43 protein-coding genes (2 of these 43 cut by a window edge) are annotated in these 57,671 nt (G+C 69.3%); 16 read left to right on the top strand and 27 right to left on the bottom strand.

The features are described 5' to 3' along the window. Window positions 1-707, bottom strand: the 5' portion of a protein-coding gene (locus tag POL67_RS02625; RefSeq protein ID WP_271915191.1) for an MBL fold metallo-hydrolase. 175 nt of this gene lie to the left of the window's left edge; only the first 707 of its 882 coding nucleotides appear in the window; it begins with the start codon at window positions 705-707; the stop codon falls past the left edge of the window. A 52-nt stretch (window positions 708-759) separates the two neighbouring features. Further along, window positions 760-918: a hypothetical protein gene (locus POL67_RS02620; protein WP_271915188.1), complete on the bottom strand. Its 159-nt coding sequence runs from the start codon at window positions 916-918 to the stop codon at window positions 760-762. A gap of 143 nt (window positions 919-1,061) precedes the next feature. Between POL67_RS02620 and POL67_RS02615 the strand changes: the two genes are divergently transcribed. The 5 genes from POL67_RS02615 to POL67_RS02595 all read left to right on the top strand — a co-directional run bounded on the left by POL67_RS02615 (window position 1,062) and on the right by POL67_RS02595 (window position 6,665). Continuing rightward, window positions 1,062-2,219 (top strand): acyl-CoA dehydrogenase family protein, encoded by a 1,158-nt coding sequence (locus tag POL67_RS02615; protein WP_271915186.1) that lies wholly within the window; start codon window positions 1,062-1,064, stop codon window positions 2,217-2,219. A gap of 254 nt (window positions 2,220-2,473) precedes the next feature. Continuing rightward, the gene (kaiC, locus tag POL67_RS02610; protein ID WP_271915184.1) at window positions 2,474-4,225 is read left to right on the top strand and encodes a circadian clock protein KaiC; all 1,752 of its coding nucleotides are present in this window, start codon (window positions 2,474-2,476) and stop codon (window positions 4,223-4,225) included. Further along, the gene (locus POL67_RS02605; protein ID WP_271915182.1) at window positions 4,222-4,536 is read left to right on the top strand and encodes a circadian clock KaiB family protein; all 315 of its coding nucleotides are present in this window, start codon (window positions 4,222-4,224) and stop codon (window positions 4,534-4,536) included. The genes kaiC and POL67_RS02605 overlap by 4 nt, the downstream gene beginning before the upstream one ends. Before the next feature lie 9 nt (window positions 4,537-4,545). Beyond that, window positions 4,546-4,938 (top strand): circadian clock KaiB family protein, encoded by a 393-nt coding sequence (locus POL67_RS02600; RefSeq protein ID WP_271915180.1) that lies wholly within the window; start codon window positions 4,546-4,548, stop codon window positions 4,936-4,938. After that, on the top strand, window positions 4,935-6,665 hold the full coding sequence (locus tag POL67_RS02595) for a hybrid sensor histidine kinase/response regulator (protein WP_271915179.1): 1,731 nt from the start codon (window positions 4,935-4,937) through the stop codon (window positions 6,663-6,665). Before POL67_RS02600 ends, POL67_RS02595 begins: the two co-directional genes overlap by 4 nt. Before the next feature lie 128 nt (window positions 6,666-6,793). On the opposite strand, the gene POL67_RS02590 is transcribed toward POL67_RS02595, so the two are convergent. After that, window positions 6,794-7,537 (bottom strand): YqjF family protein, encoded by a 744-nt coding sequence (locus POL67_RS02590; RefSeq protein ID WP_271915177.1) that lies wholly within the window; start codon window positions 7,535-7,537, stop codon window positions 6,794-6,796. 54 nt (window positions 7,538-7,591) lie between these two features. On the opposite strand from POL67_RS02590, the gene holA reads away from it, so the two are divergent. Beyond that, the gene (holA, locus tag POL67_RS02585; RefSeq protein ID WP_271915175.1) at window positions 7,592-8,653 is read left to right on the top strand and encodes a DNA polymerase III subunit delta; all 1,062 of its coding nucleotides are present in this window, start codon (window positions 7,592-7,594) and stop codon (window positions 8,651-8,653) included. Window positions 8,654-8,656: 3 nt separating this feature from the next. Here the strand turns inward: holA and POL67_RS02580 are convergent, their stop codons facing one another. Next, entirely contained in the window at window positions 8,657-9,481 is an 825-nt protein-coding gene (locus tag POL67_RS02580; protein ID WP_271915174.1) for a lysophospholipid acyltransferase family protein, read from the bottom strand. Between the two features lie 168 nt (window positions 9,482-9,649). Continuing rightward, window positions 9,650-10,930: a hypothetical protein gene (locus tag POL67_RS02575; RefSeq protein ID WP_271915172.1), complete on the bottom strand. Its 1,281-nt coding sequence runs from the start codon at window positions 10,928-10,930 to the stop codon at window positions 9,650-9,652. Window positions 10,931-11,252: 322 nt separating this feature from the next. Here POL67_RS02575 and glmU point away from each other — a divergent pair, with 322 nt between their 5' ends. Further along, window positions 11,253-12,677, top strand: coding sequence for a bifunctional UDP-N-acetylglucosamine diphosphorylase/glucosamine-1-phosphate N-acetyltransferase GlmU (glmU, locus tag POL67_RS02570; protein ID WP_271915170.1), 1,425 nt, complete (start codon window positions 11,253-11,255; stop codon window positions 12,675-12,677). A gap of 3 nt (window positions 12,678-12,680) precedes the next feature. On the opposite strand, the gene ribA is transcribed toward glmU, so the two are convergent. After that, window positions 12,681-13,361 carry a GTP cyclohydrolase II gene (ribA, locus tag POL67_RS02565; RefSeq protein WP_271915168.1) on the bottom strand — a complete coding sequence of 227 codons (681 nt, stop codon included), beginning with the start codon at window positions 13,359-13,361 and terminating at the stop codon, window positions 12,681-12,683. A 242-nt stretch (window positions 13,362-13,603) separates the two neighbouring features. Here ribA and POL67_RS02560 point away from each other — a divergent pair, with 242 nt between their 5' ends. Further along, window positions 13,604-14,857 (top strand): ArsB/NhaD family transporter, encoded by a 1,254-nt coding sequence (locus tag POL67_RS02560; RefSeq protein ID WP_271915167.1) that lies wholly within the window; start codon window positions 13,604-13,606, stop codon window positions 14,855-14,857. On the opposite strand, the gene POL67_RS02555 is transcribed toward POL67_RS02560, so the two are convergent. The 6 genes from POL67_RS02555 to POL67_RS02530 all read right to left on the bottom strand — a co-directional run bounded on the left by POL67_RS02555 (window position 14,854) and on the right by POL67_RS02530 (window position 24,973). After that, on the bottom strand, window positions 14,854-17,280 hold the full coding sequence (locus POL67_RS02555) for a metallophosphoesterase family protein (RefSeq protein ID WP_271915165.1): 2,427 nt from the start codon (window positions 17,278-17,280) through the stop codon (window positions 14,854-14,856). The genes POL67_RS02560 and POL67_RS02555 overlap by 4 nt on opposite strands. A 43-nt stretch (window positions 17,281-17,323) precedes the next feature. After that, the gene (locus POL67_RS02550; protein WP_271915163.1) at window positions 17,324-17,563 is read right to left on the bottom strand and encodes a hypothetical protein; all 240 of its coding nucleotides are present in this window, start codon (window positions 17,561-17,563) and stop codon (window positions 17,324-17,326) included. 425 nt (window positions 17,564-17,988) lie between these two features. Beyond that, window positions 17,989-21,090, bottom strand: coding sequence for an efflux RND transporter permease subunit (locus tag POL67_RS02545; RefSeq protein ID WP_271915161.1), 3,102 nt, complete (start codon window positions 21,088-21,090; stop codon window positions 17,989-17,991). After that, entirely contained in the window at window positions 21,087-22,325 is a 1,239-nt protein-coding gene (locus POL67_RS02540; protein ID WP_271930716.1) for an efflux RND transporter periplasmic adaptor subunit, read from the bottom strand. The genes POL67_RS02545 and POL67_RS02540 overlap by 4 nt, the downstream gene beginning before the upstream one ends. 2 nt (window positions 22,326-22,327) lie before the next feature. Further along, complete coding sequence (locus POL67_RS02535) at window positions 22,328-24,028, bottom strand: alpha/beta hydrolase (protein WP_271915159.1); 1,701 nt, start codon at window positions 24,026-24,028, stop codon at window positions 22,328-22,330. 72 nt (window positions 24,029-24,100) lie between these two features. Further along, window positions 24,101-24,973 (bottom strand): hypothetical protein, encoded by an 873-nt coding sequence (locus POL67_RS02530; protein WP_271915157.1) that lies wholly within the window; start codon window positions 24,971-24,973, stop codon window positions 24,101-24,103. Window positions 24,974-25,036: 63 nt separating this feature from the next. Here POL67_RS02530 and POL67_RS02525 point away from each other — a divergent pair, with 63 nt between their 5' ends. The 7 genes from POL67_RS02525 to POL67_RS02495 all read left to right on the top strand — a co-directional run bounded on the left by POL67_RS02525 (window position 25,037) and on the right by POL67_RS02495 (window position 31,797). Continuing rightward, on the top strand, window positions 25,037-26,086 hold the full coding sequence (locus POL67_RS02525; protein WP_271915155.1) for an AAA family ATPase: 1,050 nt from the start codon (window positions 25,037-25,039) through the stop codon (window positions 26,084-26,086). Beyond that, entirely contained in the window at window positions 26,083-26,619 is a 537-nt protein-coding gene (locus POL67_RS02520) for a hypothetical protein (protein WP_271915154.1), read from the top strand. Before POL67_RS02525 ends, POL67_RS02520 begins: the two co-directional genes overlap by 4 nt. A 16-nt stretch (window positions 26,620-26,635) precedes the next feature. Further along, entirely contained in the window at window positions 26,636-27,766 is a 1,131-nt protein-coding gene (locus POL67_RS02515; RefSeq protein WP_271915152.1) for a hypothetical protein, read from the top strand. A gap of 46 nt (window positions 27,767-27,812) precedes the next feature. Further along, window positions 27,813-28,454: an RNA polymerase sigma factor gene (locus tag POL67_RS02510; RefSeq protein ID WP_271915150.1), complete on the top strand. Its 642-nt coding sequence runs from the start codon at window positions 27,813-27,815 to the stop codon at window positions 28,452-28,454. Continuing rightward, complete coding sequence (locus POL67_RS02505; protein ID WP_271915149.1) at window positions 28,451-29,275, top strand: hypothetical protein; 825 nt, start codon at window positions 28,451-28,453, stop codon at window positions 29,273-29,275. Before POL67_RS02510 ends, POL67_RS02505 begins: the two co-directional genes overlap by 4 nt. Before the next feature lie 125 nt (window positions 29,276-29,400). Continuing rightward, complete coding sequence (locus POL67_RS02500; RefSeq protein ID WP_271915147.1) at window positions 29,401-30,882, top strand: MopE-related protein; 1,482 nt, start codon at window positions 29,401-29,403, stop codon at window positions 30,880-30,882. 249 nt (window positions 30,883-31,131) lie between these two features. Continuing rightward, window positions 31,132-31,797 carry a hypothetical protein gene (locus POL67_RS02495; protein ID WP_271915145.1) on the top strand — a complete coding sequence of 222 codons (666 nt, stop codon included), beginning with the start codon at window positions 31,132-31,134 and terminating at the stop codon, window positions 31,795-31,797. Between the two features lie 5 nt (window positions 31,798-31,802). Here the strand turns inward: POL67_RS02495 and POL67_RS02490 are convergent, their stop codons facing one another. The 15 genes from POL67_RS02490 to POL67_RS02420 form a co-directional block, all read right to left on the bottom strand. Beyond that, window positions 31,803-34,592 (bottom strand): serine/threonine-protein kinase, encoded by a 2,790-nt coding sequence (locus POL67_RS02490; RefSeq protein WP_271930713.1) that lies wholly within the window; start codon window positions 34,590-34,592, stop codon window positions 31,803-31,805. A gap of 5 nt (window positions 34,593-34,597) precedes the next feature. Next, entirely contained in the window at window positions 34,598-35,227 is a 630-nt protein-coding gene (locus tag POL67_RS02485) for an RNA polymerase sigma factor (RefSeq protein ID WP_271915143.1), read from the bottom strand. 103 nt (window positions 35,228-35,330) lie between these two features. Further along, window positions 35,331-36,299, bottom strand: a complete 969-nt coding sequence (locus tag POL67_RS02480) for a formylglycine-generating enzyme family protein (RefSeq protein ID WP_271915142.1) — start codon at window positions 36,297-36,299, stop codon at window positions 35,331-35,333. Window positions 36,300-36,416: 117 nt separating this feature from the next. Next, window positions 36,417-37,877: a hypothetical protein gene (locus POL67_RS02475; protein WP_271915140.1), complete on the bottom strand. Its 1,461-nt coding sequence runs from the start codon at window positions 37,875-37,877 to the stop codon at window positions 36,417-36,419. A gap of 84 nt (window positions 37,878-37,961) precedes the next feature. Further along, window positions 37,962-38,864, bottom strand: a complete 903-nt coding sequence (locus POL67_RS02470) for a hypothetical protein (protein WP_271915138.1) — start codon at window positions 38,862-38,864, stop codon at window positions 37,962-37,964. Window positions 38,865-38,907: 43 nt separating this feature from the next. Beyond that, window positions 38,908-40,542, bottom strand: coding sequence for a PP2C family protein-serine/threonine phosphatase (locus POL67_RS02465; protein ID WP_271915136.1), 1,635 nt, complete (start codon window positions 40,540-40,542; stop codon window positions 38,908-38,910). 87 nt (window positions 40,543-40,629) lie between these two features. Then, entirely contained in the window at window positions 40,630-43,356 is a 2,727-nt protein-coding gene (locus POL67_RS02460) for a serine/threonine-protein kinase (protein WP_271915135.1), read from the bottom strand. 56 nt (window positions 43,357-43,412) lie between these two features. After that, the gene (locus POL67_RS02455) at window positions 43,413-46,010 is read right to left on the bottom strand and encodes a serine/threonine-protein kinase (protein WP_271915134.1); all 2,598 of its coding nucleotides are present in this window, start codon (window positions 46,008-46,010) and stop codon (window positions 43,413-43,415) included. 3 nt (window positions 46,011-46,013) lie between these two features. Next, window positions 46,014-48,746: a protein kinase domain-containing protein gene (locus POL67_RS02450; protein WP_271915133.1), complete on the bottom strand. Its 2,733-nt coding sequence runs from the start codon at window positions 48,744-48,746 to the stop codon at window positions 46,014-46,016. Between the two features lie 51 nt (window positions 48,747-48,797). After that, window positions 48,798-49,595 (bottom strand): SAM-dependent methyltransferase, encoded by a 798-nt coding sequence (locus tag POL67_RS02445; protein ID WP_271915131.1) that lies wholly within the window; start codon window positions 49,593-49,595, stop codon window positions 48,798-48,800. Between the two features lie 40 nt (window positions 49,596-49,635). Next, window positions 49,636-52,575, bottom strand: a complete 2,940-nt coding sequence (locus POL67_RS02440) for a protein kinase domain-containing protein (protein ID WP_271915129.1) — start codon at window positions 52,573-52,575, stop codon at window positions 49,636-49,638. Between the two features lie 160 nt (window positions 52,576-52,735). Further along, window positions 52,736-52,966 (bottom strand): hypothetical protein, encoded by a 231-nt coding sequence (locus tag POL67_RS02435; protein WP_271915128.1) that lies wholly within the window; start codon window positions 52,964-52,966, stop codon window positions 52,736-52,738. A gap of 171 nt (window positions 52,967-53,137) precedes the next feature. Further along, a complete protein-coding gene (locus POL67_RS02430; protein ID WP_271915127.1) occupies window positions 53,138-54,889 on the bottom strand; it encodes an acyl-CoA mutase large subunit family protein in 1,752 nt (583 codons plus the stop codon). A 65-nt stretch (window positions 54,890-54,954) separates the two neighbouring features. Continuing rightward, window positions 54,955-55,440 carry a hypothetical protein gene (locus POL67_RS02425; RefSeq protein ID WP_271915126.1) on the bottom strand — a complete coding sequence of 162 codons (486 nt, stop codon included), beginning with the start codon at window positions 55,438-55,440 and terminating at the stop codon, window positions 54,955-54,957. Between the two features lie 122 nt (window positions 55,441-55,562). After that, window positions 55,563-57,452 carry an OmpA family protein gene (locus POL67_RS02420; protein ID WP_271915125.1) on the bottom strand — a complete coding sequence of 630 codons (1,890 nt, stop codon included), beginning with the start codon at window positions 57,450-57,452 and terminating at the stop codon, window positions 55,563-55,565. 152 nt (window positions 57,453-57,604) lie between these two features. Here POL67_RS02420 and POL67_RS02415 point away from each other — a divergent pair, with 152 nt between their 5' ends. Beyond that, window positions 57,605-57,671 carry the 5' end (the start) of a hypothetical protein gene (locus POL67_RS02415; protein ID WP_271915124.1) on the top strand. 1,349 nt of this gene lie beyond the right edge of the window, so the window shows 67 of its 1,416 coding nt (coding positions 1-67); its start codon is at window positions 57,605-57,607; its stop codon lies beyond the right edge, outside the window.

The following is a 57,671-nucleotide window of genomic DNA, read 5'->3' as shown; positions in this document are numbered from 1 at the left end:
GCGCGCATCACGCGTTCGGGCAGATCGACCCCGCTGCGCCAGCCCGCCACACAAAGCAGGAGCAGGTCGACGTGCCGCGGCGCGGGCTCGTCGGGCAAGAGCTCGGCGCTGCCGAGGTGCACGATCGTGCGGCCAGCGACCTCGATCTCGACGCGGAAGACGGCCCCGCAGCGGTAGCCCTCGGCGCGGACGGGGACGGCGTCGCAGTCGTCGATGTCGCCGGGGAACGGCACGCGGCCGAGGGCGAAGCGCGAGTGCGCGCTCGGCACGAAGCGCAGCCGGAAGGGGCCAACCTCGGCGACAATCGGCGCTTGTCCGGGCGCGCGCTCGACCATGTCGACGCGGGCCTCGGGCACGCCCGCGGCGCGGCAAAGCGCGGCGGCGGAGCGGGAACCGAAGACACGCGCGCCGGTGCGCTTGGCGATGGCGGGCACGTCGAGGGCGTGGTCGAAGTGCGTGTGGCCGACGATCACCGCGTCCGCGCGGCGGATGTAGCGCCCGATCGCGCCGAGATCCGGGGCGAGCGGAGAGGTGATGCACCGGGTGAGCGAGGCACGCGTGACGTAGGGGTCGAGCAGGAGGACGTGGTCCTCGCAGGTGATCTCGAAGCCCGCCGTGCCGAGCCAGCGGACCGTGACGGGGGGGCGGCCGGTCGGGCCCGTAAGGACGAGGTCATCGGGCCGGAAAAACAGGCTTTCGGGGCGCACGGGCCCGGGTATAGGCCCAGTGCGCGGCGCGGGGAAGGTTTTCCTCGTTTCCTCAGCGCCGGCCAATCGGGCGAAACAGGAGGCCCGTCACGGCGAAGGCGATGGAGATGACGAGCAGGAGGTGGATCCACGGGCCTGCCTCGTAGACGCCCGTCACTGCGAGCAACCAGGCGAGGAAGGCGCCGACGGTGAGTCCCCAGAAGACCAGCATCGTCCGGCGCCGTTGCGAAGGGCGTGCCCGGCGGGAGTGGGAAGGTGCGTCGCATGGGGTTCGGGGCGTAGCCAGGCTTGTCCGGGCGTAGCCCCGAGTGTCGACTGGCGGGAAAACGGTGCTCTCGTGCTAGTGTCGCGCGCATGAGCGACGTCGTCTTCGACCTCGAGAACCCGACCGAAGAGCATCGGATGCTGCGCCAGATGGTGCGGAACTTCGTCCGCGACGTGGTGGAGCCGCAGGCGGAAGAACATGATCGCAAGGGCACGCTGAACGTCCCTCTGATGCGGCAGGCGGGCGAGCTCGGCCTGCTCGGCCTCACGATCCCGGAGAAGGACGGGGGCGCGGGCATGGACGCCGTAGGCTCGGTCGTCGTGCACCATGAGCTGTCGAAGAGCGATCCGGGCTTCTGCCTCGCGTACCTCGCGCACGCGGTGCTCTTCGTGAACAACTTCTACTACGCCTCGAACGAAGCGCAGCGTGAGCGCTGGTTGTCCAAGGTGATCTCGGGCGAGTGCATCGGCGCGATGGGCATGACGGAGCCGTCGAGCGGCACCGACGTGCTCGGCATGCGCACGACGGCGCGGCGCGAGGGCGACGGGTTCGTGATCAAGGGCCACAAGGCGCTCATCACGAACGCGATCGATGCCGACGTGTTCATCGTCTACGCGAAGGTCGAGGACGCGGTGACGACGTTCGTCGTCGAGCGAAACGCGCCGGGGTTCTCCGTCGGAAAGAAGACGGAGAAGATGGGCATGCGCGCGAGCACGTTGAGCGAGTTCATGCTCGACGACGTCTTCGTGCCGGCGGAGAACGTGCTCGGCACGGTGGGCGGGGGCGTGCGCAACATGATGCGCAACCTGGAGCTCGAGCGGCTCACGCTGGCGGCGATGAGCCTCGGCATCGCGGATCGTTGCCTCGACATCATGGTGCGGTACGCGGCGGAGCGGACGAGCTTCGGCAAGTCGATCGCGGAGCACGGGCAGATCCAGCGATACATCGGCGAGAGCTTCGCGAAGACGGAAGCCGCGCGGGCGCTCGTCTACTGCGTGGCGCGGGACGTCGGCCCGGCCAAACGCAACCGCATCGGCACGGACGCGGCGAAGCTCTTCGCGGCGCCGGTGGGCAAGGAGGTCGCCGACAACGCGATGCAGGTCCTCGGCGGCTGGGGGTACTGCAACGAGTACAAGGTCGAGCGGTTCCTGCGCGACGCAAAACTGCTGGAAATCGGCGGTGGCACGCTGGAGTCGCACCAGAAGAATCTGACGAAGGAGCTCCTGCGGAAGGTGAAGCAGGATTAAGGCCTACACGGCGAGCGATTTTCTTTCGACAACATTCCCTTCTCCTCCTACGATATCGTCGTCGTTGAACGGACAGGGGGTAGGGAGCCGTGACAACCAGTATCCTGTCTCGCACAGTGGTTGCACCTGTGCGATGGGGGAAATCAAAGAAAGGATATGCCACCTACGGATCCTGCGGGCTCCGTGGACGCACGAGCGGCTCGGCGCGGGCCGAGCCGTGAACGATTGGGCCATCGACTGGGAGTTGGACTCGTATGGACACATACGAATCTGTCAAGATTCTGAGCACGACGGTAGAATCATCCAATGTTCTAAAAAAAACTCCGACCGGTATCAAGGGTTTCGATGAAATCACGGTCGGGGGACTCCCGAGGGGACGCACGTCGCTGGTATGCGGGAGCGCGGGATCGGGCAAGACACTCTTCGCAATGGAGTTCTTGGTCCGCGGCGCGACCGAGCACGGCGAGCCAGGGGTCTTCCTCGCGTTCGAGGAGACCGCCGTGGAGCTCGCGCAGAGCGTCGCCTCGCTCGGCTTCGACCTCGACGCGCTCGTCGCCCGCAAGTTGCTGGCGATCGACTTCGTGCACGTGGAGCGGAGCGAGATCCTCGAGACCGGGGACTACGACCTCAATGGCCTCTTCGTGCGGCTCGCCTGTGCGATCGACTCGGTCGGGGCGAAACGCGTGGTCATCGACTCGCTGGAGACCTTGTTCTCGGCGCTCGGCGATGAGGGCATCCTGCGCTCCGAGTTCCGGAGGCTTTTCCGCTGGTTGAAAGATCGCGGCGTGACCGCCGTCATCACGGGCGAACGCGGCGACGGCACGCTCACGCGGCACGGAATCGAGGAGTACGTCTCCGATTGCGTGATCCTGCTCGAACAACGCGTGCACGAGCGGGTCGCCACGCGTTACCTGCGCGTCGTCAAATACCGCGGGACGATGCACGGGACGAACGAGTATCCGTTCCTCATCGACGCCGGAGGCATCTCGGTCGTGCCCGTGACCTCGCTCGGGCTCGCGCACCACGCCTCCGAGGCGCGCATGTCGACCGGCGTGCCGCGCCTCGACGCCATGCTCGACGGCAAAGGCATCTACCGCGGGACGAGCGTGCTCGTCTCGGGGACCCCGGGCACGGGCAAATCGAGCCTGGCGGCGCACGTGGTCCACAGCGCCTGCCGCCGCGGCGAGCGTTGCCTCTACTTCGCGTTCGAGGAGTCGCAGGGCCAGTTCGTGCGCAACATGCGCTCGATCGGCGTCGACCTCCAGCCGTGGATCGACCAGGGCCGGCTCCTCTTCCAGGCCTCCCGCCCGACGCTCTTCGGGCTGGAGATGCACCTCGCGAGCATGCACCGGCTCGTCGAGACCTTCGAACCGGACGTCGTCGTGATCGATCCCGTGACGAACTTCTCCATGGTAGCGACGGAGTTCGAGGTGCGCGCGATGCTCATGCGGCTCGTCGACTTCCTGAAGAGCCGCGAGATCACCACGATCTTCACGAGCCTGACGGGCGGCAGCGGCACGCTCGAAGGGACGGACATCGGGATCTCGTCGCTCATGGATACGTGGCTGCTCGTGCAGTTCCTCGAAGGCAGCGGCGAGCGGAACCGGGGGCTCTACGTGCTCAAATCGAGGGGCATGGCGCACTCGAACCAGGTGCGCGAGTTCCATATGGGATCCCACGGGATCGACCTGCTCGACGTGTACGTGGGGTCCTCGGGGGTGCTCACGGGGTCGGCGCGGCAGGCGCAGGAAGCCAAGGAGCGCGCCGAGTCGATCACGCGGCAGCAGGAGATCGAGCGCAAGCAGCGCGATCTCACGCGGAAGCGCGCCCAGGTCGAGGCGCAGATCCTCGCGCTCCGGGCAGAGTTCGAAGCAGAGGAGCAGGAGGTCCTGGCCGTCGTGGAGCAGGACAAACGCCGCGAGGTCAGCCTCAGCCGCGACCGTGAACAGATGGCCCGTCTTCGGCAGGCGGATCCGAGCAAGCAGCAGAATGGAGGTGCCAGATGACGAGCCCCGTGAACGGGATCCACGCCGACGTGAGCCCCGACGTATGGGACTTACGGCTCTACGTCGCAGGCCAGACGCGGAAGTCGCTCCTCGCGCTCTCCAACCTGAAGCGGCTCTGCGAGGAGCACCTCGCAGGGAAATACCGCATCGAGATCGTCGATCTGCTCCAGCACCCGCAGCTCGCAGAGGGGGATCAAATCCTGGCGATCCCCACACTCGTGCGGCGGCTGCCCGAGCCCATCCGGAAGATCATCGGGGACCTGTCGAACACCGAGCGTGTGCTCGTGGGTCTCGACATCCGGCCTCGCTAGAAAGCAACCATGGGGGGGAGCGATCAAGACGACGGGCGCCGCGAAGGAACCACCCCAGCGGCCTCGGGAGGCACGAACGACTCCTGGGAGCAGGCGCTCGCCGACAATCTCCAGGAGACGTACGTCCTCCGGCTCTACGTCGTCGGCAACTCCCCCCGATCGCGATGGGCGATCCGCAACGTGCGGAGGCTCTGCGATGAGCACCTCGTGGGTCGCTTCGACCTCGAGGTGCACGACCTGAACCAGGAACCGTGGCTCGCGCGCGACGCGCAAATCATCGCCGCGCCGACGCTGGTGCGGGAGCGGCCGCTGCCTGTGCAGCGCCTCATCGGCTCGCTCTCCGACGTCCAGCGTGTCCTCGTGGGTCTCGGGCTTCCTCCGCACGAACAGGGGGATCCATGACGAAAAAGGACGCCGAGGCGAGCTCCACACCTCCGGACCCGATCGTCGCGCACGACCTCATCCTGCGTGTCGAAGAAGCCGAAGCAACGCTTTCGGCGATCCGCGCGGGCGAGGTGGACGCGCTCGTGATCTCCGCCGACGGCGCGCCGCGCGTGTTCGTGCTGAGAGGCGCCGATCACGCGCATCGGACGCTGCTGGAGAGCCTGAACGAGGGCGCGATGACGATCGCCGGGGACGGGACGATCCTCTTCGCCAACCGCAAGCTCGCCGAGATGCTCGAGCGCCCGCTCGGCAAGGTGCTGGGCGCGTCGCTGTCGGGGTTCGTCGGGCCCGAGGAGGCGGAGGAGCTCTCCGCGCTGCTCGCGCAGGCCAAGGGCGGGAGCGCAAAAGGGGAGATCTCGTTCACGCAAGCAAGCGGCGCGCAGTTGCCGGTGATGTTGTCGATCCAGGACGCGGGCGAGGACGACCCGACATTCACCGGGGTCGCCACGGATCTGACGCCGCTCAAAGCAGCGGAGGCGGCGCTGCGGCAGGTGAACGACGAGCTCGAAGCGCGCGTCGCGGCGAGGACGGCCGAGCTCGTGAAGGCGAACGAGGCGCTCCGCGAGGCCGATCGGCGCAAGGACGAGTTCCTCTCGATGCTGGGGCACGAGCTGCGCAACCCGCTCGCGCCGATCCTGACGGCGGCGGAGATGATCCGCATGTCGACGCAGGGCGACGCGCGGGTCGAGCGGTTCCGGAGCGTGATCGAGCGGCAGGCGCGCAACCTGTCGCGTCTCGTCGACGACCTGCTCGACGTCTCGCGCATCACGCGCGGGACGATCACGCTGCAGACGAAGCTCGTGGATCTCGGGACGATCGTGCGGAGCGCGTTGGACGCTGCGCGGCCGCTCGTCGACGCCTCGGGCCACACGCTCCGGGTGTCGCTGCCGGCGGCGCCGGTGCTCGTGCAGGGAGATCCGACGCGGCTCGAGCAGGTGATCGTGAACCTGCTGAACAACGCGGCGAAGTACACCGAGCACGGCGGGCAGATCGCGCTCTCGGTCGAGCAGGGCCCGGCGGGCGTGACCACGACCGTGAAGGACAACGGGATCGGGATGCCCGAGGATCTCCTGCCGCGCGTCTTTGATCTGTTCGTACAGGGCGAACGTGCGCTCGATCGATCACAGGGCGGGCTCGGCATCGGCCTCACGCTGGTGAAGAGCCTGATCTCGATGCATGGGGGCTCGGTCGAGGCGCGGAGCGAGGGCGTGGGCAAGGGCTCGGAGATCGTGGTGCGCCTGCCGCACGTGCGGCGCGACGGCCCGAGCGCGAAGGCGCACGCGGCGGAGGAGGCTCCGGCGAGCGCGCAACGAGCGCTCGTCGTCGAGGACAACACGGACGCGGCGGACATGCTCTCCGAGCTGCTCGGGCTCTGGGGCTACGACGTGCGGGCCGCGCAGAGCGGCGAGGAAGGCGTTTCGCTCGCGGCGACGTTTCGTCCGCATGTGGTGCTGGTCGACATCGGCTTGCCGGGGATGGACGGGTTCGAGGTGGCGCGGCGGCTGCGCGCGACGAGGCCGACGTCAAAGGCGCTGGTGATCGGCGTGAGCGGGTACGGGCAAGAGGCGGATCGACGCAAGGCCGAGGAGGCGGGCATCGATCACCAGCTCATGAAGCCGCTCGATCCGCAGGTGCTCCAGGGGCTGCTCACGCGCGCGAAGAAACCGGGCGCGCGGAGCTCGTAGCAGGCTGTTGAGAAACGCCGCGAGCGTCCTGGAGCCAGGGAGGAGGACGCAGGAATACGAGAGTATTCCGAGGACGACGACCGACGATCCAGGGCGCGCAGCAAGTTTATCAACAGCCTGCTTGGGGTTCAAACGACCGGCACGAGCTTGTAGACGTCGACGTCGACGCCGGGGCTGTAGAGCGCGAGCGGCTCGCCTGCGGGCGCTGGCAAGCCCGCGGCCGCGACCATTCCGTCGCGCCACGATTCGACCTTCACCTCGTGGAGCGGATACGGCACGTGGTGGACGCGCCCGAGCGACAAACCCGAGCGGGTGCGGGCGTAAAGGATGTACCGCTCGGCGAAGAAATGCGTGAGCGTGCCGGGTTTGGCGGAGCCGATCGATTCTCCGACATGGTAACGCGCCTCGAATGCAGCCGGCGTGGGTCCGGGGAAGAGGCGCTTGCTCCGGTAATCGACGGTGTTCCCCGCGATGTCGAGCGTCATCGAGGCGCGGTGGTACGGCAAGTGCCAGCCGGCGCGCGCGACGGCCACCGCAATCGTCGCGGCCGCGTCGAGGCTGAAGAACCAGACGCCCGGATCCTTGCCGCGGAGATGCACATACGTCCGGACGTTCAGCTCGTGAAAGTGCGAAATCCCCGGCACGGACGGAGACCAGCGGGGCGCGACGTCCCGCATCGTGAACGGCACGACCCCGACCCACGCTTTTCCCTCGAACGTGTCGACCGAGAGCTCGGGGGGCAGGAGCCTCGCGATCGCCTCGGCCGGCACCTCCCAGTGCAGGAAGAGCAGGGTTCGCCACCGCTGGAAGCCGGCGGGCCGGCCCGGCGGACGTTCGGCCGGAGAGAGGCGGTCGATCATGGTGGGGGACATGGTACCTCTTCCCGCGCTTGACGCGCCCCTCCGAAGGGACGAACGAGGACACCCGTGACGCCCGAGCAAGCCATCCAGGAAGCCACGAAAGGGACCCTGCGGCCCGTCTACCTCGTGCTCGGCGAGGAGCGGTACCTCGCCGACAAGGTGGTGCACGCCCTCCGCGAGGCGACGATGCGGGGCGGCATCGCGGGCTTCAACGAGGACAAGTTCACCGCCGGCGAGGCGAGCGTGGACGCGGTCCTCTCGGCCTCGAAGATGGTGCCGATGATGGCCAAGCGCAGGTTCGTCCTGGCGCGGGGCCTCGAGCGCTGGGAGAAGAAGGGCGACAGCGACGACGACGAGGGCGGCGGCAAGAGCGCCTCGGAGGGCAAGCGCGGGGCGAAAGACGCGAGCCCCCTCGACGCGCTCGCCGAGTACGCGAAGGCGCCGGCCTCGACGACGGTGCTCGTGCTGTCGGCGTCGAAGCTCCACGCGCAACGCAAGATCGTGACGGCGGCGAAGAAGGAGGACTTCCTCGTCAACTGCGAGCCCGTGAGCCGCAAGGCGCTGCCGACCGTGGTGCGGCAGATGTCCAAGGAGCGGGGGCACGACATCGCGCCGGACGTGGCCGATCACCTGGCGGAGATCGCCGGGCCGGAGCTCGGCTACGTGGCGGACGCGATCGAGCGGCTGAGCTTGTTCGTCGGGGAGGGCAAGCCGATCACGGAGGACGCGGTCGTGACGATGGTGATGAAGGTCCGCCCGGGCTCGGTGTGGGACCTCGTCGACGCGCTCACGCGACGGCGGCTCGACAAGGCGCTCGCGGTGCTCGCGGAGGTCGTGGATTCGAAGGACGGCGGGCTGCCGTTGCTCGGGCTCGTGGCCTCGAACGTGCGGAAAATGGTGAAGATGGATTCGGCGCTGCGGGCGGGGTCGAACGTGAACGAGGCGGCCGCGCGCGCGGGCATTCCGCCGTTCAAGGCGCAGGAGACGGCGCAGACGTTGAAATCGCTGCCGCGGGGGACCTTACCCACGTGGGTGCGCCTGCTCGCGGAGGCGGATCGAGCGCTCAAGGGCTCGAAACGCTCTCCGCAGGCGGTGCTCGAAACGATGCTGATATCGATGTGCCGGTGAGGCTCAGGCGGGGGGCGAGGCTTCGAACGCGGCCGGAGCCGTGACTTGGCGAGCCTCGCTTTCGCCGTCCGCCTCGGAGGGCAGCGTCGGCATCCACTTGCCGAGGCGTTCGAAGGCCGCCGAGATATCGCCGCGCACGCGGTCGCGGAGCGTGTCGAGGTCGTCCAGCGTCATGCCTTTCACGTCGATGGGCGGCAGGACCTCGATGCGGGCCTGGCATTTCACGCCGAAGACCCACGAGTTCTTGGGGATCGCGTGGCGCGTGCCGGCGACGGCGATGGGCAGGATGGGGATGCCGGTTTCGAGGGCGAGGCGGAAGGCGCCGTCCTTGAAGGGCTTGAGCTCACCGTCCGAGGAGCGCGTGCCTTCAGGGAAGATCATCACGCTCATGCCGCGGTCGAGGTACCATTTGCAGCGCTCCATCGCCGATTTCGCGCTCTCGCGCTCGCCGCGGCGGAGCGGGATGTCGCCGGCCATGCTCATCATCCAGCCGAGGCCCGGGACCTTGAAATTGCTCTCCTTCGAGAGCCATTTCATTTCCCACGGCAAATAGCTGATCGCCGGGATGTCGGCGATCGACTGGTGATTGGCGACGACAATAAAAGGCCCGCTGTTCCTGGGCCTCTGCCAGCCGGAGACCTTGACGCTCCAGAGCGGATTCAAGCGGACGAGCATCGTGCCGCAAATGCGGAAGAACCTGCCCGTGATTTTGCGGACGCGGTCGAAGGGTGCGGTCGTGACAAACACCACCGCGACGGCGCCGGTCGACACCGTCACGACGGCGAAAATCTCGAACCAGTTCCAGAGCGAAACGAGCTTGGCCTTCATGGGGGAAGGCCCATCTTTACCCGACCGCAGAAAAGCCGGCAAGAGGAGGAAAGGCCGTTTCCAGCATGACGCAATGCGCGTCTTGCGCTGCGTCGTTGGATTTCGTGCAATCGTGACGAGAAGCTGACAGAAGGAGGGTGAAAACCCTACATTCGTCTCGCGAGGCGGTTATTTTTTGCCGCCCTTGCCACCGCCGCCCTTCGCGTCGCCGCCCCCGCCCTTTCGGTCCCCGCCCCCGCTCTTTCGGTCTCCGCCGCCGCTCTTTCGGTCCCCGCCGCCGCGATCGTCATGGCTGCTGCGCTTCGAGCTGCCGCCGCTCTTCGCGCTGCTGACGTGATCGTGGCCGCGATCGTCGTCGCCGCCGCCCTTCGCCCTGCTGCTGCCAGGGTGCACGGCGTTGTCCGACTTGAAGCCGCCGCTGTCGCGGGCGAAGGTGCCGTCCTGGCCGAAATGCCGACCGTTGTTGCCCTTCCTGTGGTGATCGTGGTCGTCGTGGTCGTGGTCGTCGCCCCTGTGGTGCACCTTCACGTGGGCGCGGCCGTAGCAGTCGACGCCGCTGTCGAAGCCGCCTCGGAGGCTGAAGCGGATGCGCGGCGCGGCCGCGATTTTGACCCTGGCGCTCGGGGCGTAGACACGAATGCCCGGTCGATACCCCCAGATCGCCGCGTGCGTGACCGTGCCGACGCTGAGCGACGCCGTGACCCGCAGCGGATTGAGCACCGCCGCCGAAGCCCCGAGCCGCGCCGAGAAATAAAAGCCGGAGGGCTCGGGGTCGAAATTCACGAACGTGGTCTTCTCGGCGACGAAGCCCATCCGGAGCCTGCGCGACTCGATCCGCACGGGCTTGAGGTCCACGTCGAGCACGTACACGCGCGTCTCGCCCGTGTCCGCGTCCGCGACCATCTCCAGCCGCTCCGCGCCGACGATCTGGATCGTGCCGCCGTGGGGCCCCACGGTCTCGTCGGGCAGCTTCGCCTCGGCCGTCACCTTGGCGCCCGCCACGAGCTCCGCCGTGCCGCCCACGGGCACGTGCATGACGCCGGTCCAGGGTTTGCCCGAGACCGTTACCGTGTACTCGACCTCGGTCAGATCCGCTTCGAGCTTCGGTCCGGCCGCGACGAGCAGGCCCGTCTTCGCGTCGAGCACGAGCGGCACCGTCTGCGGCTCGCTGCCCTCGACCTTGTAGACGAGCGAGCCGCTGACGTCCTCCTTGACGCGCCCCGTCGCCGTGGCGTTGACCGCGGCCTTCACCTGGCCGTCGTTGTCGATGCGCCAGGCGACCGTCCCCTCGTCGTGCTCCTCGACCAGCGCCTCCGCCCCGAGATCCGCGTTGACGACTGCCTCGGCCTCGACGTTGACCGCCGCGGGCGCCGTGGCCTCGGTGCTGCTGCAAGCCGACGCGAACACGAGAACGAGAGACACGAGCGATCCATGAGCGAAGCGGGTCATGAGGTTCCCTCCGTCCTTCCCTTCGTGCATACACTGCGCCTGACGGAGAGATCATCAAAAAGGTCCAATTCACCGAAAAAAGACTGCGCGTCGGCACGGTTTCGACGCAATGCGGTCACTCCACAGACCACCCGGTGAGACCAACCTCGTATTCGTGGTTGCAGACAGAACGGCCTTTTCCCATTTCAACACCCATTCAATGGCGACAATGGGATGGCGCTCGATACGTCCGCGGCGCCGGCCCGTCCGTCCCGCGGGGGTCCCGAGGGCCGTTTCGCCGATCGCTGGGGGGTCCCGGGCGGCCGTGCTAGTTTCGGCGCCGATGACGACCCAAGCCTCCCCTTCCCTCACCGCCATCGTCCTCGCCGCCGGGCAAGGCACCCGCATGAAGAGCGCGAAGCCCAAGGTGCTTCACACGCTCTGCGGCCGTCCGATGGTCGACTACGCCATCGAAGCGGCGCTCGCCGCAGGGTGCGGGGACGTCGTGGTCGTCGTGGGGTATGGCCGGGACGAGCTCGCCGCGCACCTCACCAAGGCGTTCGGCGATCGCGTGCGGACGGCGGTGCAGGAAGCCCAGCGCGGGACCGGGGACGCGGTGCGGTCGGCCCTGCCGGCGCTCGATCCCGCGGCCGAACGCGTGCTCGTGCTCTGCGGGGATACGCCGCTGCTCGACCCGGCCGAACTCGTGCGGCTCGCGGGCTCGATCGAGGGCGGCGCGCCGCTCGCGATGCTGACGGCGATGACCGAGGATCCGACGGGCTACGGGCGCGTGCTGCGTGACGCCGAGGGAAACATCTTCGCCGTGCGGGAGCAGCGCGACGCGACCGAGGAAGAGCGGCGCGTGCGCGAGGTGAACACGGGCGTGTACGTGGCGCGCGCGGGGTTTTTGCGAGAATCGGTGGCGGGGCTCTTGCCGAACAATGCGCAGGGCGAGCTGTATCTGACCGATATCGTGGCCGTCGCGTCGAAGGCGGGCGGGGTCGCCTCCGTGCGGGCCGAGAGCGCGGCGGCGCTCGTGGGCGTGAACGACCGGGCGCAGCTCGCCGCGGCCGAGGACATTCTGTACGGGCGCATCGCGGACCGGATCCGGCGCGCGGGCGCGACGGTGCGAGCGACGGCGCGGATCGACGCGACCGTGGTCGTCGAGCCGGACGCGGTGATCGAGCATTACGTGGTGCTCCGCGGGAAAACCCGCATCGGGGCGAATGCGCGGATCGACGTGGGCTCGGTGCTGACGGACGTGGAGGTCGCGCCCTCGGCCCTGGTCAAACCCTATTCGATCGCGAGTGATTCGACGATCGGCGAGAATGCGCAAATCGGGCCGTTCTCGCACCTGCGCCCCGAGAGCCGCGTCGAGGCCGAGGCGCACATCGGCAATTTCGTGGAGACGAAGAAGACCGTGGTCCGCCGCGGGGCGAAGGCGAATCACCTCGCTTATCTCGGCGACGGCGACATCGGCGAGGGCGCGAATATCGGCGCGGGGACCATTTTCTGCAATTACGACGGGTTCAAGAAGCACCGCACCGAGATCGGCGCGGGCGCGTTCGTCGGCAGCGATTCGCAGATCATCGCGCCGGTGCGGATCGGCGTGGGCGCGTACGTGGGGACGGGCACGACGGTCACGCGCGACGTGCCGGACGACGCGCTCGCCATCTCGCGGGTGAAGCAGGAGAACAAGGAGGGCTACGCGTCGCGGCTCAAGGCGCGTCTCAAGGCGGGCGCGGCGAAGAAGCCGTCGGGCGGCTGAACGTCACTCGGCGTCGATGTTCTCGGCGGAGGCGATCAAGGCCGCGTCCACCGGCGGCAGCGAATGCCCCATCCGCACCCGCTTCGCCTCCAGATACCCCTGGCTGAACGGGTTCGTCCCGACAATCGATGGCTCGCGCGCCTCGACCCGCGTGCCGAGCTGCCGGAGCGCCTGCACCTTGAGCGGGTTGTTCGTCATGAGCTGGATCGAGGCGACGCCGAGGTGCTCCAGCACCGCCGCGGCCGGCGCATAATCCCGCGCGTCGTCCGGGAGCCCGAGCATCCGGTTCGCGTCCACGGTGTCGTGCCCCCGCGCCTGCAGGTCGTACGCGCGGATCTTGTTCGAAAGGCCGATGCCCCGGCCCTCTTGGCGCAGGTACACGACGACGCCCTGCCCCCGCCGCGCGATCTCGGCCTGCGCCGCTTCGAGCTGCCCACGGCAATCGCATTTCAGGGAGCCGAAGACCTCGCTCGTCAGGCACTCCGAGTGCACCCGGACGAGGACGGACGACCGCCCACGCACATCGCCCATCACCAGCGCCACATGGTCCGGGGAGAGCCCGCTTTCGGCGGATTGCTCACCATACCGGAACACCATCATCTCGAACAAACCGGTCTGCGTGGGGACGGGAGCCTTCGCTAGAATCTCGAGCCGAGGCCGGATCACCACGTCGGGGACGTACATCTCGCTCTCCTGTGCGTTTGCGTGGACGTATATAGCATCCCCAGGGCCTCCCAGGACCTCGGGATCTCCGGGGGCAACGTACGTAGCGTACAGCCCCGCGTGTGACAAGGTCGGGGGCGCCCGTACGCCCTCGCAAAGGGTCCAGAAGGACAAACCCGCCGCTCGGTTGCTTGCCGCTTTGCCGAGCCATCACGCGTCGATTCAGAGCAAGCTCCCGACGCCGACACGAAGCCGTTCCCCCCATGAGCCACCTGCCCACGCTCGCCGTGTTCGTCGCGACCTATGTGCTGATCGCCTTTCGGCGCCTGTCGCTCCTGCCGATCGGCCGACCCGCAGGCGCGCTCGTCGGGGCGTGCGCGATGGTCGTGCTCGCGTCGATCGAGCCGCGCTGGGGCATCGACGCGAAGGCCGCGTTCGCCGCCGTCGAGCCGAACACGATCGGGCTGCTGCTCGGGATGATGCTGCTCGCGGCCGCGCTCGCGGAGGCCGGGTTCTTCGAGATGGCCGCGTCGTTTTTGCTCGCGCGGAAGCCCTCGCCGGTGGGCCTGCTGTACGGCACGACGATCGCCTCGGGGTTGCTCTCGGCCGTGCTGGTGAACGATCCGGTGTGCGTGCTCTTCGCGCCCGTGGTGGACGCGACGGCGCGGCGGGCGGGCCTTCCCCGCGTGCCGTACCTGCTCGCGCTGGCAATGGGGGCGAATGCGGGCAGCGCGATGACGCTCGCGGGAAACCCGCAAAACATGCTGGTCGCGCACCTGTCGGGGTTGTCGTACCGGAGTTATCTCCTGCGCGGGGGGCCAGCCGGCTTCCTCGCGCTGCTGGTGACGGCGGCAACGCTGCACTGGCTCTTCCGGAAGCAACTGCGGCCGACGAGCTCCGCGGCGATCGACGCGGACGCCCCCGTCGCGGCCCGATCGCGCGGGGAGCTGACGCTCGCGCTCGTCGTGATCCTGGGCGTCTCGATCGCCTTCCTCGCCGGCGCGAACCTCGCGTTCGCCGCGCTCACGGGCGCGGCTACCCTCCTCGTCCTTCGCAGGCGTGATCCCGCGTCGCTGTTCTCGGGCGTGACGTGGACCGTGCTCGTCTTCTTCGGCGCGCTCTTCATCGTGGCGGCCGCGTTCCAGCGCACGGGCCTCGTCGACGAGACGCTCGCCGCGGCGCGGCCGTTCATCCCGGCCGATCGCGGCGCCGCGATGGCCGCGCTCTCCGCGATGTTCACGCTCGGCTGTCAGGTCGTGAGCAACGTGCCCTTCATCCTGCTCGCCGAGCCGATGATCCGGACGCTGCCCGATCCCACGCTCGCCTGGACCGTCACGGCGATGGCCACGACGCTCGCCGGCAACCTCACGCTCCTCGGCTCCGTCGCGAACATCATCGTCGTCGAGGCCGCGCACGCGGAAGACGAGATCGGGTTCGTCACGTACCTCCGCGCGGGTTTGCCCGTGACGGTCGCCTCGATGGTCGTGGCGATCGGCTACCTGCTGCTCGTCAGCTAGTCCGTCGCCGACGAGAGCAGCGCGTTGAGCACGTGGCGCGCGTACCGCCCCTCGCTCTCGCTGAGCCCGTGGTTCGGATCGGTCACGCACGTCCAGAACACGGCGTTGATGACGGTCTGGAGCATGAGGCGGAGCTTCGTGGCCTCGGGATCCATCGTCTCGGTGCAGATCGCGCGGGCGAGGTGGCCGAGCGCGCGCTCGACCTGGGTGTTCTCCTCCTCGCTCGCGAGACAAACGACGCCGAGCGACGACTCCTCCTCCGGCGCGAGGCGCAGCGGGAAGCACAAGATCCAGCGGTAGTGCCGCGCGAAGAGGCGGTGATGATCCGGGCTCGGCTGGTAGATGATGCTCGTCGTCGCATGCGCGTCGCGATGCCACGCCGCCGCGATGTTGAAGCGGAAGGCGTGGCCCGCGACGCCGCTGCCGCAGGTGAAGCGCGCGGCCCAGGACTGCGGCCAGAACTGGCCGAACGCCGGGCAGAGCACGCGCAGGTTCGCGTCCCAGATCATGCCCATCCACGACCCGCGCTCCGAGAGCAGGCCGTTCCGTACGATCGGCGCGGTCTGCACGCCCCACGGCGAGGCCGTGGCGATCTTGTAGATCGAGTTGCCGACCGCCTCCGTGAGCTTCGCCGAGAGCGAGTGGTTCGACAGGGGCTTGCCGCAGCAGCGCTCCAGCAAGGCGCGCGCGGTCCACTTCGCGGCCTCGGGGTACTCCTTGCCGGCGCCTCCGGGGCGATACGCGAGCGAGTACCGGTAGCCCACGATCGGCCCCGGGATCTTGAGCTCCACGTGCGTCTTGCCCACGATGAAGTGCGAGCGGCACCGCTCCTGCTCGAACTCCACGGGCTCCCAGCGATCCTCGCCGAACTGCTCGTAGCAGCGCTCGACCATGGGATACGCGTCCTCGATCGTCGCGCCCGAGCTCTCGGCGAACACGAGCGCCAGCGTGAGGTGGTCGGACTCGAAGCGGACGACGTGCGAGCGGACGTCATAGCCGTCGATCAAGTTGGGGTACCAACGATCGCGCTTCTCCAGCAAGTTCAGCTCGGCCTGCGTGAGCGCGACGGCGTTCGAAAGGTGGTAGCTCCACGTGAGGTACCGCTCGGTCTTGTCGGCGCCCTGGAGCATGAAGCGCACGCGTCCGCCGCCGAGGGGCTCTTCCTTCACCTCGCGACGGCCGCGCCACGTGGTCGCGCGCGGCTCGGCCTGGACGTTGTTGTAGGGCGGTTCGAGCACGGCGATCGGCGTCTCGACGGGGGCCACGAAGTCACGCAGCTCCACCTCGACGAGCGCGATGCCGTCATCGCCGACGCTCCAGATCCGGGTGTGCTCGCGGGCCTTCACGAAGCGCTCGGCCTGCGCGACGGGCTCCCAGTTCACCTCGAAGTACTTGCGCTTCGGCTCGAGCGCGTACTCGCCGGCCTCGCCGTCGCGCTCGTACACCTCGACGCTGACCGTGCTCGGGCTGAGCCGTACCACCGAGAACTGGTTGCCCACGGCGCCGGGGCGCTCGTGCGCGGCCGAGCCGAGAGATCCCGTGGAGATGATGACGAAGCGGCTCTTGAAGAGCTCGACGAGCTTCGAGCTCTCCTGGTGCGTGTGGCCGTGAAAGCCGATGCGAAAGCCCGCGGCGTAGAGGGTGCCGACGTCCTGCAGCGTGAGGTAATCGGGGCGCCCACGCTCGCTCGTGAAGCCGTGGTGCCAGACGGCGACGCGCAGCGTGTCGCGATCGAGGCCGTTGGCGAAGTCGCGCGCGGCGGAGACGGCGCGCGTGGAGACGCAGGCGCCGGTCCAGTACTTGTCGTTCCGATGGCAGGAATTGAAACCGAAGAACGCGACTTTCTCCGTGGGGAAGACATGCGCCGACCAGTGCTCGCGTTCGTTCGGATCGAGGAGATCAAAGGCGCGGCCGCGGCCATCCAAGGACTCGCCGTAGAAACGGTCGAAGAAACGCTGGACGTTCGCGAAGCGCTTGTTGTACTCCGCGCCCGCCCGCAGCTTGACGAGGTCGAGATGTCCGTAACGGCCCACGTCGATGCGCAGATCCGAGAGATCCGGCGAGCGCTTGAGCCGCTGCATCTCCTGCTCGAGCAGGTCGAAGTCGTGTGCGGTGCGCAGCGACGTGACGCGCACGGGCTCGCCGATGTCGGCGCCCCAGTCGACGTCGTGGTTGCCCGGAACGAACACGACGCGCGCGCGCTCGCGGTTCACGACGAGCGGCAGGAGGCGGTGCTCCGCGAACTCGAGCAGCTCGTCGTACTCCGCGGCGCTCCCGCGCTGCGTGAGATCCCCGCTCACGACGACGAAGTCGAAGGGGACCGGATGCAGCGTCCCCAGCGCTTGCGCCGGGTGCATCCACACGTCGTCGAGCGTTTGCCCGGGCTCCGTGACGTGAAGATCCGACAGGTGGAGGATGTACATTCGGTCCCAGCGCTACATCGACGCGCGGACCGCTTTGGAAGTTCTAGCGGCCGCTCGCAGCGCGTCGCCTCGAGGTCGACGGGTTGGAGGATGGCATGGACTCGCGTTGTGTGTTCGGCGCGAAAGAGCCGGACAGAAGCTCCTTCGTGTAGCGGATGGCCTGCATGGCCACCGCTCGGTCGATGACGAAGGGTTCACGAACGAGGACCACTGCATCCTGAAACGCCGCTTCGCGAGGGGCAACAGCGACGGCCGGGGCGTGAGGTCGGTTCTTGGCGCTCATCGTTCATCTCCCAAAGGCCGATTTTTCAGATTTTCCAGGGAACCCTGCCCTGGGTGCAAGAGAAGATTGCCGTTGGGGGGGCTTGGGGAGGGGCGAGGCGCGAACGGAGCGCCGCGTTTGCCCCGGCACCGAGTGTGCGCGGCGCGATCGTCCCTCGGATCGCAGCAGCGTGACTCCCTCGGCCCCCAGCGGTCGGCATGCGCCAATCCTACACGATGTGCAGAAGAAGCAAGCCTGACGCGTAGCGGTTTGTGCACGTTCGTGTCGCCCGAGGCGAACCCCCCACCGTCCAGGCTGCGGAATGTTCTTTGCAACATCAAGTCACCCCGGCGCACCTAAAGCCGAGCCTCTCGAACGGCAACAGTTGCGATCGATTTTTCTGCCGGGACGGGAGGGCTTGAGCACGAGTTGGTCGACCCAGCGCGTCAAACGTGCGGAGGAGGCGGGACTGGCTCGACGAGCGGCGGGGTGGACGCGGGGCGAGAGCGCGCGAGGCGCGCCGCGATGCGGTCGGCGACGATGTAAAACGCCGGGACCACGAGGAGGCTCAGGCCCGTGGAGATCACGAGGCCGCCGATGACCGCGATCGCCATGGGCGCGCGCACTTCGCTGCCCTCGCCGAGCGCGAGCGCCGAGGGGATCGCCGCCATCAGGGTCGCGATGGATGTCATCAGGATGGGCCGAAGACGAACCGGGCCCGCTTCGAGCATCGCGTCGAGCGCGTTCTTGCCGTGGTTGCGGAGCTCCGTCGCGTAATCGACCAGGATGATCGAGTTTTTCTTCACGATCCCCATCAAGAGGACGATCCCGATCATGCTGAAGATGTTGAGCGTCTGCTTCATGAGGAGCAGCGCGAACGCTGCGCCCGCGACGGAGAGCGGGAGGATCGTCAAGACGGTGACCGGGTGCAGGAACGAGTTGAACTGCGACGCGAGCACCATGTACGCGACGATGATCCCGAGGATCAGCGCGAAAACGAGGCCACCCATGGACTCGCGGAAGGCGACCGACGCGCCACCGAGGACCACGTGGTAGCCAGTCGGTACGTCCTTGCCGAGCTTCTCCACGAGCGCGAGGGCGTCGCTCTGCGACTTGCCCGGCGCCACGTTGCCGAAGAGGGTGATCGCGCGCTCGCGATCCCGGCGCGTGATCGCCTGGAGCGCAGGCTGCTCCTCGTACTTCACGAGCGTCGAGAGGGGCACGAGCTCCCCTGACTTCGCGCGGAGCTTGAGGCGCGAGAGATCCTCGGGCCGCGAGCGCTGATCCGCGAGCAGGCGCATGCGCACGTCGACGCGTCGCCCGCCTGCGCTGTACTTGCCGACGCGCGTGCCGCCGACGAGCGCGTTCAGGGTCGTCGCGATCTCCTCGACGGAGATGCCGAGATCCGCGGCGCGCGCGCGATCCGGGACGATCCGTAGCTCGGGCATGCCGAGCTGGTAGTCGGAGTCGAGGTCGACGACGAGGCCCGCCGCCTGAAGCTCGGCCTTCATGCGTTCGCTGTGCGAAACGAGCTCGCCCCACTCGGGTCCGCGGATCGAGAACTCCACGGGGAAGCCGCGCGACGCGGTGAAGCCCGACTGCGAGAGATCCTGCACGATGGCGCGTACGCCCGGGATCGCGTTGAGCTCCTTGCGCAGGACGGCGGCGAACTCGTTCTGCGTCGCCTTGCGCTCGCCCCGGGGCTTGAGCGTCACGAAGATCATGCCGCTGTTCACGGCGCCCGTGCCGAAGCCGCCGACGACCACGAGCGTGCGCGCCACCTCGGGCGCGTTGTTCACGATGGTCTCGGCCTTCGTGACGATCTTGTCGGTCTCGCGGATGTCGGAGCCGACGGCGGTCGTGAGCCGGACCATGAGGCGGCTCTGATCCTGCGAAGGGACGAACTCGCCGGGGAGCGCCTGGAACGCGAAGACCGCGCCCACGAAGAGGCCCACGGACGCGACGAGCACGAGCGAGGGGAACTTGAGGCCCCGCCCGAGGAGCCAGCCGTAGCCGGCGGAGAGCTTGTCGAAGGCGTGATCGACGAAGATGCCGATCTTGCTGCGGCCCTCGCGCGAGGTCGTGAGGAGCTGCGCGCAACGCGCGGGCGCGAGCGTGATGGCCTCGACGTACGAGAGGGCCACGGCGATGCAGAGCGTCACGCCGAACTGGAGGAAGAAGCGCCCCATCACGCCTTCCATGAAGATGACGGGGATGAAGATGGCGATGACGGCGACCGTGGCGGCGAGCGCGGCGAAGGTGATCTCGGCCGTGCCCTCGCGCGCGGCCCGCACGCGATCCTTGCCCTGCTCGGCGTGCCGGAAGATGTTCTCGAGCACCATGATCGCGTCGTCGACGACGATGCCGACCGCGAGCGAGAGGCCGAGGAGCGTGAAGGTGTTCAGCGTGAAGCCGAGGAAGTAGATCGCCGCGATCGTCCCGAGCAGGCTCATCGGGATCGCCAGGATCACGTTGAGCGTGCTGGAGAGCGAGCCGAGGAAGAGCCAGCAGACGAGGGCCGTGAGCGCGACCGCGAGGATGAGCTCCAGCTCGATCTCGTGGACCGACTGCTCGATGAAGCGCGTCGAGTCGAAGTTGATCTGGAGCTCCATGCCCTCGGGCAAGGTCTTCCGGATCTCGTCGAGCATCACCTTCACGCCGCCCGCGACCGCGACCGCGTTGGAGCCGCGCTGCTTCTTGATGCCCATGCCCTGTGCGGGCTGGCCGTTCACGCGCGACATGCGCCGCACGTCCTCGAAGCCGTCCTCGATGATCGCGACGTCCTCGATGTACGTCGGGACGCCCTCCTGCTCCCGCACGACGATGCGGCGGAGCGTTTCGAGGTCGAGCGCTTCGCCGAGGACACGCACGTTGACCTCGCGGCCCATGGTCTCCAGGCGCCCCGCCGGAAGCTCCACGTGCTCCCGGCGCAGGGCCGCGATCACGTCCGTCACGGTCAGCGATTTGGCCGCGAGTTTGTCGGCGTCGAACCAGACGCGGACGTTGCGCTCGAGGTAGCCGCCCAGCATGACCTCGCCGATCCCCGGCACGGTCTGGAGCTTCTCCTTGACGCGGTAGCGCGCGTAGTCGGCGAGGGTCTGCGGCGAGAACGGCCCCGACAAGCCCACCCACATGATGGGCTGGTCCTCGGGGTTCGACTTGGAGATGACGGGCGGGTCGATGTCGCGCGGCAGGCGCGACTGGGCCTGCGAGACCTTGGCCTGCACGTCCTGGAGCGCGGAGTCGACGTTGCGCGAGAGGTCGAGCTCGACCGTGATCGAGGCGCCGCCCTGGCGGGACGAGGAGGTGAGCGACTTGACGCCTTCGACCTGGACGACCGACTCCTCGATCTGCTCGACGATGTCGTGCTCGACGGCCTCGGGCGCGGCGCCTTCCCAGGTGACGTTGACGTTGATGGTCGGGAAATCGACGTCGGGGAACTGGCTGATGCCGATGCGGGTCGCGGCGACGATGCCGAAGACGATCGTCGCGAGCATCATCATCCACGCAAGGACGGGCTTGCGCAGGCACGCTTCGGTCAGGCTCATGGCGCGCTCCCTCCCTTCGCAGGCGCGCCGACGCCTTCGCTGGGCGCGCTCGACGTCCCCGGCGGCGCGGCCGCGCTGGATGCCCCGGGCGGCCCTTTGCCAGGCCCTTGGCCCGGCGGCGCGACGCGCACCGTGGTGCCGTCACGCAGCGGCTCGGCGCCACGCACGACGAGCATCTCGCCGGGTTTCAAGCCCTTGCGTACCTCGACGCGCCCGTCGGCCGTGCGCATGCCGAGCGCGAGCACACGCTCGTGCGCGACGTTGTTCTCCACGACGAACGCGAGGAAGCCCTTTTCGCTCGGACGAATCGCGGTCTGCGGGATGACGGGCGCGTTCTCGGTCGCGCCGACGCGCACGGTGACGTCGGCGAACGCGCCGGGCCGGAGCGAATCCTTCTTCTCGTCCGCGACCTCGGCGACGATCGGGACCATCCGCGTCGCGGGATCCGCCGCGTCCGCGACGAGCGTGATCTTTGCCGAGAAGTCGTGCTCGATGCCCGTGACCTTGAACGAGACGTTCATGCCGGCCGAGAGGCGCGGCGCGTCGGCTTCGGGGACCGGGAAACGGAGCAGGAGCGGGTCGCGGCGCAGGACCGTGCCGAGCACCGTGCCGGGCTGGACGAACTGGCCGGTCTGCACCGTGCGCGTCTGCATCTTGCCCTCGATGGGCGCGCGCACGTACGCGTCACGCAGGTTCAGGTTCGCCTCGTCGAGCGCGGCGCGCGCCTCGGCGACCTGCGCCGTCCCGGTGCGCGCGCGTGTCCTCCAGCCATCGACGTCCTCCTTCGAGAAGACACCCGCGCCGTCGGCGCCCGCTTTTTCCCGCCGATCCAGGTTCTGCTGCGCCTCGGCCGCCGAGGCTTGCGCGCGCTCGAGCGTGGCCTTGGCGCTGCGGACGGCGAGGTTGAAGCGGGCCGGATCGATCTCGACGAGGACCTGGCCTTTCTTGACGACGTCGCCCTCGGCGAACCGCACGTGCTCGATCACGCCGGAGACGCGCGCCGTGACCTGCACGCGCTCGTACGCGTCGACGCTGCCGACCGCGGTGACGGAGTACTCGACGCGCTCGCCGGGGACGGGCGCGAGCTCGACGGGGAACGCCATCTTCCCCTTGCCGCCCCCGGGAGGGCCTGCGCCCTCGTCCTTTTTCGAGCAGCCGAAGAGCGCGATCACGAGGAGCGTGATGCCGAGGGTGAGCCAGACCGAAAGCCTTCGGGGTGTTGCGAGGACAGGCATGATCACGGGTCCGAGGGAGCGAGGACCACGCCCCCTGCGGGGCTGTTCGTGGTCATCCACGTGGTGAGCGAGTCGTACCATTTCGTAACATCGCCCTGACCGTCATCGGTGCCAGCCAGAGGATCGATGTGCGTGAGCTTGACGATGTCGAGCACGACGAACGCGTCGGGATCCGTGCGGGGCTTGCCCGCGAGGGGCCGGTCCGGTCCGATGGGAACGTTCTGAACGAGAGCACGCAGCGGGTCGAGGGCGGCCGTGTCCCCGACGAGGCCCGCGACGGCGGCGAAGATCGGGAGGTCCATGGAAGCGCCGTGAATCGCGCGCATTCCGTGCGTCGCGCGGGGCCAGTCGGTCTCTTTCAAGACGAGCGTGGCCGCGGCCTGGGCGTCGAGCGAGAGGCGTGCCGGGAAGTACCACTCGGCGAAATCGAGCGAGGGGCCCTCGAACCAGGAGCGCGAAATGTCGTCCAGGGAGGTGTGCTCGCGCGGGCTCTTGGCGTCGTACTCCACCCAATCGTACGTGGCCTTAGGATCGGAGGGCTGGATGAGCTTGGTGCCGAAGAGGCTGTCGTACGCGGCGAGCGCGCCGCCCTTGCTCTCGCCGCAGGAGACGGCCGCGAAGGAGACGCCGTTCGAGGCTTCGTCCATGGCAAACCCCATGGCCGCGCGGTTCGTCATGCGCGGGACCTGCGTGAGCGAGAGGAGCGTGAGGAAGGCGTTGTCGCGGTACGGATCCTCGGTGATCGCCGTGGGCGACCACATCGCGCGCATGCCGGCGACCGCGGCGACGGGGTAGATCTTGAGGCCGAGGAGCGGGAGCGCGATGTAGCGCGTCGTCTTGCGGATCGTTTCGAGGCCCGGGGTGAGGTAGGCGTTGGGCTCCTGGGACGAACCTTTCAGGTAGTCCTCTTCGGTGATCGTCGGGGCAAGGGCGCCCTCCTGCCGCGCGACGCCGTCGACGAGCACGAGGCCCGCGAGCTCGCCGTAGCCGGGCTTTCCGTCGAAATCCCAGGCCGCGTACTCCTCGGCGATCGTGGCGCCGAGCGAGTGCCCGACGAGGAAGACGCGCGCCTTGCGCTCCTCGGGCGCGACGATCTCGACGACGCGGCGGAGGTCGCCGATCGTGGTGTCGAGCCCCCACTCGGAGGCGAAATCGACCGCGGTCTGATCCACGAAGCCCGGGAACGTCTTGTCCTCGGCGGCCTCCTCCTCGAAGTAGTACCGCTTGGCGATCTCGGGATCCTTGCGGAACTCGGCGACGTCGAGGCCGTGGTGATCCTCGAGCAAGTTCGAGCGTCGATCGATGGCCCAGGCCTCGAAGGCCTCGCCGTTCTTGGACCTGCGCACGATGGCGCGCGCCATGGGATCGTAGCTGCTGGCGCCGCCGAGGAAGCCCGGCATGAGGACGGCGACCGCGCGGGCAGGCGCGGGCGGATCGGCGTCGACGCGGTAACGAACGACGCGGACGGCGTTGAGCTCGGCGGGCGTCGCGCTGCCGGTCAGGGGGTTCGGCGGCGGCGTGACGCCGGGGACGAGGAAGACGTCGCGGCGAATCCGCACGGGTCCGTCCTCGACGACGGCGGAGCTCGGCGGCGGCGCATACGGCGCGGGCGGGATGGGGAGCTCGGCAGGATCGGAGCAGGCAACGAGGAGGGCGGCGCTCGCGAGGACGAGCGCCGAGGGACACGTGCGGCGCAAGGGCATGCGCCATCATTAAGGAAGGAGGGCGTCGTGGCGAGGGTTTCGCCCGGTTTCCGACGCCGATGGATCACGGGCTCAGGGCCGCGTCCTTGTCTCGGCAAACGCGAGGACCTCGGCGATCGAAGCCTCGTCGCCGTCCGCCGCGAGCGCCGCTTGCAACGCGGCCTTGGTCTCGGGCGCGGCCGTGAGGTCGATGGCGATGCGCAAACGGCGCAAATGTTCGTCGTCCCGCGAGGCGGCGAGGGCGACGAACGCGGCGGCGCGATCGACGACCGGCGCGCCCGGGCTCTCGGCGACACGGAGCAGCTCCTCGGCGGGGACGGGCGAGATGCGCAGGCCCTCATGGGCGCCCGATCCGATCGCCCGGAGCGCGCGCGCCCAGGCGTCGTGAGGTCTGCCGCCGCGGCCGAGGGCGTCGGGCGCGTGGGCGGGGCGGCGTGCGTTCGCGGCCTCCGCGGTGGCGCGAATCAAGCTGAGGAGGACGTCGCGCTCGGCCCAGCGCTCCTTGAAGACGCTGGTGGCGAAATCGACGGCGCGGCCCGAGCGGAGGGCGATGTTGATGCCGGGGTGGCGAAAGGAAAACCCGTCGGAGGTCTCGACGTAGGCGATGTCGCGATAAGGGATGAAGCGGGCGCGGATCCAGACGAGCAAGAGCCCATCCTCACCGACGACGAGCTTGCGCGGAAAAAGCAGGACGACGACGACCGCGAGGGCGAGCGCGCCCCAAAGCGTGACGCCCCAAGGCCCCTCCCGCGTGAGCGCGCGCGCGAGGAGCGCGACGGCGATGCCGAGGAGGATGCCGATCCAGGGGAGGAGCGGCGAGGGCAAGGAAAAGACGGGGCGCTCGTCGGGCGAGCGGCCGAGGTCCCGGAGCAGGCCTTCGCGGGAGGGCAGTCCCGTCGGGGAAGGGCGCGCCGGGCGCGCGCTGCTCGTTTTCGGCCGGCTCATTCGCGGGGCATGATGAACCCGGATGCGCGCGGGTTCCATCACGAGTAGGCTCGGGGCGCTCCCATGAAAATCCAGGCGGTCCGGTTGACGGAGTTCAGCGCGTTCAAGGACGTCGCGTTCCAGCCCTGCGCCGGCATCAACGTATTCCTGGGGACGAACGCCACGGGGAAGTCGCACGCCATGAAGGCGCTTTACGCGCCCATCAAGGTCATGGAGCACGCCGAGAGCACGATCCCCCTCGACGCTCGAATGCATGAAAAGCTCGCCAAGGTGTTCCGGCCCGACGACGGATTCCTCGGGCGCCTCGTGCGTCGACGCAAAGGACAAGGACACGGCGACATCGACATCGAGGGCAGCTCCGGGGATTTACGCCTGACGCTGTATACCCGCGGCAAAAAAAAGCTCGACGTGCGCGCGGCGACCTGGAAGAGCGAAGAGCCGACCATCTTCCTCCCGACGCGCGAAATCCTCGCCATGTACGAGGGGTTCATCGCCGCGTACCAGGATCGGGAGCTCTCCTTCGACGAGACGTACTACGACGCCTGCATCGCCCTCGGCCGGGCCGTGCTGCGCGGCCCCCGCTCCGCGCAGGCCAAGGCGCTGATCGAGCCCATCGCGGCCGCGCTCGGGGGAAACGTCGCCCTCCAGGGAGGGCGATTCTACCTCGTGCGCAAGGACGGCGCTATGGAAGCCCACCTCGTCGCGGAGGGCTTGCGCAAGATCGCCGGCCTCGCGCACCTCGTCCTCAATGGCTCCCTCACGACGAACGGCATTCTGTTCTGGGACGAGCCGGAGGCGAACCTCAATCCGCGGCTCGTCTCCCTCGTGGTGGACATCCTGCTCGAACTCGGAAAGCGTGGCGTGCAGATCTTCGTCACGACACACGATTATCTGCTCGCCCACAAGCTCTCGCTCCTCTCGGAGTATGGCCGGTGTCCGGATGTCCCCATCCGCTTCTTCGCATTTCACCGGAAGAAAGAGCACGACCCGGTGCAGATCGCGCCGGGCAGCACACTCGCCGAGCTGCCCGACAACCCGATCCTCGACGAGTTCACGAAGCATTACGATTTCGAGCGGAAGCTCTTCGACGAAGACACGGGGAGCACCGCGTGAGCGCGCTTCACGTCGAGGGGCGGCTCTCCTTCGCCTTTGGGGACGACTGGCAGGTCCTCAAGTGGGACGACCATGCAGCGTTTCAGGATGGATTGAAGCGGTTCGAGGGGACCCGGGCTGTCGATTTCGTAGGCCTGCTCTTCGGCGCGTCCTGGTTCATCGAGGTCAAGGACTTCCGGGACTATCGAATCGAGAACAAGCAACGGCTCACGAGCGGCGACCTCGCGAAGGAGATCGCCTGGAAAGTGCGTGACTCGATCGCCTCGATGGCGTGGGCATGTCAGCGAACACCGCTCGACCGGAACGACCTCGGTCCGTTCTTGCGTGCCCTCCTGGGATGCAAGCAGAAGGTCCCCGTCGTGCTCTGGCTCGAAGAGGATCGCACGCCGACGCCCGCCGCGGCCTCCGCGCTCGCCGAAGCGATCAAGCGGGAACTCACCTGGCTGAATCCCAAGGTGGTCGTCGTGTCCCGCGCTCTCGCCGAACAGCACGCGATCCCGGGCCTCGTCGTCACGAGCCAGCCCGCGCCTTGATGACATAAGTGACTCCATGCTTCGGGCCCGCGCCCCCTCCTTGATCCTCGCCTCCCTCGCGTCGCTCGGCCTCGCCGCCGATGCGCACGCCGAAAGCGCGGTCCGCCTGCGATGGTCCGCCCCGGAAGGGTGTCCCACGGCCGAGGTGGTCTCGGCCGAGGTGGATCGATTGCTCGGCGGCCGAGGCGCGCAGGCCGAGCCGCTCGACGTCACGGCCGAGGTGAAGCGCGACGAGGCGGGACGGTTCCGGGTTCGGCTGGAGACACGGAGCGAGGAGGGACCCCGGACGCGTGAGGTCGAGGCCTCCTCCTGCGCCGCCCTCGGCGAGGCCGCGGCCCTGATCATCGCCATGATGATCGATCCCGACGTGATCGCCGAACCCCCGCCGGAGGTCCCCCCCACGACCCGAACCGAAGCGCGTATCGCCCCGAGCCCTCCCGCCACGACCCGAACCGAAGCGCACATCACCCCGAGCCCTCCCGCCACGACCCGAACCGATACGCGTATCGGTTCCAGCCCTCCCCCCCACGACCCGAACCGAAGCGCGTATCGGTTCCAGCCCTCCCCCCCACGACCCGAACCGATACGCGTATCGCTTTCGAAGGTCCCTCTGTCGGTATCCTCACAACCACCACCGCCGCCGATGGCCCTCTCCGTGCGCGCCCTCGCCGACGCCGGCACCTTCCCCACCCCCACCCTCGCCCTCGGCGCCGCGATCTCCCTCTTCGTCGGCCGGTACCGCCTCGAAGCGGGCCTCACCTACCTCCCGACCCGCACCTTCCCCCTCCCCACCCTCGGCACGGCCACCGGCGACATCGACCTCACCCTCGCCCACGTCGGCGCCTGCGCTGCCTTCTTCCGGCGCCCCCGCTTCGAACTCGGCCCCTGCGTCGCCTTCGAGGCCGGCCGCATCCAGAGCTCCAGCGCCGGCGTCTCCTCCCCGGGCCAGGGCGCCGCCCCCTGGCTCGCCCTCTCCGCCGGGGGACGTCTCGCCTGGACGTTCGCGCGGCCCGTCGCCCTCGTCGTGGGCCTCGGCGCCGGCGTCCCCATCGTCCACCCGGACCTCGTCGTCGATGGCCTCGGCACCGTCCACCGCGCCTCGCCCGTCGTCGGCCGGGCCGAGCTCGGCTTCGAGGTGCGGTTCTGAGATTTTTCGTCACGGAACGTCAAGGCGCCGGCCACCAAGGACACGCTTGCCTCCTTCCGCCTCCGTCCACGCTGCCCTCCCCTCGCCGCTCGCCCCCGAGTCCACGGCCGCGGCGCGCCCGGGGGGCGGGGGCGGGGCCGAGGCGGTGGTCGTGCCCCCCTTCGAAACCGTCTATGAGGAGCATTTCGACCTCGTCTTCCGCAACGTGCGCCGCCTCGGCGTCCCCGACGCGCTCGTCGACGACGCTGTGCAGGAGGTCTTCCTCGTCGTGTATCGCCGCCTCGGCCAGTTCGAGGGCCGCTCCTCGCTGAAGACGTGGATCTGCTCCATCGTCACCCGCGTCGCGAGCGACCACCGGCGCGCCCTCCGGCGAAAGAGCCCGCACGCCTGCGGCAAGGCCGAGGCCGTCGACGTCGATTCGGTGCCCGACGAGCGCACGGAGGGCCCGCACGAGCATACCGTTCGGCTCGAAGGCGCGCGCCTCCTGCACAAGCTGCTCGATGAGCTCGAATTCGAGAAACGCACGGTGCTCGTGCTCGCGGAGCTGGAGCAGATGACGGCGCCCGAGATCGCGGACGCGCTCGGGGAAAACGTGAACACCATTTACGCGCGGCTGCGGGCGGCGCGGCGCGATTTCGAGCAAGCGGTCGCCCGGGAGCGGGCGCGCGATACGTGGAGGCTCCGATGAGCGAGCTCGGCCCCGAAGCGCGGGCCATCCTTCTTGCAGGGCGCGACGGGGACGATCCCTCGCCCGCCGATCGCGCCCGCCTGCGCCGCGCGCTCGCGGCTGCGATTGCAGCGGGCGGTGCTTCGGTCGGGGGCGAGGGCGTCGCCGACGCCGCGACGACGAAGCTCGGCGAGGTCGCCTCCGCCACGAAAATCGCCTCCGCAGCCAAAACCAGCGCCGTGTTTTCCCTCGGCGGCCTGGCGTGGAAAGGAATGCTTGCATTGATCGTGGGCGGCGCCGCCTCTGCCGTGGCGATCCTCGGGCCCACGAAGGCCCACGTGGAGACGCCCCCCGCGGCGACGCACCTCGAAGCGCCCGCTCCCCTTGGACAAACACCCCCCGCGCAAAGGCCGGCGGAGGTGGAGGTGCAGCCCCTGGAGGCTCTGCCGACGGACGAACCGCCGCCTCCGCCTGTGCCCGCGCACCAGAACACGCCGGCGGTGAATGCTCCTTTCAAGCGACCGGCGGCGCCCATCGCGACGAACGAGCCTCCCCCCGCGCCCGTCGTGGACCCGCTGCTCGCCGAAACGAAACGCCTTCGCGCCGTGCATGGCGCCATGAAGGAAGGGGATCCGGAGCAGGCGTTGCGTTTGCTCGACGAGACCTCGGCGGGCGCAGAAGGGCAATCGCTGCGCGCGGAGCGGACCGCGGCGCGCGTGCTCGCACTCTGCAAGCTCGGCCGCGTCGCCGAGGCCCGCGCCGAGGCGGCCCGGTTCCTTTCGGAGAGCCCCGGTTCGCCGCTCGCCGATCGCGTGCGGAAGGCCTGTCCCGCGAGCCCTTAACATTTCCTCACGGATCGGCGGACGTCCGGCCACGAAGCCAGACGAAGACCCGGACAGCCGCGCCGCGCGTCCTTTGCGTGGGCGAACGGACGCGCGCGCCCATCCACGAGAAAGACGACCACGCCATGAAAAACCTTCGTGCTTCCTTCCTCAAGGCCCTCCTCCCCCTCGGCGCCCTCCTCGCGATCGCGCCCTTCGGCGGGTGTATCGATTCCGTCATCATCGGCGGCAACGGCGCGTGCAATGCCGACTCCGATTGCGCGCCCGGCCAGTTCTGCGTGAACGGCGCTTGCATCCTGCAGAACGACGGCCCCCAGCCCGAGGTTTGCAATGGTGTCGACGACGATCTCGACGGGCAGATCGACGCCACCCCGAACGGCCCCGTCGTCTGCGCCGACGGGAGCATCTGCGTGAATGGCATGTGCGGCGGCCAGGCGCAATGCAACGAGAACATGCCCTGTCCGCCGAACGCGTATTGCGACGCGAACGGCATGTGCCAGCTCGTGTGCGACTGTCCGCCCGACCATTTCTGCGACATGTTCGGGATGTGTGTCCCGGACCCGGTGTGCAGCGCCCTCCCCGAGCAATGCGACGGCATCGACAACGACTGCGACGGCCAGGTCGACAACCCCACGCCCGGCGCGATCCTCTGCCCGAACGGCGGCGCCTGCATGGCCGGCGCCTGCGTGGTCGTGCATTGCATGACCGACGCGGAGTGCCCGCCTGGCCAGCTCTGCAACCCGATGGCCGGCGTGTGCTTGCCGGGCGGCTGCGTCCCGGCGCCCGAGACCTGCAACGGCCTCGACGACGATTGCAACGGCATCCCCGACAACAACGCGTTCTGCGCCGACGGCAGCGCCTGCGTCAATGGCCAGTGCGGCGGCATGTGCTCGCCCACGCCCGAGCTCTGCGACGGCTACGACAACGATTGCGACGGCCAGATCGACGAGCCCACGCCCGGCACGCTCCTCTGCCCGATGGGCGGCACGTGCGTCAATGGCATGTGCACATTCCAGGGCTGCATGGCCGACGCCGATTGCCCCGCCGGCCATCTCTGTGATCCGGCGACCGGGACGTGCGTCAACCCGAACGGCTGCGTCCCGCAGCCCGAGGCCTGCAACGGCGTCGACGACAACTGCAACGGCTCGATCGACGAGAACACGATCTGCGCCGACGGCACCCTCTGCGTCAATGGCCAGTGCGGCGGCATGTGCATGCCCACGCCCGAGTACTGCAACAACCTCGACGACGATTGCGACGGCCTGGTCGACGATCCCACGCCCGGCGGGCTCTCCCTCTGCCCGAACGGCGGCACCTGCATCATGGGCTCGTGCGTCGTGCAGCCGTGCCAGATCAACGCCGACTGCCCGCTCGGCCAGATCTGCACGCCGAACGGGGTCTGCTTGCCCGGCGGCTGCGTCCCCGCCAACGAGACGTGCGACGGGATCGACAATGACTGCGACGGCGTGGTCGACGACGTCACCCCCGGCTCCTTGATCTGCCCGGCGCCGCAGCTCTGCCTGAACGGCAACTGCACGATCCTGCAATGCGCGAGCAACGCCGACTGCCCGGCGGCCACGACCTGCCAGAACGGCCTCTGCAAGTAACACCCCCGCCACGCCCGCCGGTGCCGACGCGCCCGGCGGGCAACGGCGAGGTTCCGTAGCTGCCTCCGCGCCCAGGAGGTAGGTTTCCCCACCGTTCATCCCCGATCCGTCAGAGGGGGCGGACAAACTTTCCGGCCGCGGAGTTTTTTTTCGTCACATCGGTCCGCAGCGGGAACTCTCTCGATGAAGGCTGGGGGGCCGTTCGTCCCGCCCGGGGCCTCTTGTTCGTTCTTCCGAGGAGAGTACGCCATGATCAGTGGGCATATCGGCGCAGGTCAGTACATTCTTTTTCAGCGCGATCCGCGTGTTCCGACCGCGCCGCTGCTCGAGGTCGGGCGCCTCGTGGTGACGGAGCTCGACGGGGATACCCGCGTCGAGCACTGGTTTCTGTACACGAGCGCACCCATCGGTTCCGGTTACGCGGAGTACGTCCGCCCGAGCAGCTCGTTTTTGGGCACGCCCGTGGGCCTGTCGTTCCGGGGCACAGGCGTGCCGCCGGCCAGCTTCAGCGTGAACGATTACCTCGCGCGGCTGACGATCTCGACGGGTTGCGGCATCGAGTACATCGAGGCGCGTTGCGACCGGCTCGCCTCGAACAACGCCGGGAGCATCTCCGCCGCGATGCCGAGCCTGCCGCAGCAGGTCGACCTCGGCATCTACGACATCACCCAGGGCAACCGGCGCGTCGGCGTGCTCGTCGTGACGCCCATCGCCAGCGGCACCCTGGAGACGTGGCACCTCTTCGACCGCGTCACGACGAGCACGCTGAACAACCTCAACGAAGCGCCGTACAGCGCCCCTGACGCGAGCCTCGGCGGGACGTACGCGCTGACCTACCTCGGCGCCGTGAACACGCCGGATCTCACGGGCCGCGCCGTCGTGACGGTGAACGCGCTTTGCGCCGTGGCCGCGTGAATCGGCTAGGCGCGTGGCATTCCTTCGAGCGCCTCCTCCACCGAGAGCACATCCATCCGATCCCGTCGCCGATCCACAGGGACGAGCACGACGAGCCTGTCGACGTCGTCCCTCCCCCACGTGACCGGCACCCCGGCCGCCACGAGGAGCGCGAGCGCCTGCACGCCCACGCCGGGGATCGGGCACGTCCGCGCAGCCTCGACGAGGGCCTGCACCTCGGCCCCCGGCAAATCGCCGCCGTGCACGAGGAAGAGGCCCGCGGAGAGCAGCGCGCCGACACGCTCCTGCAAAGGCCGCCACACGCGGTAGGCCCGGCCGCCGAGGTCACGCGCGAGGGCGCGATCCCCCGCGCGGTGGGCGACCGCGGCCTCGGTCAGGCACACGAGCGCTTCGAGATCCGAGCCGCCCACGAGCGGCGTCGCCTCGACGAGCTCATGGTCCACGGGCCCGCCATCGAGCACGCCCATCCGGTACGCGACCGATCGGAGGATCCACTCGGCCCGGCCCGCGCAAACGGCATGGCGGCAGTGCCGCGCGAGGGCGAGCGCCTCCTCGGCCGTGGCCTTCGCCTCCTCGAAACGAAACGCTTCGAGCAGCGCCGAGGCCCCGAAGAGCAGCGCCCACAACCGCGCCACGGGCCACGCCTCGCCCGCCGCCGCGGCCAGATGACACGCCGCCGCCTCGTCGAAGCGCCCTTGCCGATACCGCAGCCGTCCGAGCCAGCTCGCCGCGCGCGCCTGCGCGACGCGATCCCCGCCGGCCTCGGCCCACGCCGCGACCTCGGCGATCGTCGCCTCCTCGGCCGCGAGCGCCCCGCGCCGCGCCGCGAGCACCCGCACGCCCTGCCGCCGCAGCTCGAGCGACGGATCCGTGAACGGCAGCACCTCGGCCGCCGCCACGAGCACGCGGGAGGTCCAGGGCCCGGCCGCGAGCGCCGCGCGCACGAGCGCCGCGAGGTGCGCGAGCGCCGGATCGTCGGCCGCGCCGGGCCGGCAAAGCTCGTAGAGCACCCGATCGAGCGCGGTCGACGTGTTCTCCGCGAGCGCGATCTCCACCCACGACGCGAAGAGCCGCGCCCAATCCTCGCGCGACGCTTGCGGATTCTGCCGGAGCATCCGCAGGCCCTCCGTGAGCAGGAGCGTCGCCCGCGTGGTGCGCCCCTCGGCCGCGAGCCGTTGCGAGGCCCGCACGACCTCCCGCGTCACGTCGGCCGCGCTCTCCCGATCGTCGACCGCGCCCTTGAGCAGATGCATCAGCCGGCCCGGCGCGCCGAGCGGCAAGGCCGCGGCGAGCGCCCGATGCGCGCGCTGCTGCGCCTCGACCGTCCAGAGCTCCTCCACATCCGGCCAGATCGCCGGGAGGAACTTCCCCTCGGGCAGCGGGCGCAAGACCTCCGCGCGCACGAGCTCATCGAGCTCGACCTCGACGTCCTCCGGATCGTCGTCGCGCGCCTCGGCCAGCACGCCCACGTCCGCATGCGGGAACGCGAGCGCCACCCACGCGACGAGGTCCCACTGCCGCGGCGTCAGGTGGAGCCGCATCGCGCCCGTGTCGTCGTGTGTCGCGACCACGAGCCCCGCTTCGAGCACCTCGATCGCCTCGCGATCCACGGCCACGCGCTCGCCGTCCCAGCGCGCCAGGCCCGCGCGCACCCACGCTTCGAGCTCCCGCGCGACGAGCGCAGGCTCGCCCGCGGTGCGCGCGAAGAGCACCCGGGCGGCGTCCTCTTGCAGATAAAGCAGGCGGTTCGGACCGGAGAACAAGGCCTGGAGCGCCGCGACCGTGCGCGGCGGCTGCCGATCCCGCGGGATCAGGATCGGGCGGAGCGGCGGCGGGACGCTGCTCGAACGTGTCGAGGGGATGAGGCGATCGCGCAGCCGCACCACGACCTCCGCCGCCGAGCGTGGTCGATCCGCGGGGTTCGTGGCGATGAGCTGATCGAGCACGAGCGCCACCTCGAAGGGCAGGTGCGGGACGAGCGTGCGCAGGTTCGGCGCGGGCTCGTTCAAGCGCGAAAGGATGAACGCGCACATGTCGCGCTTCTCATGGGGGACGCGCCCCGTGAGCGCGAGGTACGCCATGATTCCGACGGCGTAGAGATCGGTGCGCGCCGTGGCGCGTTGCTCGCGGAACTGCTCGGGCGCGATGTACGAAAGGGTGCCGACGATCTGCCCCGCGTCCGTGATCGGATCCGGCGACGCGGCGGACGGCGACGAGAGGCCGAAATCGAGGACCACGGGGCGCTTGTCCGGCCCCACGAGCACGTTGTCGGGCTTGAGATCGCGATGGACGATGCCCACGGCGTGGATCCGCGCGAGCGTCTCCAGCAGGCGAACGAGGACGGGCTCGAGCTCCTCCCAGGAGCAAGGGACGCTCACGCCGGGGAAGGGGCGGCCCATGATGCGCTCGGTCACGAGGAAGGGGCTGTCGCCTTGGAGGCCCTCGTCGACGAGGCGCACCACGCCGGGCAGGCGCAAAAGCCGCAGCACCGCGATCTCTCGTTGCGCGCGCGCCGCGCAGGTCGCCGACACCGCGCGCAGCACCTTCAGCGCGACCCGCTCGCCCGTGAGCGTGTCCTCCGCCTCCCACACCGCGCCTTGCCCGCCGCTGCCGAGAAGCGATACGAGCACGTACCGATCCGCGACGCGGTTGCCCGCTTTCTCCTCGCGCTTGCGGGGCACGGGCACGTCGTCGATGCGCGCGACCTCGCGCAGGAACGAGTCGTCTGTCGCGTCGGACGACGAAGGGCTCCCCGCGAGCGTGGCCTCCAGCCAGGCGAAGCTCTGCGACGACATCGTGCTCACCCGTCCTCGTCGAGCAGGCCCTCGCGGCGGGCCATCTCGCGCAGCCGGTCCTTCAGGAGCTGGAACTTCTTGCGCAGCCTCGCCCCCTCGCGGCGTCTGTCCTCGGCCGAGAGGGGCGGCTCGTCCTCGCCGCGCAGCACCACGGCGAGTTCGTCCCAGGGCAGCTTGCGGTCCACGCGGAGCATGAGCAGCTCCTGGTCTTCCTCGGGGAGCGAGGCGCGCAGCGCGGCGAGGCGGCTGCGAATCGTCGTCCGCAGGTACGAGGCCGTGCGCTCGCGAACCTCCTCCATCACGCCCGAGAGCTCGGCGCTGTCGAGCTCGCCCTCGCGCTTGCGCCTGCGCGCCGCGTCCCTGCGGAAGCGAACCGAGGCCCTTCGCGCGACGGCGTAGGCGAAGGTGCGGAAGGAGGCATGGCCCTCGAAGCGCTGGAGCCCCTGCCAGAGCGCCTCGCCGAAGCGGGCGAAGACCTCCTCGGCGTCGCTCTCGTCGCGGTGCATGGCTGCGACGAACGCGTAGATCTCGGGCCCGTACGTCGCGAGCACGGTCGTCGCGACGCCCCTCAGGTCTCCTCTGGCAAGGCGGGTCCCGAGCTCACGCTCGAGATCGCCCCGATCCTCCGCGGTCATGGTGACGTGGTCCCGGAGCCCGAACGCCGAGCCGACGTCGTGCCCTCAGTCCATCCTACACCATGGGGCGGTTCTCCGATCGCCCATGTCCCCGGGCGAGGCGCTAGCCCTTCGCGTCCCTCGCGCACCGGAACCCGCTCATCACCATCCTGTAGCGCGCCGGGTGATGGACGCGGTTCGTGGAGCGGAGCCCCGTCGCGTGATAGTTGAATCCGCCGCCGCGCAGGACCCGCTCGCATTCGGTCGGGATCTTGTTCGACCCGGTAAAACCCTGCTGGCGCTTCCGGCGAAGCTCCGCGTAGGCTTCGAGGGTCTCCTCGCACGTCCCGCCGCGCCCCTCGGAGGCGCCGGCGCGCTTGTACGCGAATGGATCGTAGATGTCCTCGGCCCACTCCCACACGTTGCCGGCGAGGTCGTGGTGCCCGTACGGTCCCCGCCCCGCGGGGTGTGTCCCGACATCCGCCGTGACGCTGACCGCGAAGACGGCGCGCTCGGGCCCGGGCGGCGAGTGGCCCCATGGGTACAGCCGACCGTTCTCGCCGCGCGCCGCCTTTTCGAGCTCCGCCTCGCGCGGGAGGCGCTTGCCCACGAATGCGCAATAGGCGCGCGCGCTGTCCCAGGAGACGCTGCTCACGGGCTGCTTCGGCCCCCGGAACCGTTTGTCCGGGCCGACGCCATTGCGATCTGCGTTGCTCGGCTCGGGCGGCGGGCAGACCTTCGCCTCGATGCAGCGGGCGTAGTCGCTGTTCGTCACCTCGAACTCGTCGAGGTAATACGCCGGCAGCGTCACGGTGTGCGCGGGCCATTCGTCGGCCTCGCCTCCGCTGTCGGCGCCCATCGTGAAAGGCCCCGCGGGCACGAGGATCATGCCGTCCACGCGGGCCGGAAGCGCGCTCGTCTCCGGGGGCGCGGGTGGAGGGGAAGGCTCCACCGGCGCGGGTGGCGCGGGTTTTTTGGGTTCGAGCGGCGGCGGCGCGGCGATCGACGGCGGATTCGGGACGACCGGCAGCGGCGCGGGCGGCGGCGCGGAGGGCCCGACCTCGGGCGTGGGCCCCCGGCTCGAGCAAGCCATCGTGAGCAGAAGGGCCCCGAAGAGAAGGGGCCTATGGAGGGATCGAATCATCACGGGCAGCGGCGGGTCACGACGTTGACACGAGGATTGGAAGGCAAGGCCTGCAGGGCGTCAACTTCAATACGTCTGCGGGAGCGGGAATCGCTCGATCGAGGCGCCTCCCACGGGCGCAGCGTTCACGTGGTAAAGGTAGTTGTCCCGCGCGAGGGCGATCCGGCCGCTCTTCGCGCCCTTCGCGAACATACCGAGATCCGTGCCGAATCCATCGAGGTCGTGGATCTCGCCGCCGAAAAGCGAGACATAGACGTGGCCGGTGAACGGATCCCGCGCGAGGCTCGTGATGTCCGCCGGCAGGGCCGCGAAGGGCGTCGTCGCGCCGGTGTTCACGTCGAGGAGCACGATCTCCTTCGTCGCGAGCGCGACGAGCAGGCGGCTCCCATCGTAGGGCGACGCGGCGTAGACGCGGGCCGGCAGGGTGGCGACGAGGCCCTTCGTGCCATCGACGAGGTCGACGGTGTGGAAATCGCCGTCCGCATCGACATTGCCCACGTAAAGCTTCTTCCGGAGGCCCCAGGTGAGGCCCTGCGGGCCGGTGTCGAGGTAACCACTCTTGAAGGGGCCCGCGCCGGTCGTGATCTTCGCGCTCGGGATGACGAGCGGCAAAGCATTCGTCATCTGGTCGAAGAACGCGACGCCCTGCGGTGTGCCTTGACAACCGCAGTTCGCACAGCAGTTGTACGTGAGCCCGACCTCGGTGACGTCGCCGCCGAACGTGCCGTCCTGGCCCTGGAGCGCAGCGACCTCGCCCATGTTGAGGTTCGTGACGCCCTGGACCGTGGAGACCTGGCCGGTGGTGCTGACCTTGCGCAGGTAATCGGGTCCGCTGATGACGGTGACGCCCCAGGCATTGCAGGCGAGGTCGAAGTCGATGTCGACGAGGCCATTCACGAACGCCGACGCGTTGAGCTGTTCGAGCGTGGCGCCGGTGCAGCTCGGCGCAGGGCGCTCGCAGGGGCACGCGACGCCACGACAAACCGTGCCGGTGCACTTGATGCCCGCGCAAGGCAGGGACGCGACGCAGGTATTCGTGGCAGCGTCGCAGGTGGTGCCGGGGCCGCAGGTCGAGGCACCACAAGGGACGAGCGGGCCGGTGACGACGCAGCCGGCGTCGGGCGCGACGCAGGCGCCGGGGTCTTTGTCGCTGACGTTGCAGACGGTGTCCTGCGCGCAAGGGTTCGCCTCGGGATGGCCACAGTCGGCCGCGCAAGCGCCCGCAGCGCAGACCTCGCCGGGCCCCGCGCAAAGGGAGGCGTCTTCGTCGATGGCGCCGTCGCAATCGTCGTCGAGCCCGTTGCAAACCTCGTCCGTGCAAGCGACGCCGCCGGCGCCGGTGCCCGAGGAGGACGAACCACCCCCGACGCCACCCGCGCCGCCCATGCCGCCCGCGCCGCCGGCCGACGAGGACGACGACGCCGAGGATGCGCCGGACCCCGAGGACGAGGCGACGTCACTGCTACAACCGGACGCGGCGAGGGAGACGGCGAGGGTGAACGGCGCGGCGAAATGGAAAAGGCGCATGGGCGTAGGTGCTCCCAGGGAAAACGCCCACGATCGTACCGCGCGAAGCCGCGGCGCCACAAGGCGCATGAGCGGCGCGCGCCTTCAGCGCAAAAGCTCTTCCGGCACGAACCCGTATTCGGTCTTCTTCTCGGCCGGGCTCGACTTCCACTTGAAGACGGCGTCGTTGCGCAGGAGCATCACGCAGCACACGCCCATGGCCGCCACGAGCGGGACGAAGCCGAGCACGTTGCTCACCCACGAGCGCTGCAAGGCCTCGGCGTCCCGCACGACGTCGATGACGTCCGGGTGCTCCGCGAGCAGCTTGTTCCAGAGCGCCCCGTGCACGCGCTCCGCGTCGGCCCGCATCGGCCCCACCGAGAGCGACGCGTCGATGCAGGCGAGCGTGAACGCCGCTTCGAGATACTCCCGATCCCGCATCGACGGCTCGAGCGCGACCACCCGATACCCCGCCTTCACGGGCCCGCCCTTGCGGTAGTTCGAGCCCGTCATCACCGCCGTCGCGCGCTCCTCCAGGAAATCACGCAGCTTCTGCGCGATGGCGCCGCGCATGTCCTCGTCGAGGATCGACGGGTGCACGGGGTGCCCGAGGAAACGCGCGTAAAGGAGGCGCTGCGCCTTCTCCTCACGGCTCAGGCGGCCGATCATGGAGAACGCCGCCGTGGTCACCCCCGCGCAGGCGAGCACGAGGCCCGCGCCGACATAGGCCGTCGGCACCTTCGAGGTGCCCGCCACGACGAGGCCCGGGAGGAGCGAGAAGAGCGTGGCCGCGATGCCGTACGCGCGGAGATACCCCGTCGCGACGCTCTTCCAGTTCATCTTGATGTGCACGACCTTGTGCGTGTCGGCCGCGCCCTCGGCCACGACGATGTGCGAACGCACGGGGTAGATCGGCAAGAACTGGAGGAAGGCAAACGTCGTCGCGACGTAGGTGCTGCCTACCTGCTCGACCTTGCCGTAGAGGCGTTTCCCACCAACCCAGAGCACGCTCGAAGGCTACCCGCGCCTTCCGCGTTTTTCAACGCCTCGATCAGCGCCGGTTGCGCTTTCCCGTGGCCTGCACAATCGGCTCGATCACGCGGTACTGGCCCGTGGGGAAGTCGCGGCGTGTCGGATTGCGGCGGAGCGCGAGCAAGGTGATGTCGTCGAACTGCGCGGCGCCCCCGATGTGGTGGCGAAGCGCGGCCACGACGTCGCCGAGCATGGTCGTGACGGAAGGCGCGCCGCCGCGCAGGATCGAGAGGAGTTTTTCCTCGCTGAACGAGCGCTCGGACGGGTCGAGCGCGTCGCTCACGCCGTCCGTGAAGGCCACGAGAGAATCGCCGGGGAGCAGCGTGATCTGGCCCATCTCGAATTCGACGTCCCGGATGGCGCCGAGCGCGGGGCCCGTCGATTCGAGGCGGATCTCCTCGCCGGTCGCGCCGAGGACGATCGGCGCGTCGTGCCCGCAATTGACATAGGAGAGCTCGCCGCTCTCCGGGTCGAGGACCCCGAAAAAGAGGGTCGTGAACATGGCCGTGCGGCCGTGGTTCTCGGCGAGGTAATCGTTCGTCTCGGTGATGGCCGCGAGAACCGCGGTCCGATCGGCCGCCCGGAGCGCGAAAGCGCGGAGCAGGCCGCGGACGAGGGACATGAAGAGCGCGGCACCGACGCCCTTGTCGCAGACGTCGGCGATCGCGACGGCGAACTCCCCGGAGGCGAGCTGAAAGACGTCGTAGAAATCGCCCGAGAGCTGGCGCGCCGGCAAGAACCGGGAGGCGATCTGCCAGCCGGGCAAGGAGGGCAGCTCGCGCGGGAGGAACTCGGATTGAAGGACGCGGCCGATCTGCATCTCGCGCTCGACGGCCGCGAGGCCATTCTCGGCGCGCTCGCGGGCCACGGCGAGCTCCTTGTAAAGGCCTTCGAGCTCGAGGAGGCGTTGCTTGAGCGCCTCGTCGGTCTGCCCGAAGAGCTTGGCATTGTGGATCGCGATCGCGGCCTGCCCCGCGAACGCCTCCAGCAAATCGAGCTTCGCTTGCGAGAACTGCCCGGTGAAGGCGCGGTTGTCCACGTACAGGACGCCGATCACCTTGCCCCGGATGCGCAAGGGCGCGGCCATGATGCTCGTGAGCCGGAACATCGCCACGCTGCGCTGGAGCGCGAATCGCTCGTCCGTCTGCGCATTGCTCGTGAGGACGCTGCGCTCGCTCTTCAAGACCTCCTCGACCACGGAGCTCGAATACGCAAACTCCATGCTCCGAATGGTGTCCTGGTCGAGGTTCCGCGCGACCTGGACGTCGAGCTTGCCGTATTGGTCGACGAGGACGAGGTAGCCACGCTCGGCCTTCGTCAACTCGATCACGGAGTCCATGCACTGGTTCAGCACGGTCTTGAGGTCGAGCGAGGAGGTGATGGCCTTGCCGACCTCGAAGAGCGCCGCCTGCGCCTCGCGCGACATGGCGCCCTCCTGCTCGCGCCGCTCCGCATCGAGGCTCGTGCGAAAGGTGGAGAGCTGCGTGATCAGGCCGTCGATCTCGCCCGGCAGATCCCGCGCGAGATCACCGCCGCGCTCGCGCAGGACGCTTGCGGCGCGGGCAAGGTCGAGCTGGAGCCGCGTGGCGTCGCGGAGGATGCGCTCGAGGTCCGAGGCGTTCGGCTCATCGGGGGCTCTTCGGGTGGCGGTCATGACCTCTCGGGGGCAGCTCGAAGGGGAAAGCGCATCTTACGTGGCAAGCCGGCGCGCGCCTACCATCCCGCGCGACGCCGCGGAACGTCAGCCAGCGTTCGGATTCGAACCCCGCGGCGAACGGGGCCCTGCGAGCCCCCCGTCCGCGAGAAAACCGCAGCCGAGGCCCTTCGCCCGCTTCTCCACGTCCCGCGCCGTGACCGATTCTTTCGGATTGCTCCACCGGGAAAGGACGGCGCGATACGCGCTGCAAGCGCCGGGTTTGTCGCCCTTCGCCTCGCGCGCGATGCCGAGGCGCGCCTGCTGGTGGACGTACCACCTCGACTGCCAGGGGTTGGGGCAGACCTGCGCGGCCTTCTCGAGGTAGGGCAGCGCTTCGATCTCCTTGCCGACGAGGAGGCGCATATGGCCGAGCGAGCCCGTCCATACCGCCTCGCTCGTGTCGAGCTCGCCGGACGGGAGCCGCATGTACTCTTCCTCCTTCGCGAGGGCCTCCTGCGCGAGCTCGGACGAATACGCCGGCCAGGCATACGCCGCGTCCCAGGCCACCCGCCGTCCCCCGGGCGTCGAGACATTCTGCTTCGCGAGCCACGCGGACCGCGCCGCCTCGTATTCCGCGCGCGATTCCTTGCCGGCGCGGAGCCGGAGCGAATGCATGAACACGGTGGGGTCGAGGATGTGGCCGCCGATGAACTGCCCCGTCCGGAGCGCGCTCTTCGCGAGGAACTCGTCCGCGACCTGGGCCGCTCCCTCGATGTCCCCGAGCTCCAAGCGCGCGAACGTCCGCAGGTGATACACGGCGATCTCATCCTGCGGCATGGGCGGGGTCAGGGACATCAACGAATCCGCGGCGCGTGCCCCGGTCGTGAACTCGCCGAACGCCATCGCGCGGCGGGCCACGAGATCCTCGGCTTGCCAGGGATGACCCGTCGCCCGGAAGCGCCGCTCCGCCTGGTCGAGCGCCGCGCGGACGGCCGCCTCGGGCTCGCCTGCGCCATACAGAGCGCCGCCGAGCATCAAGTGGGGCTTCGGCGAGGAAGGCTCCTTGGCCATCCACCGCCGCGCCGTCTCGGCCGCGACATCACACTGGCCGAGCGACGAGACGATCTTGATCTTGTCATTGAGGCAATCGACCGCGCCGGCCGAGACCTCGACGCATTTTTCGAGCGCGACGAGCGCCTCCGCGCTCCGGCGGAGGGGCAAAAGCGCGTATTGCTGCGTCTGCCAGCAATCGGCGTATTGCGGGTCGAGCTCGACGCAGCGCCGCGCGAGCGCGAGGACCTTCTCCGATTGGGAGGCCTTCGTGGATTCGAGGAGCTGGCGCGCATACCAGAAGACGATCTCCGCGTCGCCGGGCCATTTCGCGACCATGGCCTCGAACCTGCGGGCCGACGTCGCGCAATCGCTCGGGTCGTTCTGGAGCATCGGCTCGAGCGCGTCGAGGAACGCCTGGTCGCGCTCGGTGAGCGAGCTGCGGAGGCCGATCGCCTTGCGAAACGCCTCGCGGGCCGCGTTGATGTCGAACGAGGCCTCGAGCGCCGCAAACCGGAGGTGCGCCGCGGCCATGCCCGGATCGGCCTTGCGCGCCCGCTCGAACGCGGCAATCGCCGTGTCCCAGGTGGCGTCCCGGATCGCCTGGAGCCCCTCGCGAAACGCAAGCCGCGCTTCCGCGTTTTCCGTGGGCGGAAGGGGCAAATCGGTGACGGCCGTGGGCGCGGGGCCGGCCGGCACGACCGCCGAGGACGGCGCCGAAGCATTCACGTCGGCCGGGGCTTTGCGGAGGGCAACCACGGCGCCGCCCGCGGCGAGGAGGGCGACGACAGGCGCCACGAACATCCAGGGCTTGCGCGACGCCGAAGGGGGCGGGAGCGAGGCAACGACCGGCGCGCGGGTGTCGCCGGTGGAGGAGACGAGGACGACATTGCGGCGGCTCGTGATGGTCCGCGTGTCCTCCGCGGTGACGAACACGTGGAGGTTCTGCGCGACCTCGTCCATCGAGGCGAACCGCGCCTCGGGCTCCTTCGCGAGGGCGCGCGCGAGGATCTGCCAGACGCCGTCGGGCACGGTCGTGATCGGGGGCGGTTCGTCGCTCAGGATCGACGCCATGAGGCTGACCGCGCCTTTGTCGGAGCGAAACGGGATCTTGCCGGCGAGCAATTCGTAGGCGAGGACGCCCCACGCGAACTGATCGGCCCGCGCGTCGATCTCCTCGCCGCGGAGCTGTTCGGGCGCCATGTACGCCGGGGTGCCGACGAGCGCGCCCTCGGCCGTCATCGTGGCGAGCGCGCCGTCGGCCGTGGGTCCGAGGGGATCGGCGCTCGTCCGCGCGAGCTTGCGGGCGATCCCGAAATCGAGGACCTTCACGGCGCCGTCGCCGCGAACGACGACGTTCTCGGGTTTGACATCGCGGTGCACGAGGCCCGCCTGATGCGCAGCCGAAAGGGCCCGCGCGATCTCCAGGAGGAGGCGCAAGCGCGTGCCGAGGGGTTCGTCCCCGCCCACGAGGGCCCGCAAAGGGCGCCCCTCGACGAGCTCCATCGCGATGAACGGCGCGCCGTCATGCTCGCCGACGTCGTAGATGGCGACGATGCCCGGATGGGAGAGCGCCGCGACCGCGCGCGCCTCACGGAGCATACGCGCGACCGCGCGGCCCCAGGTCTCGCTGTCGGCTTCGTCGCCCTTGCGCAGCACCTTGAGCGCGATTCTGCGGCGGAGGCGGGTGTCCTCGGCGCGATACACCTCGCCCATGCCACCCTCGCCCAAGAGCGACTCGATGACGTAGCGGTCGAACGACTCCCCCGGCGAGAAACGCATGACGGGAACATCGTAGCCCGTCCGCGGGCTCCCGCCCAGGGACGATGGCGCGTTCGTCAGGGTCTACGCCGGGGCGCGCAGCCGAGCGCCTTGGCCCGACGAGCCGCGTCGCGCGCCGAGATCGAGTCCTTCGCCGCGCCCCACCGCGAGAGGACGCTCTGATACGCCGCGCACGCGAGGTCCTTTTCGCCCCGCGTTTCACGCGCGACACCGATGCGAACCTGGTTCTGCAGATAGCTGACCGGATCCATCAACATGGCGCAATGGCTCGAAGCCTGGACGAGGTCCGGCAGGGCCGCGTCCATCTCGCCCGCGAGGAACCGGACTTTTCCACGAAGCGCGGCAGCATAAAGGCCACGATAAAAAGGGACGTCCTCGGGACGCGTGGCGAAACGCGGCAACACGGCGAGCGCCTCGCGCGCGTCATCGGGCGTGATTGCAGGCAGGGCATACCCGGCGTACCAGGCGAAGGCGGCTTCGCCCTGCTCGGCGCAGCGGTGGAGCCAGGCGTCGCGATGCGCAGCGCGGTCGTCCGTCGAGAGCAGGCCCGCGCGATGGGCGACAGCGTAAAACAACGGGTCGGGGTCGACGAGGCATCCCTCGACGGTGGAGCGGAGCGAGGCCGTCTGGCGCGCGAGGAAGTCCGAGGCGACGCGGCCTGCGTCCGCGGTGCGCCCGAGCTCGAGCAAAAGAAAGATATGCTTGGCCGTGGGGCTGGCCCCGTGATCGGTGTCGCCAACGTTGCTCGTCTGCTGCGCGGCCAGGAGCGCGGACTCGAAATCACCCGTGCCCGCGGCGAACCCGAAATCGAGCGTGAGGGCCTCGACCTGGAAACCCGAGAGGCGGAGCTTTTGCGTCGCCACATCAACGACAGCACGGACGGCGGCGTTCTCGCGGCCCTGTCCATACAGCGCGGACGCGAGATACCCATGCGCCCGGCCGAGATCGGGCTCGCGCGCGATCCAGTTCCGCGCGACCTCTTCGAGGCCCACGCAGCGGCCCGACAGGATCTCCACGGTGGCCCGGTCGAACATGCAGTCGCCCGCGGTGGGAGCGATCTCGACGCACCGATCGAGCGCGCGCCTCGCGTCCTCGGGCCGACTGAGGGCGAGGAGCGCGCGGGCCTGGGTTTGCCAGCAATCGGCGTATCGATCGTCGAGCACGAGGCAACGCTCGGTGAGCGCGAGGACCTCGGCCGGGGTGTGGTGGACGAACGGGAAAAACTGCCAGTACACGAGCTCGGCGTCGCCCGGATACCGGGCCGATAGGTTCCCGATGCGACGGCGCATCTCGGTGAGGTCGGGCGGATCGCGCTGCAAAAAGGGTTCGAGCGCGTCGAGCATCGCGTGATCACGCTCGCCGAGCGAGGACCGCAAAAGGAAAGCGACCCGGTAAGCCTCGCGCGAGGGGTCGAGGTCATCCGAGTCGATCGCGACCATCGCGTAACGGAGATGCGCGAGCGCGAGCGAGGGATCAGCCTTGCGGGCGCGATCGAAGGCGAGGCGCGCCGTCGACCAGGAGGCGTCACGCACGGCCTGGACCCCCTCGCGATACGCGACGAGCGCCTCGGGTTTGTCCGTGCTCGGGAGCGGGAGATCGGTGATCGCGACCTTGACCGGCAGCACGGCCGACGCAAAAAGCAAGGCCGGCGCAGGATCGGCAGGTTTTTCCCGGTGAAACACGATCCACGCGACAGCGGCGAGCGCGGCGAGGACGGCGACGAGGGCGAACACGCGGGCCGCGGAAACACGGGGAGCGGCAGGCGAGGGCGGCGCGGGGAGCGGGGCGGGCTCGGGTTCGATCGAGAGGAGCGCGAGCTCGTCGGCGAGCGCGGCCATCGAGGGGAATCGATCGGCGGGGTCTTTCGCGAGCGCGCGCCGGACGATGTCACGGACGCCCTCGGGCGCGCGGGTCATCGGCTTGGGCTCGTCGGCGAGGATCGAGCTGATGAGGGCCGCAGGGCCCTTGTCCACGCGGAACGGCAGCTCGCCCTCGAAAAGCTCATGGGCGACGACGCCAAAACCAAACTGATCGGCGCGCGCGTCGAGGGCCTCGCCCGTGAGCTGCTCGGGCGCCGTATACGCCGGGGTGCCCTGGAACATGGACTCGGCGGGCTCGACCTCGAGCGTACGCGCGCCGGGATCGGTCTCGCGATCGAGCCCGCGCGCGATGCCGAAGTCGAGCACCTTCACGGCGCCCGCCTTGCTCACGACGATGTTCTCGGGTTTGACGTCGCGGTGCACGACGCCGGCCTGGTGAGCCGCGTCGAGCGCGCGCGCGACGTCGTGGAGGATCTGGATCTTCCAGGCGTCGGGCGCGTCCTTTCCGACGAGCGCGCGCAAGGGTTCGCCCTCGGCGATCTCCATGGCGATGAACGCCGTGCCGTCGAGCTCGCCGACGTCGTAGATCGCCACGATGCCGGCATGCGAGAGCGCCGCGGCCGCGCGCGCCTCGCGGAGCATGCGCGAGGACTCGTGGGCCCACGCGTCTTCGGAGAGCTCGGTGTCCTTGCGCAGGACCTTCAGCGCGACCCTGCGACCGAGGCGCGTGTCGAGGGCGCGATACACTTCGCCCATGCCGCCCTCGCCGAGGAGGGATTCGACGACGTACCGGCCGAGCACCTCGCCGCTGGCGAATCGCGTGGACTCCGCCATGCGTCAGCCGGCCTTTGCCTCGCAACCAAGCGCTTTTACATGCGCGCGGGCCTCGGCCGCCGTGCGCGAGGCGCGCGCCCCACCCCAGCGCGCGAGGACACGACCAAACGCGTCACACGCGCCCGAGCGATCGCCGAGGGCCTGGCGGACGAGGCCGAGCTGGTGGAGGCTCTTCGTGTGGCGCATGTGCTGCGTCGGCAGCATGGGCTCGATGAGGCCGCTGCACGAGACGGTCGCCGCCGTGAGGTGCGGAAGCGCGGCGGCGGGGTTGCCCGCGAGCCAATACGTTTGGCCGAGCGCGCTGTCGAGGATGAGGCCGAGGTGAAGGGAGAAGCTCCGCTCCTTGCTGAGGGCCTCGGTCGGCATCACCGCGAGCGCGGCCTTGGCTTCGCCTTCGTCGCGGGCGACGAGCGCGTACCCGGAGATCCAGACGCCTATCCGAAGCGTGGGATCCGGATGGCTCTTGGCCCAGGCCGCGCGCTCGGCCTCGTACACGTCCCGCGTGACGAGCCCCGCGGCGAGCTCGGCACGCAAGAGACGTACGGCAAAGTCCCCGCTCAGGGGATCGGCGATCAACGCGCCACGGCGCGCGATGTAGCTCTGCGCCTCGCGGCCCGCGTCGGCGTCGCGGCCCATTTCCTGGAGCACCTGGATGAGCATGTTGGCCGCCCAGCCGTGCGCGCTCACGGCAGGATCGTTGGCGACGAGGCGCTGATGGTCGCGGAGCATGCGCTCGGCTTGCTCGAACCTGCCCGTGGCGATCTCGTGCAGAATGAGCTGCTTGCTGGCCTCGGCTTCGAGCCCCTGCGCGCGGAATTGCGCCGCCGCGGTCTCGACGGCGGTCTTCACGGCAGCCGCGGGCGCGCCGCGCGCGTAAAGCGCGCCCGCGAGCTGCATGTGCGCGGCCGGCGCGGGGCTGACCTTGGCGATCCATTCACGCGCCCCGGCCTCGACGACCGAACACCGGCCGAGCGCGAGGTTTGTGTCGCCTCGATCCATGAGGCAATCGGAGGCGGCCGGGGTCGCCTCGATACAGCGCTCGAGCGCCGCGAGGCCCTCCTCGATGTGCCCGGTGCGACGGATGAGCAGGCGCGCCCGGCCCTGCAAGCAATCGCCATAAAGGGGATCGAGCTCCAGGCAACGATCGATGCGCGGCAGGACGTCGGAAGGCGGCAGATAGCCGAGCTCGTACATCGAAGCGAGGTTCGCGAGCTCGGCGTTGCCGGGGAATCGAGCGGAGGCGAGCGCGAGGCGCCGGGCGGTCTCGGGGATATCGCTCGGCGTGCCCTGAATCAGGGGCTCGTGGGCGTCGAGGAGGGCCTGGTCATGGGCGTCGAGCGTCGCGCGCCCCAGGACCGCGCGACGAAAATGCTCGCGCCCCGTCGTGACATCCGCGTCCCAAATGAGGATGGCCATGCGCAGCCAGGCCGACGTGAGCCCCGGATCGGCCTGCGTGGCGCGCGCGAAGGCGGCATAGGCCGTCCTCCAGGCCCCGTCGCGCAACCCCTGGAGCCCCTCGCGATACGCCGCGCGCGCCTCTTCATTGGCGAACTTCGGCAAAGGCAGCGCGGTGACGATCGTCGGGACGGGCGTGAGGGAGGTCCGCGCGAGCACGGGCGGCGGCGCGGTCCTGGCCTTGCGGGCGAAGACGAACCCCGCGGCCGCGACGCCCAGCGTGACGATGGCGGCGAGGCCGAGAAAGCGGCGCGAGCGCGCGGGCGCGCGTGGGGTCGTCACCGGCGTGCGATTCGTGGCGGCGCGGCGCGCGGGCGAGCGCGTCGTCGTGCTGCGGGAGGGGGTGCTCGCCTTCGGAGGAGGCGGCTCTCGCACGGAGGGACGCGCGGCGTTCGCAGGCCCGTCCCTTCTCCGCAGGAGCGTGGTGATCGGCGTGGCGAAGGGCGCGAGCGCCGTGACGATGTCGTCCATCGAGGCGTGGCGATCGGCGGGCTCCTTGGCGAGCGCGCGAAAAACGACGGCCTCGATCTCGGGAGGCACGTCGTTCATCGGCGGCGGCTCGTCGCTCAGGATCGAGGCGATGAGGCTCACGGGCCCGCGATCCAAACGGAACGGCAGTTTGCCCGCGAGGAGCTCGTACGCGGTGACGCCCCAGGCGAATTGATCGACCCGCGCGTCGATGGGATCCCCCTTCACTTGCTCGGGCGCCATGTACGCGGGGGTGCCGACGAACGAGCCATCCCCGGTGCGCGTGGCGAAATCGTCGGGCCCGTCGTACGCCGCGATCTCCTCGTCGGTGCGCCGCGCGATGCCGAAATCGAGGACCTTGATGGCGCCGTCTTCGCGGATCATCACGTTCTCGGGCTTGACGTCGCGGTGCACGAGCCCGGCGCGATGCGCGACGGAGAGGACCTGCGCGACCGCGGAGAGCAGGGTGATCTTTTCGCCGAGCGGCGCATCCGCGTGCACGAGGTCGCGCAGGAGCTTGCCTTGCACGAGCTCCATCGCGATGAAAGGCGCGCCCTCGTGCTCGCCGACGTCGTAGACCGCGACGATGCCGGGATCATTCAAAGCCGCGGCGATCCGGGCCTCGCGGAGCATGCGGCGCACCTGTCGGGCCCAGCTCTCGCTCCCGCCTTGGATGTCGCGCCGAAGCACCTTGAGCGCGACGCTGCGGCCGAGGCGCGTATCCTGCACGCGATACACCTCGCCCATGCCGCCTTCGCCGAGGAGCGCTTCGACGACGTACCGATCGAACCTTTCTCCAGGGGAAAGGGGCATGGCGCAGAGGGTAGCGCGAAGGTGCCTTCGCAGGAAGGAGGCCGGGCAAATTCAGCGCGCGAGGGCCGCGCGTTCGATGCCGAGCGCGGCGCACGTCTCCTCGTCGAGCACGTCGCGCCGGGCCGGGGGCACGTAAAGCGTGGTCGAGGGCGTGAGTTCGGCATCGGCGAGTTTGCCGAGCGCGATTCGCTCGATGCGCGGGGGGCAATTGATGAAGACCGCGGCCTCGTAGAGGGTGACCTCGTGGTCCTCGGGGTAATGCTGGAGCAGGCGATCGACGAGCACGTGAATCCATTGGCCGCGGTTGCCCTCGGGCCGGTACGTCGCGTCGCCGAACATGCCGACCTGCCAGAGGATCAACCCCGACGTGGGGTCGACGGACTTCTTGTACAGGACGAACCGCGTGGCCTCGTGGCTGTTGCAGCCGGGGTTCGCGGGGTCGACGCCGAGATCGGCGAAGAGGCAATCCTCGGCGGAGACGGCCGGGAACATCGTGGCCTCGAAGCCCTCGGCGCGCGCCCGGCGAATGGCCTCGTGCGTGGGGAAGGCGAAGACGCCCGGGTGGCCGTACGCCGCGCAGCACGTGCGATGGCCGTCGCGGACGGCGCTCATGATCCGCTCGACCATGGCGTCGTACGCCTCCCGGCGATTGCGGCCGAGCCGGTAAAACCGGCCGAGCGACTCCGCGGCGGGCTGAATCTGCTTGATGACCTGCTCGCCGACGAGATCGGCGATGATGTAAAAGACTTTCGTGGAGGTCTTGAGCCTTGCAATGGTATCGCCGGTGAGCTGACCGACCGTCCGGATGCCGGTGCCCACGACGACGAGCGTACCTTTTTCTTTGATCATGCGGCCTGATGCCTCCCGTGGCATGCGCCGGGCTCGTGCCTCATTCGACGCATTTCAACGCTTTTGCCCGGGCCACGGCGCCCTGGGCCGTGACCGAGCCCTTCGCGCGCCCCCAGCGATCGAGCACGGCTCGATACGCGGAGCACGCGCCTTGTTTGTCGTTTCGCTGCTCGCGCGCGACGCCGAGGCGATACGTCGCGACGGTGTGGAGAATGGGCTCGTCGAGGGCCGTGCAGGAGCGGGCGGCCACTTCGAGGTGCGGCAAGGCGCGCTCGACGTCGCCGGCCAGGTAATGGACGCCGCCGAGCCACATCTCCACCCGCGGCGCCATTTGCGCATAAAAGGTCGCCGGCTGGAGCGCGGGCTGCGCCGCGAGCGCCTCCCGCGCCTGGGCCTCCGTTCGTGCAGGCATGGCGTACCCGACGAACCAGATCGAGGCCTGCTTCATGTCGTTCGTGCTGCTCGCGAAGCTGCTCTCCCACGAGGCGCGCGCCAGGGTGAATTGCACGGCGTCGAACCCGCCCCCCCGCCGCTTCGCTTCGAGGAACGCGACCGTCGGATCCCACCAGATCGACCGGACGACCGGCTGCGTCCACGCCGAGCGTTGCGCGAGAAATCGATCGGCCACCTCGGCCGCGCGTTTGTCCTGGCCGAGCTCCCCATAAAGCTGGACGAGCGCGAGGGCCGGGACGATGTGCTTCTCCTCCAGGGATTCGTCGGCGATGTCTTGTTCGAGCTCGCGCGCGATGCGCTCGGCGGCCTCGAAGTCGCCGGAGATGACCGCATGATGAATGCGCAGCCGGCCGGCCTCCTCGATGCGCCCCTGATCCCGGAATTTCCTCGCCGCCTGCTCGACGGCCGCCTTCACGGCGGGGCCTTGCTGCCCGCCGGCCTGCAGGGCCCCGGCGAGCTCGTTGTGGGCGATCGCCGAGCTCGGATCCTTGGTGATCCATTGCCGCACGTCCGCTTCGAGCATGTCGCACTGCCCGAGATACTTCCGCGCGAGGACCCGCTCGCGCAGGCAATCCACCGCCGCCGGCACGAGCTCGACGCAACGATCGAGCGCCGAGAGCGCCTCCCGCTCCTTTCCGATCCGGAAGAGCGAAAACGACCGTGCATGCCAGCAATCCGCGTATTTCGGATCGAGCTCGAGGCATCGGTCGGTCAGCGTGAGGAGCCGCGAGGGCTCGGCGCGCATCTGCAGCGACACCAGCAAATTGACGAGCTCGGCGTCCCGCGGATATCGGTTCGAGGCGTCCTCGATCCGCTTGACCGTCTCGTTCACGTCCGGAGGATCTCGCTGGAGGAGGGGTTCGAGCGCGTCGAGGAGGACCTGATCCCGCTCCGTCATCGTGCTCCGGAGCTGCACGGCGCGCTGGAAGGCGAGCCGCGTGCTCGCCGTGTCGGTGAGGAACCGCTCGATGAGCGCGAGGCGCAGATACGCCGCGCCAAACCCATTGTCGGCCTTCGTCGCGCGCTCGAACGCCCCCCGCGCGAACTCCCAGGACGCGTCCCGCAAGGCCTGCAAACCCTCCCGAAACGCGGCGATCGCTGCAGGGTTCGACGATCCCGAAATGGGCAGCTCCGTGATCGGCGTGGGCGCAGGCAGGGGCGCCATCGTGGCCACGGGCGGGGGCGCAACTTTCTTCCGATACCAGAAGGTCCCCCACACCGCCGCGGCCACGACCCATATCGCGCCGAGGCCCAACATCGACCAGCGCGGCCACCGCCGCCCGAGCTTCGGCGGAGCCGCCGTCGCCAGGGCCGGCGATTCGAGTGTGGTCATCGCCGCCGTCGTGGTCTTCCCCGCATGGCTGGACATCTCCACGCGCACGACGGGCGCGGGCGGCGCCGGCGTGAGGCGCCCGGCCTTGTCGAGGTCCGGCGAGCGCATCGTGTGCGTGGCAGGCGTGGCGCGCGCGGGTGGCGGCGCGGACTCCGACTTCGTCGCGATCGCGACCCTGGACATCCTCGGCCCGAGCGGCAGCACGCGCGCGTTCGGCGCCACGTCCTCGGGCGCCAGGGTCTCCGGCTGCGCGGAGTCGGGCCCGGGGATCACGACGTCGTGCAGGCCGCCCGCGTGCTCGGACGCGACATAAGGCGCGAGCGCGTCGACCACGAGATCCATCGAGGAGAAGCGGTCGACTTTGCGCTTCGCGACCGTGCGCTTGAGGACACGCTCGATCACCGACGGCACGAGGCCGTCGAGCGACGGGGGCTCGTCCTGCAAGATGGACGAGAGCAGCTTGATGCCTTCGAGGTTCGCGCCGAAGGGCACGCGGCCCGTGATGAGCTCGTACGCGAGCACGCCCCAACCGAACTGATCCGTCCGCGCGTCGACCGGATCTCCCGTGAGCTGCTCGGGCGACATATACGCCGGGGTGCCGACCATGACGCCTTCGCTCGTGACCGTGTCGGCGCTGCGTAGCGACCCGATCTTGTTCCCGATCTCCGTGCCGCGCTGGGTGGAGGCGGCCTCGTCGGCGTCGAGGCGCACGCGCCGGGCGATGCCGAAGTCGAGGACCTTGATGGCGCCGTCCTCGCGCAGCATCACGTTTTCCGGCTTCACGTCGCGGTGGACGAGGCCCGCGCGGTGGGCGGCGGAGAGGGCGCGGGCCACGTCGAGCAGCCACCCGAGCCGCGTGGAGATCGAGGCGCCGCCGCCGATCAAGCGCCGGAGCGAGAGGCCCTCGATGAGCTCCATCGCGAGGTAGGGCAGATTCTCTGCCTCGCCGATGTCGTAGATGGAGACGGTGTTCGGGTGGTTCAGCGCCGCGGCGGCCCGGGCCTCGCGGAGCATGCGGACGAGGGCGCGTTGCCAGCCCTCGGGATCGGCCGCGGCGTCCTTGCGCAGGACCTTCAGCGCGACACGGCGCTGCAGGCGGACGTCGCGCGCTTGATACACCTCGCCCATGCCCCCCTCGCCGAGGAGCGCTTCGATCACGTACCGGTCGAAGGTATCGCCCGGGCGCAGGCGCATGGCGTCATGCTAACCCGGTGCGGCCGGGTTCGCTAAGAACATGCTGAGCGGCAAATTTTCGACAGGCAGCAGCGCACGCAAGCTCACCTGCGGGCGTACGGAATGCGGCGAGACGCCCGAGAGCCCTCCGTGACGAACGAGGGGCCCTCGCCGGCGTGGCTCAAAACAAGACGGCGAGAACCGGGCAGTTCCACGGGGCCGAGGCGGGTCCTCCGCGCTCCGTGCAAAGCCAGTCGGACATCAACGCGGGGTTCGCGCTCTGAACGACGAGGCGCTCTTCCTCACCCAGGTTCACCCGCTTCATCAACGCCTCGGGATCCTGGAGGAACGCGGCCAAATGGGACGGATCGAGGGCCATATCGGCCAAAAACCGACCAAGAGAAGCTTCCATGGGAGGCTCCGAATGTCGTGCGGCTCTGAATCGACGATGACTCCATCGCCCAATTCGAGTGGGACGACAGGCCGGCAGTGGTCTTAGTTTACGTAGGAATGCTCGCTCGGGGCAAGCATTTTCTTCTCTGGTGGGATCGTTCGGGTTCGCGGCCCGGGGCCCAGGGCCCGCTCAGAACTCGGCGGGATCGGAGTGCGTGCCCATCACTTCGCGCAGGACGTCGCAGATCTCCTGCTCGGTGCAGTAGGCCTTCGCGGCGGCGATGATCGGGGGCATGAGGTTCGACGTGCCCCGCGCAGCCTCGCGCACGGCCGCGAGCGCCTCGCGCACGGCCGAAGCATCACGGCTCGCCTTCACCTTGGCGAGGTTCTCGCATTGCGTGCGCTGCACCGCCTCGTCGATCTTGAGGAGCGGGATGTTCTTCTCCTCCGACGCGACGAACTTGTTCACGCCCACGATCACGCGCTGATCGTCCTCCACCTCGCGCTGGAAGCGGTAGGCCGAGGCCGCGATCTCGCGCTGCGGATACCCCTTCTCCACGGCCGCGACCATGCCGCCCATCTCGTCGATGCGGCGGATGTAGTCGAGCGCCTCGGCCTCCAGCTTGTCGGTCAACCATTCCACGTGATAGCTGCCGCCGAGCGGGTCGATCGTGTTCGCGACGCCGCTCTCGTGCGCGATGATCTGCTGCGTCCGCAGCGCGATCGTGACCGATTCCTCCGTGGGAAGCGCGTACGTCTCGTCGAGCGAGTTCGTGTGCAGCGATTGCGTGCCCCCGAGGACGGCCGCGAGCGCCTGCAGCGCGACGCGCACGACGTTGTTGTACGGCTGCTGCGCCGTGAGCGAGACGCCCGCCGTCTGCGCGTGCGTGCGGAGCTTGAGGCTCTCGGCCTTGCGCGCGCCGTACCGCTCGCGCATGAAGCGCGCCCACATACGCCGTGCCGCGCGGAACTTCGCGATCTCCTCGAAGAAATCGTTGTGCACGTCGAAGAAGAAGCTGAGGCGCGGGGCGAAGTCGTCGACGTCGAGCCCACGCGTGATGGCGCTCTCGACGTAGGCGAGGCCGTCCGCGATCGTGAAGGCGAGCTCCTGGGCGGCCGTCGCGCCGGCCTCGCGGATGTGATAGCCGCTGATCGAGACGCTGTTCCAGCGCGGGACCTCGCGCGCGCAGAACTCGATCATGTCGGTCACGATGCGCATCGCGGGCCGCGGCCCGACGACCCAGGCGTGCTGCGCGATGAACTCCTTCAGGCAGTCGTTCTGCACCGTGCCGCCGATCTTGTCGCGCGGGATGCCGCGTTTGTCGGCGAGCGCGATGTAGAACGCGAGCAGCACGATCGCCGGCCCGTTGATGGTCATCGAGGTCGTGACCTTGTCGAGCGGGATCCCGTCGAAGAGGACCTCCATGTCGCGCAACGTGTCGACCGCGACGCCGCACATGCCGACTTCGCCGAGCGAGCGCGGCGAATCGGAGTCGTATCCCATCAAGGTCGGGAAATCGAAGGCGGTCGAGAGGCCTGTCTGGCCCTCGGCGAGCAGGTACTTGAAGCGCTGGTTCGTCTGCTCGGGCGTACCGAACCCGGCGAACATGCGCATCGTCCAGAGCTTGCCGCGGTACATCGTCGGCTGGACGCCGCGCGTGAACGGGTACTCGCCGGGCAGGCCGAGGTCGCCCTTGTAGTGGACGCGCTTGTCGGCCGGCGTGGCGACGTCGAGGACCTCGAGGCCGCTCCAGGTGGTGAACTTTTCCAGGCGCGGGCGCACCTTGCGCTCGGCCTCGGCGACGGGGCCGATGCGCCATGCCGCGATCGCCACACGGAGCGCGCGCAAGCCCTCGTCGTCGAGCCCCAGGCTCTCCCCACCGCCGCCGTTCGTGAAGCGCCGCTCGTCGGCGTCGAGCGTGCGTGCGTCGTCGTGTGCCATCGATCGCGAACCTCGCGGGCGGAAATGTAGCGCGCGGAAGACCGGCCTGTCTTCTTCCTACGGCCTTACATGCAGCCGGTCGGCTTGAACACGTCGGAGGCGACGGACGTCGCGCCGACCTCGAGGCTGTCCTGGATCGTCGCCGCGATCCGGATGCCCGCGGGCAGGCAAAGCGCGTCCACGGCCCCCTCCGGGATCATCTTGTCGAGGAGGAAGTCGATCGTGACCTCGCTGTCCGGCTGCACGGTGACGGGGAACGGCTTCGTGGAGGTGAGCGAGAGACCCGACACGATGGACTGCTGGTTCGGCGCGTCGGTGATGGCGACCGCGCCGAGCTGCACGGTGCTCGGCCCGCTCGCGCGTGGCCCGAGCGCGAGCGTGAGCTTGAAATCGCCGCTCACCGCGACGCCGAGCACGCCGACCTTGACGTCGGCGGCCGGCGCCTCGATGCGAGGCTCCACGAAGACGACGTCCTCGTTCTCGCCGATGCACCCCACGAGGATCGAAGACAGCCCGAGGAGGACAGCAGGAAGGGCGCGGAAATTCTTCATGACGAGACGATAAAGCAACGAGGCACCTTGCGGCGCGACGATGACGCGCATTGCAGGGCGCTCGATCTCGCCAATAGGAAGCGTTATGGGAGGCGGGCTCGATTCTCCGAGAGGAATCCCGTTCAGGGCGCCGGCGAGGAGATCCCCTTCGATCGCGCCTTCTCGCAGCCGAGCTCGACGCCCGTCGGGCCTGCATCGGTCCGGACGATCTTGAACTCGACGCGGCGGTTCTTCTCCCACGCGACGGCGTTGCTCGCCGGATCGATGGGGCAGAACGGCCCGTAGCCCACGGCGCGCAGGCGGCTCGCGTCGACGCCGCGCTCGATGAGCGCCTTCACCACGGACTCGGCGCGGGCCTGCGTGAGCTTCACGTTAGCGAACTCGGCGCCGCGCACGTCGGCGTGGCCCTGCACTTCGAGGAGCTTCAAGCTCGGATTGCCCTTCAGCGTCGCGGCGACCGCGTCCACGATCGGGAACGACTGCGCGAGGATCTCGGCGCTGCCCGTCTTGAAGAGGATCTTGTCCAGGATGAGGACGTTGTTGTCCTGCACGATGACGCTGCCCTTGTCAGGACAGCCATCCTCGTCGTCCTTGCCGTTGAAGGTCTCGGGTTCGTCCGGGCACTTGTCCACGCCGTCGAGGATGCCGTCGGCGTCGTTGTCGTCCTCGGGGCAGCCGTCGTCGTCCTTGAAGCCGTCCTTGTCCTCCGGCGTGTTGATGCACTTGTCGCGCACGTCGGGGATGCCGTCCTTGTCGTTGTCGTCCTCGGGGCAGCCGTCCGTGTCCTCGAAGCCGTCCTTGTCCTCGGCGTTGTCCGGGCAGCCGTCCTCCGCGTCGAGGATCCCATCGCCGTCGCGATCGCCGCTGCGAACCTGGACGGGCTCGTCGACCGGATCCTGCTCGGGGCAACCGTCGGTGTCCTCGTCGCCGTCGCGGTCCTCGGGTTCGTCGGGGCACTGGTCGACGTCGTCGGGGATGCCGTCCTTGTCGCGGTCCTCCTCGAACGGCTCGAAGACGAACGCGAGCATGCCGCGCTGCGAGGCGGACTGAAAGCCGGGCAGGTAGCCGATGCCGCCCGCGAGCGAGAGGTACGAGTTCTTCTGGATGAAGATCTTGAAGCCGCCGAGGACCTCGGCGCTCAAGCGTTGCTTCGCGTCGGAGGCGCCGGCGAGGAGGTAACTCGCGTAGGTCTCGGCCGTGATGTCGAACTTGTCGCCGATGCGGACGCTCGCCGCGAAGCCGCCGGTGCCGAGGTTGTTGTACTGAAAGACGCCCGAGGCGAGCTGCGGCGCGCCCGCTCGATCGAGGCCAAACGTGGCGTTCTCCCCGGTGTGCCCGCGGTAGCCGGCGTTCAGGCCGAGGCGCACGACGTTCGTCTTGCCGAACTGCTTCTCGACGATGAGCTGGGGCCAGTAGAAGAAGCCTGCATCGGCGCCGAAGTTGCGCTGCCCGCCGATGCCGTAGCCGCCTTGCACGAGCAGGGCGAGGCCGATGGGGCCGTCGGGCGAGAGCAGGCGGAGCTTTCCGTGGACGGCGATGTGGCCGAGGGCCTCCGCGGTGAGGCCGTTGTCGTCGTAGTTGCCGGTGCCGCCGGGGCCGATGTCGGTGACGCTCGTGCCGTAGTTGAGGACGACGGGCGCGGTGAGGCCGAGGACGAGCCGATCGGCGATGCCGTAGTTGAAGCTCAGCGTGCCCTGCAGGGCGTGGTCGACGAGGTAGTCGGCGCCGTGGCCGGGCGCGAGCTCGAGGAGGTTCCTGCCGTAGTCGAGGACGAGGCCAAAGCTGATGGCGCCGCCGGGCAAGACGCTCGCGCCGTTGACCGTGAAGAAGCCACGCGAGTCGACCGCGGGCCGGAAGAGGTGCAGGTCGGCGCCTTCGCCGTTCGACGCAGGGATGCGATCGGTGCCCGTGGTCTGTGCGATCGCGGGCGCGGCGGTAAGGAGCGCGGAGAGCGCCACGAGCGTCGCGACGGGGCGGCGACGCAGGCCGGTGAGCAAGCCAAGGGTCGTCATGTCTCGGACCTCGTCAGGCGAATCTTGAAGGCGCGGTTGCGCGGAAGCCTGAAAAAGCCGTATCACCAGCGCAATACAACTGCAAAAGGATCGCAAGGATCACGCGGTCCTCTCCGTCCACGTTCTCCGTCGATCTGCTACGGTGCTCGGCCGTGCGCTGCACACGTTCCTTCGCACGTCGCTCGCTCGCAGCCCTCGCGCTCGCCACGACGACGGCGT

It is taken from the genome of Polyangium mundeleinium (assembly GCF_028369105.1).
Classification (GTDB): domain Bacteria; phylum Myxococcota_A; class Polyangia; order Polyangiales; family Polyangiaceae; genus Polyangium; species Polyangium mundeleinium.
Note: the sequence above shows the minus strand (reverse complement) of the source record. Positions and strands in the feature narration are given on the sequence as shown.

What these genes read in the sequence shown, in the direction of transcription:
- POL67_RS02620 (WP_271915188.1), bottom strand. Translation starts at nt 918, where the DNA reads ATGCTGGTCTTCTGGGGACTCACCGTCGGCGCCTTCCTCGCCTGGTTG.
- POL67_RS02615 (WP_271915186.1), top strand. Translation starts at nt 1,062, where the DNA reads ATGAGCGACGTCGTCTTCGACCTCGAGAACCCGACCGAAGAGCATCGG.
- kaiC (WP_271915184.1), top strand. Translation starts at nt 2,474, where the DNA reads ATGGACACATACGAATCTGTCAAGATTCTGAGCACGACGGTAGAATCA.
- POL67_RS02605 (WP_271915182.1), top strand. Translation starts at nt 4,222, where the DNA reads ATGACGAGCCCCGTGAACGGGATCCACGCCGACGTGAGCCCCGACGTA.
- POL67_RS02600 (WP_271915180.1), top strand. Translation starts at nt 4,546, where the DNA reads ATGGGGGGGAGCGATCAAGACGACGGGCGCCGCGAAGGAACCACCCCA.
- POL67_RS02595 (WP_271915179.1), top strand. Translation starts at nt 4,935, where the DNA reads ATGACGAAAAAGGACGCCGAGGCGAGCTCCACACCTCCGGACCCGATC.
- POL67_RS02590 (WP_271915177.1), bottom strand. Translation starts at nt 7,537, where the DNA reads ATGTCCCCCACCATGATCGACCGCCTCTCTCCGGCCGAACGTCCGCCG.
- POL67_RS02580 (WP_271915174.1), bottom strand. Translation starts at nt 9,481, where the DNA reads ATGAAGGCCAAGCTCGTTTCGCTCTGGAACTGGTTCGAGATTTTCGCC.
- POL67_RS02575 (WP_271915172.1), bottom strand. Translation starts at nt 10,930, where the DNA reads ATGACCCGCTTCGCTCATGGATCGCTCGTGTCTCTCGTTCTCGTGTTC.
- glmU (WP_271915170.1), top strand. Translation starts at nt 11,253, where the DNA reads ATGACGACCCAAGCCTCCCCTTCCCTCACCGCCATCGTCCTCGCCGCC.
- ribA (WP_271915168.1), bottom strand. Translation starts at nt 13,361, where the DNA reads ATGTACGTCCCCGACGTGGTGATCCGGCCTCGGCTCGAGATTCTAGCG.
- POL67_RS02560 (WP_271915167.1), top strand. Translation starts at nt 13,604, where the DNA reads ATGAGCCACCTGCCCACGCTCGCCGTGTTCGTCGCGACCTATGTGCTG.
- POL67_RS02555 (WP_271915165.1), bottom strand. Translation starts at nt 17,280, where the DNA reads ATGTACATCCTCCACCTGTCGGATCTTCACGTCACGGAGCCCGGGCAA.
- POL67_RS02550 (WP_271915163.1), bottom strand. Translation starts at nt 17,563, where the DNA reads ATGAGCGCCAAGAACCGACCTCACGCCCCGGCCGTCGCTGTTGCCCCT.
- POL67_RS02545 (WP_271915161.1), bottom strand. Translation starts at nt 21,090, where the DNA reads ATGAGCCTGACCGAAGCGTGCCTGCGCAAGCCCGTCCTTGCGTGGATG.
- POL67_RS02540 (WP_271930716.1), bottom strand. Translation starts at nt 22,325, where the DNA reads ATGCCTGTCCTCGCAACACCCCGAAGGCTTTCGGTCTGGCTCACCCTC.
- POL67_RS02535 (WP_271915159.1), bottom strand. Translation starts at nt 24,028, where the DNA reads ATGCCCTTGCGCCGCACGTGTCCCTCGGCGCTCGTCCTCGCGAGCGCC.
- POL67_RS02530 (WP_271915157.1), bottom strand. Translation starts at nt 24,973, where the DNA reads ATGAGCCGGCCGAAAACGAGCAGCGCGCGCCCGGCGCGCCCTTCCCCG.
- POL67_RS02525 (WP_271915155.1), top strand. Translation starts at nt 25,037, where the DNA reads ATGAAAATCCAGGCGGTCCGGTTGACGGAGTTCAGCGCGTTCAAGGAC.
- POL67_RS02515 (WP_271915152.1), top strand. Translation starts at nt 26,636, where the DNA reads ATGCTTCGGGCCCGCGCCCCCTCCTTGATCCTCGCCTCCCTCGCGTCG.
- POL67_RS02505 (WP_271915149.1), top strand. Translation starts at nt 28,451, where the DNA reads ATGAGCGAGCTCGGCCCCGAAGCGCGGGCCATCCTTCTTGCAGGGCGC.
- POL67_RS02500 (WP_271915147.1), top strand. Translation starts at nt 29,401, where the DNA reads ATGAAAAACCTTCGTGCTTCCTTCCTCAAGGCCCTCCTCCCCCTCGGC.
- POL67_RS02495 (WP_271915145.1), top strand. Translation starts at nt 31,132, where the DNA reads ATGATCAGTGGGCATATCGGCGCAGGTCAGTACATTCTTTTTCAGCGC.
- POL67_RS02490 (WP_271930713.1), bottom strand. Translation starts at nt 34,592, where the DNA reads ATGTCGTCGCAGAGCTTCGCCTGGCTGGAGGCCACGCTCGCGGGGAGC.
- POL67_RS02485 (WP_271915143.1), bottom strand. Translation starts at nt 35,227, where the DNA reads ATGACCGCGGAGGATCGGGGCGATCTCGAGCGTGAGCTCGGGACCCGC.
- POL67_RS02480 (WP_271915142.1), bottom strand. Translation starts at nt 36,299, where the DNA reads ATGGCTTGCTCGAGCCGGGGGCCCACGCCCGAGGTCGGGCCCTCCGCG.
- POL67_RS02475 (WP_271915140.1), bottom strand. Translation starts at nt 37,877, where the DNA reads ATGCGCCTTTTCCATTTCGCCGCGCCGTTCACCCTCGCCGTCTCCCTC.
- POL67_RS02465 (WP_271915136.1), bottom strand. Translation starts at nt 40,542, where the DNA reads ATGACCGCCACCCGAAGAGCCCCCGATGAGCCGAACGCCTCGGACCTC.
- POL67_RS02460 (WP_271915135.1), bottom strand. Translation starts at nt 43,356, where the DNA reads ATGCGTTTCTCGCCGGGGGAGTCGTTCGACCGCTACGTCATCGAGTCG.
- POL67_RS02455 (WP_271915134.1), bottom strand. Translation starts at nt 46,010, where the DNA reads ATGGCGGAGTCCACGCGATTCGCCAGCGGCGAGGTGCTCGGCCGGTAC.
- POL67_RS02450 (WP_271915133.1), bottom strand. Translation starts at nt 48,746, where the DNA reads ATGCCCCTTTCCCCTGGAGAAAGGTTCGATCGGTACGTCGTCGAAGCG.
- POL67_RS02445 (WP_271915131.1), bottom strand. Translation starts at nt 49,595, where the DNA reads ATGATCAAAGAAAAAGGTACGCTCGTCGTCGTGGGCACCGGCATCCGG.
- POL67_RS02440 (WP_271915129.1), bottom strand. Translation starts at nt 52,575, where the DNA reads ATGCGCCTGCGCCCGGGCGATACCTTCGACCGGTACGTGATCGAAGCG.
- POL67_RS02435 (WP_271915128.1), bottom strand. Translation starts at nt 52,966, where the DNA reads ATGGAAGCTTCTCTTGGTCGGTTTTTGGCCGATATGGCCCTCGATCCG.
- POL67_RS02430 (WP_271915127.1), bottom strand. Translation starts at nt 54,889, where the DNA reads ATGGCACACGACGACGCACGCACGCTCGACGCCGACGAGCGGCGCTTC.
- POL67_RS02425 (WP_271915126.1), bottom strand. Translation starts at nt 55,440, where the DNA reads ATGAAGAATTTCCGCGCCCTTCCTGCTGTCCTCCTCGGGCTGTCTTCG.
- POL67_RS02420 (WP_271915125.1), bottom strand. Translation starts at nt 57,452, where the DNA reads ATGACGACCCTTGGCTTGCTCACCGGCCTGCGTCGCCGCCCCGTCGCG.